The sequence below is a fragment of the Paenirhizobium naphthalenivorans genome (assembly GCF_007992095.1).
Lineage (GTDB): Bacteria > Pseudomonadota > Alphaproteobacteria > Rhizobiales > Rhizobiaceae > Allorhizobium > Allorhizobium naphthalenivorans.
Genome location: NZ_BJZP01000018.1, coordinates 54,632 through 95,088 on the forward strand (window position 1 = coordinate 54,632; position 40,457 = coordinate 95,088).

Consider the following 40,457-nt stretch of genomic DNA (forward strand, 5'->3'; position numbering starts at 1 on the left):
GACGATGATGGTCGGGCGTTCGGTCATCGATTGTTTCCTGTACAAACAGGTCCGGTTTCCCATATTCGTTCGCGGGTGACAATCGGTCCGTCGAACACGTGGCCCGCCGAATGCAAGGAGATGGAATGCCGGCGTTCTTGCGCATGCTCTACAAGGTCGGCTTCGACGCGCTCAAGCATTTCGCCGAGGACGACGGCTGGGCGATGGCAAGCCATGTGGCGCTATCCGCGCTGCTTGCCGTCTTCCCCTTCCTGATCTTCGGAACGGCGCTGGCGAGTTTTCTTGGCGCAGACAGCTTTGCCGAAACCGCGGTGCATCTGATCTTCGACACCTGGCCGGAGGCGATCGCCAAGCCCTTGTCTGATCAGGTGGTCGAGGTGTTGACCATTCCGCGTGGCGGCCTGCTCACCGTTTCGGTGCTGGCCGCGGCCTATTTCGCCTCGAACGGAGTGGAAGCACTGCGCGCGTCGCTGAACCGCGCCTACCGCGTCACCGAGACGCGCCCGTGGTACATCACACGTCTCGTCAGTTTCGCTTATGTGATCGGTGCGGTCATCGCGCTCGCCGCCATAAGCGCGCTGCTGGTCGTTGTGCCGGTGGCACTTGCCTTTGCGGAGAAATGGTTCCCGTTTCTCGAGGACTTCCTTGCCACTGTGTCCAACTGGCGTGTCTACGGCACGCTCGCCGTTCTCATCTTCGGACTGGTGGCTTTTCATCTCGGTCTGCCGGATGGCCATCGCCGGTTCCGTGACGTCATTCCGGGCGTGCTCCTCACGCTTGTTCTCTGGCTGGCAGGTGCGCTGATCTTCGCCTATTACCTCGCGAGCTTCGCCAACTATGCGGCGACCTATGCGGGTCTCGCTTCGATTATGGTCGTGCTGGTTTTTCTCTATATGATCGGGGCGATCTTCATCATCGGTGCGGAATTCAATGCAGCGCTGTTGAAGTTCGAGGTGCTCAGCGGCAAGGGAGGCGAGAGTGTGCCGTCTGCCTCACAATCCGACAAGTCGACGGATGTCGGCTGACGTCTGGCCGTGCCGACGCAGCTCCTGAAGGCCGGTATCCCCTTCGCTCTTCGACAGTTTGCGCCCGTCGGGTCCGAGGATCAGGCGGTGATGATGATAGATCGGCGCTGGCAGGCCCAGCAGCGTCTGCAACAATCGGTGCACCGAGGTCGCATGGAAAAGGTCGAGCCCGCGAACGACATGGGTGATCCCCTGGCCAGCATCATCGACCGTGACCGACAAATGATAGCTCGACGGCGCATCGGAGCGCCACAGGACCACGTCCCCCCAGTCCTGCGGATCGGCGGCAATCTCGCCGGTATCGCCGTCGCCAGTTTCCGTCCAGTACAAGGGTTTGCCGCATTGTTTGATCGCCCGGCCCATGTCGAGACGCCAGGCGTGGCGGGAGCCGGCTTCCATCCGCTTTCGTCGCTCGTCGCCGGTCAAGACGCGATCGACCGGCGGATAGAGCGGCGCGCCGTCGGGGTCACGCGGCCAGGGAGACCCGTTTGCCTCTTGCCGTGCGACATGCGCCTTGACCTCGCCGCGCGTCATGAAGGCCGGATAAGCGAGGTCCCGTTCGATCAGGCTGTCGAGGGCCGTGCGATAATCGCCGAGATGATCCGATTGCCGGCGCACCGGGCGTTCCCAGTCAAGCCCGAGCCAGTCGAGGTCCTGGTAGATCGCCTGTTCGAATTCGGGTGTGCAGCGGGTGAGATCGATGTCCTCCATGCGCAGCAGGAAGCGACCGCCGAGCGCTTTGGCCATGTCGGCGTTCAGGAGGGCCGAGAGCGCGTGGCCGAGATGAAGCAGGCCGTTCGGGCTTGGCGCAAAACGCAACGCCGGTCTTTGACGGGTGGGCGGGATCATGCTTCCATCTCGCACGAAATGCGGATTGTCGAAAGAGCGGGATGAGGCTGAAATGATCATCACCACTGCGGACCATGTGGCGCTCGGGCTCTTGCAGCTCGTTGCGATCGATCCACGCCTCGAGCCGCTCGCCCATCGCCATGCGCCACTGCCGCTACGACTTACCGAACCCGGCTTTGCCGGGCTCGCCCACATCATCGTCTCGCAGATGGTGTCGCGCGCCAGCGCCGAGGCGATCTGGAGCCGCATTCTTGAGGCAACGGGCGAGGCTCCTAGCGCGCAAACCTATCTGGCGCTCGATGCCGCCGTCGTCGCCGGTCTCGGCCTGTCGCGCGCCAAGGCATCCACGCTGGAGGGTGTCGCTCGCGCAGTCGCCTCTAATGCTCTCGACCTTTCCGTCATCTCGAGCCTTGACGCCGATGAGGCGATCACCCGGCTGACGGCGCTCAAGGGCATCGGTCTGTGGACGGCGGAGGTCTATCTGATGTTCTGCTGTGGTCATCCCGACGTCTTTCCCGCCGGCGACGTGGCGCTTCGTGCCGCCGTCGGCGACGCCTTCGGCCATGAGGCTCGCCCCGACATTCGGACGGTGGCGGAGCTTGCCGAGGCGTGGCGGCCCTGGCGGTCGATCGCGGCGCGGCTTTTCTGGGCGTACTATGCCGCTCGCACCGGCCGGGAGGCCGCTCCCGCGGGAGCCTGAGGTGCCCGAATGGTCGGCTTTGAAAGGGGGGCTTCACAAGGCTGTCATAACGGACCTAATATAAAAGGGTAGGTGCCGAATCGATCAGGAGAATGCCTTGACGATTGCAGTCTCACCCCAGTCCTTGCCGGCGCTCGTCTTGAATGCCGACTACAGGCCGCTGAGTTACTATCCCTTGTCGTTGTGGTCCTGGCAGGACGCGATCAAGGCGGTCTTCCTTGACCGTGTGAACATTATCGCCGAATACGACCACTCCGTCTGTTCGCCGAGCTTTTCCATGCGGCTGCCGAGCGTCGTCAGCCTCAAGACCTATGTGCAGCCGACCCGCAATCCGGCGTTCACCCGCTTCAATGTCTTCCTGCGCGACAGGTTCCAGTGTCAGTATTGCAGCTCTGACGAGGATCTGACCTTCGATCATGTGATCCCGCGGGCGCATGGTGGCGAGACGACCTGGGAGAATGTCGTGGCGGCCTGCTCGCCCTGCAATCTGCGCAAGGGCAGCAAACTGCCGAAACAGGCGCAGATGTTCCCGCATCAGAAGCCCTATCGCCCGACCGTGCAGGACCTGCACAACAACGGACGGCTATTCCCCCCCAATCACTTGCATGAGAGCTGGGTCGACTATCTCTACTGGGATTCCGAACTGCAGCCGTGAGGAACTGCTCGGGCCGATCGTGCGCGGCTACGCCGGACGTTTGCGGAATGTTGCCCACAGTGCGATGGCGGCCAACGCCGCGCTGGTCAGCACGTTCCAACCGGCAAAGGACAGTCCGAGCACGCGCAGCGTGGCGTCGGTGCAGGACGGTGCCTTGGTCGAATTCAGCGCTTCCAGCACATTGACCGGCGCTTCCGCACTCGTTGCGCCGATCGTGCAGCTGGCGGGACCTTCCCAGAACTTCCACTCGACACCGGCGTGATAGGTGCCGAGCCCTATGCTGACGATCATAAGGACGGCGATGACGGCGATCAGGCCGCGCGTGACGATCGGCGGCAGCTTGAACAGTGACGACAACACGGCCAGCGCGCCGACGCCGACGCCGATATAGTAAGGATTGCGCTGCAACAGGCAGAGCGCACAGGGAATATATCCGCCGATATGCTCGAAGCCGAGCGCCGAGCCGACGACCACCGCCATGCCAAGCGTGAGGACTGCGGCGACAGTGGTATCGGATTTCAGGAGGGCGTCTGGAAGGTTCATTGTCTCGCTCTCGTCAGAATACGAACTTGATCAGGTAGAAGCCGCCGATGAGCAGCACTATGAACAGGGTGAAAAGAAGGCTGAGATATTTCTCGATGAAGATCCGGATCGGCTCTCCATAGTGTCCAAGCAGCCAGGAGACGAGGAAGAAGCGTGCGGCTCTGCCGACGATGCTGACCACGGTGAAGACGAAGAAATTGAGGCCGGTCGCTCCGGAAAAAATCGTCAGAACCTTGTAGGGAAAGGGCGTTACGGCAGCGAAAAGCACGCCCCAGCCACCCCATTTGTTATACCAGGCGACCACCTGCTCGAAGGCGTCCTCCTTGCCGTAGAAGGCGAGGATCGGCCGGCCGACGGTTTCGTAGAGGAACATACCGATCGCATAACCAAGGAAGGCGCCGAGCACCGAGGCAATCGTGCAAATCAGCGCCAGCCTGATCCAGTTTGCCGGCTTGGCGAGTGTCATGGGAATCAGCAGCACATCCGGCGGAATCGGGAAAAACGAGCTTTCGGCGAAGGAGACGCCGAACAGCGCTTTTTCGGCGTGACGCGTTCCCGCCAGTGACATGGTCCAGTTATAGAGCCGACGCAGCATGGCGTTTATCCTGATCTTTAAGGTCGAGCGGTTTTATTCAAGCGCCGCGCGACTGTAAATGGTTCACGCTGCGACGCATCATTCCGGTCGAAAAAAATCGCGTGAACGGGGATCGGGTGAAAAAGGCGGTTGACCGGGTCGGCGTGCTTCGTATAGTCCGGCGCTGTCCTACCGACATATGACGCTTCTGTGCCCCATTGGCGGAACTGGTAGACGCGCTCGACTCAAAATCGAGTTCCGAAAGGAGTGCTGGTTCGATTCCGGCATGGGGCACCATGCGATCATTTTCCCGTTCCTTGATCGATCACACGGCGATTCCCTTTGCCGTCGCTCCGCTCTTGCGTCCGGCAGCCTCGGCCGGGCATACGGTGGTCGGGCCCAGGTTCAGGCAGGAACAGATAATGTAATACCGCCGCGTTCGACGACTGAACATATGAGCGTGGCCATGTCGGGGCGGCGGCTCACGGCAGGGTGGTAGTGTCGCACCCGTCGGGCTGGGATCCAGCACCGACCGGGTCCTCAAGGCCTTCACCCCTTGGTGCTGGTCTCTTTATCCAGATGCGCCAGCAGCGTCTTTAATTCGCCGGCGCGCACCATCTGGGCCGGAGTCCGGTCGCCGAGTTCGGCGAGGTGCTGGCTGCGATACCATTTTTCCGCGGCGTCCATCGACCCCAGGTGTCTGATCACGCGCCCGAGGATCAGCCGCTTGGCTTCCGCCGCCGGCATTTCGCCGCCTTCGATGGCGGCGCCAACCTGCATCAGCGTCGATCGCATCGCCCGCTGTTTCATGGCCTGGCGGTTGGCCGCCACAGCTGGATGTACGGGCGCGAAAATATTGACCTTGGCCGTTGTCGGTCGATCCTCGACTGGCTGGTCACGTTTCGCGTTGAGCTTCTTCGGTAGCAGCCCCGCATCCACGGTCACTTGCTTGACGGGTTGAACCAGACGGGTGTTCTTGCCGGGGGATTTCATGGGATGTTCTTTGCCAACTCTATAAGGAATTCATGGTGATGCGGCGCTTCAGGGTGGGGGCGTCATGTGCTGCCTGCCAGCCTCGGCCTTCGCTGGAAGGTTAGCATGCCGCTCCAAAGGGTGTCCAGCAGCGCTCTCCGCTCTCCGTAGCCCGACCCCGTGCATTATGCGTGTCCATTGTGCAATTGCGAAATGGATGGTAGCAAAATGGCAAAGTGAAACGGAAAACCGGCATGTTTCTGCCCGAAAGCAGCTCCTACGATCGCATTTTTCGCGATTTCTCGTGGGAAATACCTGAGAACTTCAATATAGGCCGCGTCGTCAGCGACGACTGGGCAAGGCGCGATCCGGACCGCATCTGCCTTGAGCATTTCTCGGCGGACGGCAATCATCTGTCGATGACCTACGGCACACTTGCGGCCAGGTCGGCGGGATTCGCAAATTCGCTGACTGCGCTGGGCGTTCAGCCGGGCGACCGCGTCGCGCTTCTCCTGCCGCAATCGTTCGAGACGGTGATTGCCCATGTGGCAATTTACAAGATGGGCGCGGTCGCCCTGCCTCTTGCCCTGCTGTTCGGTGCCGAGGCGCTCGAATACCGACTGGTCGCTGCGAGCGCCAAGGCAATCGTCACCAATGATTTCGGTCTCTCGCGACTCGAGGAAATCCGGTCGCGCCTGCCTGCCCTTGAACACGTGATCTCGACCGCCGCCGCCGCGGGCGAGGTGCACTCCTTTGCCGCCCTGGTCGACGCCCAGCCACCGGTCTTTGCGGTCGCCGACACCGGACCCGACACGCCGGCGTTGATGATCTTTACTTCGGGCACCACCGGTCCCCCGAAGGGCGCGCTGCACGGCCACCGGGTCCTGCCTGGCCATATTCCTGGTTTCCAGATGGTGCATGATTTCCTGCCCAGGGACGGCGACAAGATGTGGACGCCATCAGACTGGGCCTGGGCGGGCGGTCTCCTCAATGCGTTGCTTCCGGCACTGATGCTCGGCGTGCCGGTCGTCTCGTCGCCGGCGCAAAAATTCGATCCCCATACGGCATTCCGAATCATGTCTGAGATGAAGGTCCGGAACGCCTTCATTCCGCCGACTGCGTTGCGCCTTCTGAAGTCGGTCGACCGGCCGCTGGAGAAATACGATCTCGTGCTTCGCAGTATCGGCTCGGCCGGGGAATCGCTCGGCCGCGAGACCTATGAATGGGTCAAGGCGACGCTCGGCATCGTGCCCAACGAATTTTACGGCCAGACCGAGTGCAATTTCGTGCTCGGCTCGGCTGCCCGTCTCGGCGTCACCAGGGCCGGTGCCATCGGACGCGCGGTTCCGGGCCATCGCGTGGCGATCATCGACGACGAGGGCCGCGAGGTCCCTTCAGGGGAGACCGGCGAGGTGGCGATCGCACGGCCCGATCCGGTGATGTTTCTCGGCTACTGGAACGACGAGGACGCGACGGCGCGCAAGTTCGTCGGCGACTGGATGAAGACCGGCGACCTCGGTCGCCAGGATGAGAACGGTTATGTGGAATTCTTCGGCCGCGACGACGACGTGATCACGTCGGCCGGTTACCGTATCGGCCCGGCCGAGATCGAGGACTGTCTAGCCGGTCATCCGGCCGTCAGACTCGCTGCGGCCGTCGGCAAACCCGATCCGCTGCGCACTGAAATCGTCAAAGCCTTCATCGTTGTCGCGGACGGTTATGTGCCCAGCCCGGCGCTTGCCGACGAGATCAGCGAGTGGGTCAAACAGCGGCTTTCCATGCACGAGTATCCGCGCGAGGTGGAGTTCATCGATGAGATGCCACTGACGACGAGCGGAAAGGTGATCCGTCGCCTGCTGCGCGATCGCGAACTCGCTATCGCTGCCGAATAGGTTCACAGCGACCCTATTCGGTGAAGCGGCGCGACAGAATCTTCTCGCGCAGGATGCGGGCAAGATTGCGGGTGTTACGGTACATGTGCAACTGGGTCGCGGCCTGGCGAACGTCGCGGTCGGCATTCGGCTTGAGGCCGATCAGCAACGTTCCCATCTCCTCGCGCTCCTTCCAGAAGCGGCTCATGATCGAATGGTCCGGCATGGTGCAACTGTCGGTGCGCTCGATATTAGGGTCGTCAAGGTGCCACTCGGTCAGATCCGCGACCAGCAGCTTGCCGGGCGAGAAGCGCGCATAGCGTTCGTCAAAGGCCGTTTTCCACGTATAGGCATCTCCAGCCATGATGAACACCACCATCGAGGCGATGGCCCGGCCGTCGAGGTCGAGTGTGTGGATGCGGACGGCGTCGACTTCCGCAAGGTTGGTGATTGCCTCGCGGGCAAAGGCGGCATGGAAACGGTCCATGACCATGGCTGAACGCTTGCGGCCCTTCCAGCCGCTCGCTTCGAGCGCGAGGAATTCTTCCATCCGCATGCGGATTTCCCCGGGTTGGCGGGCAACGTTGTAGGTGACGTAGCCCTCGCCGCCGAGCAGGCGCAACTGACGGCGCATTTCACGCAGATGAGACTTGGAGATGGTCCCTTTCAGATAGGTGACGCCATCTTCCTTACTCTCCAGCATCGGCCGGGCGAAAGTGTTGGTCACGGTCAGCGGCAAGTCGCGGCCAATCGCAACCGCCTTGATCAATTGGGCAAAGCGGCCGTTGAGGCGCAGATCCGGCAATACCAGAACACTTGGCAGCTTGGCCTCGGGGCGGGAAAGCACCTCGAGCAGATTGTCGATCGTTTCGGCGGCGTCCTCTGCGTCCACCAGCGGCGTGCCCAGCGGTCCGAACGGGTTTGACCACACGCGCAGGATCGAGGGGCCGACGGAGAACCCCGGCTTCTCGATTGAGAACGGCATCATCATCCGGACGCGACTGCGATGTTCGTTCTCATCGCGGATGACGGCGAGCCGGATCTGTCGGTCATCGAGCCGTGGCATAGCAGGCGCGAGGAAGCGCGGGGCGAAGAAGATATTGGCTTCCATCACCCGATAGGTCAGAAAGTCGAGTTCTTCCTGCAGGTCATAACCGACCCGACCCGGATAGAGGCTGAGCTGTCGTCCGGGTCGGCCGATGTCAAGACGCAAATCAGCAACGGGGCGGCCATCGGCCTCGCGTGCCCGATTGTCGGCCAGTGGGTTGGCGTTTTTGTTCGAGTTTTCATTGTAGATCGGTGGTTGCACCATGATCAGGACGCCCTCGTCTTGTTCAGGATCGCCAGCGGGTCGGCAAAGGCGAAGAGTACTATGCCGAGCGAGAAACGCACAGCGACATGCAGGAGAAGTGCCTCGACCATCATCGCCGCTGCCGTGGCTGTGGCGGCGCCGGTCAGCCCGTAAAGTGGTATGAGTGTTACACTGAGGCAGATATTGGTGGCGAGTGCTCCGACATAGAGAAACACGCAAAGCTGCTGCTTGCCGGCCATGGTGAGGAGCATTTCTCCGGGCCCTACCATCGCCTTCGATAGGCTGCCGGCGAACAGGATTGCCATCAACCAGTAGCCGGAGGTGAAGGACTTGCCGAAAAGAGATAGAAGCATGTTGCCGGCAATCAGAACACTGGTGCCGACCACGAGCGAGGGCCAGAAGCTCCACCGTGCGGTGGCGCCGGCGAACTCGGCGAGCGGACGCATATCGTCGTTGGCCATCATGGCCGAGTAGCGTGGGGCTGCTGCTGCCTTGACGGCGAAGAGGACGAATTGCACCAGCGCCATGGTCTTGGCAGCCGCGAAGTAGATCGCCACCTGGTCCGGCTCAAGAAAGAGTCCGACCACCACGACGTCGGAATTGGTGAGGAGAAAGCTAAAGCCTTCGATCAGGAAGATCGGTATCGCCACCTTGAACCAGGCAAGAAAATCGATCTTGCGCGGTCCGGTGACGTAGCGTTTCTGCAGCCGACGGTCGATCGCGAAGAACTGGCCGATGCTCGTCACATAGGTTGCGGCCAGCGCGGCCAACATCGCCGTCGTTGCGGTCCGTGGTGCTCCGAAGACGACTGCGGCCAACATGAAGCCAAGGATCAGTATCGGTCGGATGATATAGGTCGGGCTCAGTGCGGTGACCGGCCAGTTGTTGGCTCGTGCTGTGCCGTCGAGCACATCGCCGAGTGCGATCATCGGCAATGTGAACAGGCCGAGAAACAGCGGAATGATATAATAGGCGTCAATCGTGTCGCCGAAGAAGTGCAGAAAGGCAACGCCGAAAAGCGCCAGAAGGCTCGCCGAACAGATGGCGAAGATTCGTGCGGTGCTGGTCAGTCCGCGGATCTCGTCACGCTCATTGCGGGCATCATATTGGGGCAGGAAACGGATGACGGCGGTGTTAAAGCCGAGGCAGGAAAGGTTGCCGACCAGCACGACCAATACCCAGACGAAGACGAAGACGCCGTATTCGAACTCACCCATTAGCCGCGCCTGGATGATCTGCGAACCGAAGGCGATTGCTGCGGAGACGACGCGGATGGCGAAGGCGGTCAGGGCCATGCGCTGGGCGCGCGCTGTCTCGTCGTCGTTGGTCAACGCGGAGACGAGCCTGTGCAACGCCGGTTGGAGGCCGGGCGGCAGTAGCTTTTCCGCTGTCTGGATGACCGCCATGACTGACATGTACTGCCCACTTGATACGCTAGAACAACAGCGGGAACCCTGTCAGATCACGGTTAAGAAACGGTTCCGTCGCTGCAATAGAGTACGTCGGTGCATTCAGTAAAGAAAGGTGCCGCGAAGCCACCTTTGCACAGTCGTCTGAACAGAGCGCCCGCCATCAGGCGGTTTCGTAAGCGCCGTGGCAGTGCTTGTACTTTTTGCCCGACCCACAGGGGCAGGCGTCGTTGCGACCGACCCGGCCCCAAGTCGAGGGATCGTTGGGGTCGCGGTTCTCCGGCGCGACAAAAGGCGTGACTGCGGCATTCGATTCTTCGCCGAAATCGTCTTCCCCGGTCGTAGCATCGACGTGATGGCCCTGCATTTCCGGTACTGCCGGAACGGGTTGAGCTTCACGAACCAGCTCGACCCGCATCATCTGCGTGGTGACGGCGTCGCGCAGATTGGCGAGCAACGCCTGGAACAGTTCGAAGGCCTCTGCTTTGTACTCCTGCAGCGGGTCGCGCTGGGCATAGCCACGGAAACCGACAACCGAGCGCAAATGGTCGAGGTTGACGATGTGCTCGCGCCACAGGTTATCGATCGTCTGTAGAACGATCGAGCGCTCGACATAGGACATGACCTCCGGGCCGAAGCGCTCCGCCTTTTCGGCGATCGCCTTGTCAGCCGCCTCAGTGATGCGGTCGACCATATCGTCCTCGGCAATGCCTTCCTCGGCGGCCCAGGCCTCGATCGGCAGGTCGAGATTGAGGGAGATGGCTACCTGCTGCTTGAGTCCGGCCACGTCCCACTGCTCGACATAGGCGCGCTCTGGGATATGCGTGCGCACCATGGTCTCGATAACTTCGTGGCGCATGTCCTCGATGGTGGCGGAGACGTCGATCGCATCCATCAGCTCGATGCGCTGCTCGAAGATCACCTTGCGCTGGTCGTTCAGCACGTCGTCATACTTCAGAAGGTTCTTGCGGATGTCGAAGTTGCGCGCCTCGACCTTCTTCTGGGCGCGTTCCAGCGCCTTGTTGATCCAGGGATGAACGATCGCCTCGCCTTCCTTCAGGCCCAGCTTCTGCAGCATCGAATCCATGCGGTCCGAGCCGAAGATGCGCATCAGGTCGTCCTGCAGCGAAAGGTAGAACTTCGACCGGCCTGGGTCGCCCTGACGGCCGGAGCGACCGCGCAACTGATTGTCGATGCGCCGGCTTTCGTGGCGTTCAGTGGCGATGACGTAGAGGCCACCGGCGGCGAGTGCCTTGGCCTTCAGTTCCTGGACCTCGGCCTTGATCGCCGCTGCTTTCGCGTCACGTTCGGCGCCTGGTTCCATGCCCTCGAGTTCGCGTTCGAGGCGCATGTCGATATTGCCGCCGAGCTGGATATCGGTGCCTCGACCGGCCATGTTGGTGGCGATCGTCACGGCGCCCGGAACACCGGCCTGGGAAACGATATAGGCTTCCTGCTCGTGATAGCGGGCGTTCAGGACGGCGAAATTGTCGAAACCGCTCTGCTTCAGCATAGCAGCGAGCAGTTCGGACTTCTCGATCGAAGTGGTGCCGACGAGCACCGGCTGGCTGCGGCTATGCGCGTCCTTGATCTCCTCGATGATCGCCTTGAACTTCTCTTCCGTGGTCCGGTAGACCTCGTCGTCCTCGTCGATACGCTTGATCGGCAGGTTGGTCGGCACTTCGATCACTTCGAGGCCGTAGATGTTACTGAACTCCTCGGCTTCGGTCGAAGCCGTACCGGTCATGCCGGCGAGTTTGCCGTACATGCGGAAATAGTTCTGGAAGGTGATCGAGGCGAGCGTCTGGTTCTCGGGCTGGATCTGCACCTTCTCCTTGGCTTCAAGTGCCTGGTGCTGGCCTTCCGAATAGCGGCGACCCGGCATCATGCGGCCGGTGAACTCATCAATGATGACGATCTCGTCGTTGCGGACGATGTAGTCCTTGTCACGCGAGAAGAGCTTGTGGGCCTTCAGCGCATTGTTGATATGGTGAACGATGGCAACGTTCTCGACGTCGTAGAGCGAGGCGCCCTTCAAGAGGTTTGCGTCGCGCAGCAGGTTCTCAAGCTTCTCGGTGCCGACCTCCGAGAAATTGGCCGAGCGCTGCTTTTCGTCGATTTCGTAATCTTCCTCGCTCAGCAGCGGGATGAAGGCGTCGATCGTGGTGTAGAGGTCGGATCGGTCGTCAAGCGGGCCGGAAATAATCAGGGGCGTGCGTGCCTCGTCGATCAGGATCGAGTCCACTTCGTCGACGATCGCGTAGTTGTGGCCGCGCTGAACCATCTGGCCGCGCTCGTACTTCATGTTGTCGCGCAGATAGTCAAAGCCGAGTTCGTTATTGGTGGCGTAGGTGATGTCGCAGGCATAGGCAGCCCGGCGCTCCTCATCCGTAATGCCATGGACAATCACGCCGGTCGTCAACCCGAGGAAGCTGTAAAGCTTGTCCATGGTCATCGAGTCGCGCTTGGCGAGGTAGTCGTTGACGGTTACCACGTGGACGCCCTTGCCGGCGAGCGCGTTGAGGTAAACGGCAAGCGTCGCCACCAGCGTCTTACCTTCACCAGTCTTCATCTCGGCGATGGCATTGTCGTTGAGGATCATGGCGCCGACCAGCTGCACGTCGAAGGGGCGCATGCCGAGGGCACGGCGCGCGGCTTCGCGGGCAACGGCAAAGGCCGGGACGAGCAGGTCATCGAGCTTCTTGCCCTCGGCGAGTTGTTTGCGGAACTCTTGCGTCTTGCCGGCGAGAGCCTCGTCGGACAGCGCCTTCATGCTCTCTTCGAGAGCGTTGATGGCGGCGACCTTCGGCTGGTAGGAGCGAACGCGGCGTTCGTTGGCCGATCCGAAGAGTTTGCGGGCGAGCCCACCGAGACTGACCATTCGACGGTCCTTTCTGACCTTCGTCATATTCGTTGCACGTCCCGACCGACCGTCGATTTTCGACGATTGGGCGCGGAGCTGCGGGAAACGGCTCTGGACGCGCGGTTGCGTGACAGATAAGAGGGGGGTCGAATGATGTCAACGCCACAGGGTGGTCGGAAAAGCCTGCCTTGCCGTGCGTTTGACAATTTTTCGCCCGATTCGAGCGGTCTTGAAACGGTTCATCTTCCGAAAGGTTTCTTAATGCTTCGCCTTCATAAAATTGCCCTTGCGGCTTGCGTGGTGTTCATCGGGCTGCAGGGCCAGGTTCTCGCCCAGGATGCCGATGCTGTCGTTGCCAAGGTCGGCAAGCTGGAGATCACCCAGTCCGATCTGGATCTGGCGATCGCCAATCTCGACCCTCAACTCGCCCAACTGCCCGACGAGCAGAAGAAGGTCGCGGCTCTTTCCGGCGCGATCGACGTCAAGCTGCTCGCCGGCGCTGCCGATAGCGAGGGACTGAGGGACGATGCCGAGTTCAAGAAGCGGATGGCCTTCATCGCCGACCGCGAGCTGCACAACACCTATTTCAAAAAGCACGTCGTCGACGCCGTCACCGAGGACGAAGTCAAGGCGCGCTACGAGAAGGAAGTCGCCGCCCTGCCGAAACAGGTGGAGATCAGCGCCCGTCATATCCTGGTGAAGACCGAGGAAGAGGCCAAGGCGATTATCGCTGAACTTGATGCCGGCAAGGACTTTATCGAACTGGCCAAGGAAAAGTCGACCGATCCGAACAAGTCGGAAGGTGGCGACCTCGGCTACTTCACCAAGGGCCGCATGGTTCCGGAGTTCGAAGAAGCCGCCTTTGCGATGGAGAAGGGCAGCTACTCCAAGACCCCGGTCAAGACCCAGTTCGGCTTTCATGTCATCAAGGTCGAAGACAAGCGCGATGCCGCTCCGCCGGCCTATGATACCGTCGCCCAGCAGGTTCGCCAGTTGGTGATGCGCGACAAGTATCTCGAGATCATCGAGAAGGCCAAGGCTGAGCAGACGGTCGAAGTTCTCGACGAGGCTCTTCGCAAGGATTATGAGGACGTCAACAAGCCGCAGCAATGAGCGGTAGAACTTCCGATTGAAACACGGGCCCGCACTCAGGCGGGCCCTCCCATTCCAGGCAGTGAAGATGTCCGCAACCGTTTCTCCCCTTGCCCCGAAGTCTTACCCGGACATGCCGTCAATCCGGGGCGTCCGCATGGCGACAGCCGCCGCCGGCATCAAGTACAAGAACCGAACCGACGTGCTGCTGATGGCGTTTGATCGTCCGGCCGTGGTGGCCGGTGTCTTCACCAAATCGAAATGTCCCTCGGCCCCGGTCGATCATTGCCGCGCCAGCCTCGGTCATGGTGTCGCGCGCGGCGTCGTGGTCAATTCAGGCAACGCGAACGCCTTCACAGGCAAAAAGGGCAAGGAAGCGACCGCGCTGACGGCGAAGTCGGCTGCTGCGGCGCTGGGCTGCGACGAGAACGAGATCTATCTCGCTTCGACCGGCGTCATCGGCGAGCCGCTGGATGCGACCAAGTTCTCCGGCGTGCTGGGCGACATGGCAACGGGCGCCACGGGCGACTTCTGGCTGGAAGCCGCCAAGGCGATCATGACCACCGACACATATCCGAAGGTGGCGACGCGCACCGCCGAGATCGGCGGCATCAAGGTGACGATCAATGGCATCGCCAAGGGCGCGGGGATGATCGCGCCCGACATGGCGACTATGCTGTCCTTCGTCGTCACCGACGCTGACATCGCCGCGCGGGCACTGCAGGGCCTGCTTTCGGCCGGGGTCGAGCCGAGCTTCAACGCGATCACCGTCGACAGCGACACCTCGACGTCCGACACCTTGTTGCTGTTCGCTACCGGGGCTGCGTCCGCGGACGGCCAGAAGACGGTCGAAACGGCCGATGATCCGGCGCTTTCCGGCTTCAAGCTGGCGCTTAATGATCTTCTCATGGATCTGGCGCTCCAGGTCGTGCGTGACGGCGAAGGTGCCCGCAAGATGGTCGAGATCACCGTGACCGGCGCCGAGAGCGATGCTGCCGCCAAGAAAATCGCGCTGTCGATCGCCAATTCGCCGCTGGTCAAGACCGCGGTTGCCGGCGAGGACGCCAATTGGGGCCGTATCGTCATGGCCGTCGGCAAGTCCGGCGAAATGGCCGATCGTGACCGGCTGGCAATCTGGTTCGGCGATGTTCGCGTCGCCGTCGGCGGCGAGCGCGATCCAGCCTATTCCGAGGACGCGACCACCGCGGTCATGCAGAAACAGGATATTCCGGTCCGTGTCGACATCGGCCTCGGTGAGGGCAAGGCGACGGTCTGGACCTGCGATCTCACCAAGGAATATGTGGCGATCAACGGCGACTACCGGAGTTGATTGTCGCGATGCCCTCTGCCTCCACCGATCAGAACCTGCCCCTCGTCCGGCGTCTCGAAGCCGTCGGTTTCAGGGCCTGGCCCGCGACGTCGGTGCAATATGACGGAAGCTGGCAGATCCGCCTTTCCGGCGGCCACCCTTCGAAGCGGCTAAACTGCGTCGTCGCCCTTGATCCGTCCGATAGCCGCGACATCGCCGTCCGGCTCGAAAAGGCAGCGCGCAAGTTTGAGGCGCATGGTCGACCGATCCTCGTGCGCGAGACGCCGCTGACACCGAAGCCGCTCATCGACCGGATGAGAGCCGATGGCTGGGAGCGCTTCGAGGAGGTGATGACCCTTACCTGCGACCTCACCGCGATCGAACTGCCGGAAGATACGCTCGACCATCTGCCAAGCCACGATGTCGGACGCTATGTCGACGCCGATCTTATCGTGCACGGTAGTGATCCGGCGCTGAAGCCGGCACTGGCCGAAGTGGTGAGTGCGATCAAGCCGCCCAGTGGGCTTTTCGTCATCGAGGATCCAGCCGAAGGGCCTGTGGCCGTAGCGCTGTGCGTTCAGGACAATGACCTTGCCAGCATTATGTCGCTGGCGGTCAAGGCCGATCACCGCCAGCGTGGACTCGGTCTCGAAATCCTGACGGCTGCGCTTCGCTGGGCGCGGATGCGGGGAGCGAGAACCGCTTGGCTGCAAGTCGTCGCGGACAATGCTCCGGCGCTTGCTCTCTATGCTAAGCTCGGTTTTGTCGAGGCCTACCGCTACGCCTACTGGCGTAAGGGAGCGAACGCATGAGCCGCGACGGCAAGCCCATTCTTCTCGTTACGGCCTGCGCGCTGGTCGACAGCGATAATCGCATCCTTTTGGCGCAGCGCCCCGAGGGCAAGGCGCTTGCCGGCCTGTGGGAGTTTCCAGGCGGTAAGGTCGAACCGGGCGAGACGCCGGAAGAGACGCTCATTCGCGAACTCGAAGAGGAACTCGGCATTGTCACCAAGGTGCCGTGCCTGGCTCCACTGACCTTTGCCAGCCACACCTATGAGACCTTCCACCTGCTGATGCCGCTCTATATCTGTCGGCGTTACGAGGGGATTGCCCATGGTCGCGAGGGGCAGGCGGTGAAGTGGGTGAGAGCCAAGGCCCTGCGCGACTATCCTATGCCTCCGGCCGACGAACCGCTCATCCCGTTCCTCCAGGATCTTCTTTAGCCTTTTCTGTGATTTGCCAACGTTCTTAACGCAAAGTTTACGGCCGTGAGGCAAACCTCAGGGCTGTTGTTCATGCGTTCGAAGCGTGTGTGTGGAGCGTATCATGGCAAACGACGATTTCTGGAAGACCGTCAGGTCGAGAGAACGGTCTTCGCGACTGTCCGGGAAGACCGGTGTACTCAACATCGCGCTATTGTTCGGAATGGCGGCGATCGCGCTTTCGCTCGTGCTTACGCCTATGCTTGCCGACCGGACCGAAAAGCGCAGCCTTGCCTTTCAGCCGGATCAGGTCGACATGATGAGCACCGGCTCGATCGGCCGATCGGATGGCGGCAAGCGCTATACAATCCGCCGCAGTGTGTTGCAGGAAACTCCCGGGTCGGTCTGCATCGTCGGCGACGGTTGCTGAGCTTGGCAGGGGGCGTCAAACAGTGTGTCATCGGCAGCGGATGAACCGGGAGAAGCAATGGGTCTCGTACGAAAATTCATTGCCGACCGTGACGCGGCCACCGCAATCGAATACGGGCTGATCGCGGCTATCATGGGGCTGGCGCTGATCCTTGGTTTCGGTGCCTTTTCCGATTCGTTGGCCAGCATGTTCCAAGTGATCAGCACGACGATTGACGACGCCTGGAAGCGGTAAAAGCACTCCCCTCTTTCAGCCATTGCCCTTGTTTGCTGGCGCAATGCCCTTGGTCGGGTCGAGCGCGTCGGCCAGCCGCATCTTGGCAGACCCAGGCTTGAGTGGCTTCTGCTGACTTTCGTGCGGCGCCCAGCCGGAGACATAGACGATCGAGAAGGTTGCGCGGATGCGCCCGTCCGGGTCGGCATAGCGCTCGGCATAGAGCTCAGCCGCCTTCAGGAAGAATTTCCGCCCGACCGGCTTGCGACTGCGGCCGTTCAGTGGATTGGCCATGCCCATGGCCTTGAGGTCACGCATAAGGGCGAACAGACTGTCGTAACGGACCGTGTAGCTCTCTTCGTCGATCACCGGCAGGGTGAAGCCGGCGCGTTGCATCAGCGCGCCAATGTCGCGGATGTCGGCAAAGGGAATGACGCGTGGGCTCGCCCCGCCGTAAAGTTCGATCTCTGTGGTGAGCAGGATGTCGCGCAGTTCGCCAAGCGTTCCGGCTCCGGGGATGGCGGCGAGGAAAAGGCCGTCAGGTTTCAGGGCACGGCGGATTTGCACCAGTACGCCGGGGATGTCGTTGGCAAGATGCAAGGCCAGCGGCGAGAGTACGAGATTGACCGACTGCGGCTCGAGCGGCACGGATTCAAACGGGGCTTCGATCAGCGGTTCACCCGCGTCGGAGAAGTCCGCATGGGCTTCTATGCGCTCAAGGGTGTCGATCTTGCCCGTCTGAAGCGCCAGCCGGGCCGTGGCGCCGGTTGCGCCATGCAGTTCGATGGCTTTCTCAAAACGGCGCTCGACAATGGCGAGCCGCTCGGCCAGTTCGCGCGCGGCTATATCCAGCAGGAAGTCATTGCCGGGTTTCAGCCGGCGTTTGGCGCGCAGCCGGTTCGCCGCCACCAGATCCTGATCGAAAATCCGCTCCATCCGCATCCACTCCCGTCAAAACTCGGTCTGGCAAAGGCGCCGGCAAGCGCCTAAAGTCAACCGCATGTCGGGTCAGATAGTGCAAAAAGCCGTATCCGTCAGCACCGCCGTGCCGATCGGCATCGCGGTATTTTTGCGCGACATCGTCTTTCCGCCGCGTTGCGCCCACTGCCATTGTCTGACCGGCCGGCATGGGGGACTGTGCCCGCCATGCTGGTCGACCATGCGTTTCATCGAGCGGCCGTTCTGCGAGGTGCTCGGCACGCCGTTCAGCCATGATCTGGGTCCCGGCATGCTGTCGGCCGAGGCGATCGCCCATCCGCCGGTGTTTGACCGGTTACGCAGCGTCGCGATCCACGAGGGGATTGCGCGCGATCTGGTGCATGATCTGAAATACCGCGACCGGACCGATCTGGCGCCGATGATGGCCGGCTGGATGGTCCGGGCGGCGGCGCAAGCGCTCGAGGACTGTGACATGGTCGTCGCTGTGCCGCTGCACCGGACGCGGCTGTTTGCCCGCAAGTTCAACCAATCGGCCGAACTGGCAAGGCATGTGGCCCGGCTCTCGGGGAGGCCCTTCGGGCCGCTCGCGCTCACACGCAACAAAAGAACCGCCCAGCAGGTCGGGCTGACGGCGAACGCCAGAGCGCTCAACGTACGCGGCGCCTTTAACGTGCCGGAGGGTCATTCGCCGCAGGTCTTCGGCCGGCGCATCGTGCTCGTCGACGACGTGTTCACCACCGGGGCGACTGTCAGCGCCGCGACCAGGGCGCTCAAGAGAGCGGGTGCGTTCGACGTGACCGTTTTGACCTTTGCAAGGGCGGTTTCCGGTCCTATATGACGGAGATACTCATATCCTTTCCGGCCCTTGCCGGCCTCATCCGACCGGAGAACAATATGGCATCCGTCACCATCTACACCCGCCAGGGCTGCGGCTATTGCTCGCGTGCTAAGGCGTTGCTCGAATCCAAGGGCGTTTCCTATATCGAGCACGACGCGACCGGCAATCCGGAAATGCGCCAGGAGATGATCGCCAAGTCCAACGGCGGTATGACCTTCCCACAGATCTTCATCGGCGAGAAGCATGTCGGCGGGTGTGATGACCTGCATGCACTTGACCGTGCCGGTAAGCTCGATGCCCTTCTGGCCGCCTGAGGAGACGAATCCATGACCTTCAAGGTTGCCGCCGTTCAGATGTGTTCGGGTGTAGACCCGGAAAAGAATGCCGCTTCCATGGCCCGCCTCGTGCGTGAAGCGGCCAGCCATGGGGCTATCTATATCCAGACACCCGAGATGACCGGTGCCGTGCAGAAGGACCGTCAGGGACTGATGGCCGTCCTGCGCGACGAGGAACATGATATCATCGTCAAAACCGCAGGGGATCTTGCGCGGGAACTTTCGATCTATCTTCATGTCGGATCGACCGCGATCCTGCTTTCCGACGGCAAGATCGCCAACCGCGCTTTCCTGTTCGGACCGGATGGCAAGAAGATTTGCTCCTACGACAAGATCCACATGTTCGATGTCGATCTCGACAATGGCGAGAGCTGGCGCGAGAGCGCGGTCTACCGGCCGGGTGACAGTGCCGTGGTCGCAGACCTGCCGTTCGCCAAGATCGGTTTCGGCATCTGCTACGACGTGCGTTTCCCGCAGCTGTTTCGTGCCGAAGCGGTTGCCGGCGCGCAGATCCTGACGACGCCGGCGGCCTTTACCCGCCAGACAGGTGAAGCGCACTGGGAAGTGCTGCTCAGGGCCCGAGCGATCGAGAACGGTGCCTTCGTCATTTCCGCCGCGCAGGGCGGCGTGCACGAGGACGATCGAGAGACTTTCGGTCACTCGATGATCGTCGACCCCTGGGGCAAGGTGCTGGCAAGTGCCGGCGGCACTGGCGAAGCGATCGTGCTTGCCGACATTGACGTTGGGGCGGTTGCGGCGGCGCGCGCCAAGATCCCGAACCTCAAGAATGCCCGCGACTTTGACCTCAGCATACTGCCCGAGCTCGCGAAGGGGGGCATCACCGTTTGATCCGTTATTCGCTCAGCTGCGAAAAGGGGCATGACTTCGAGGGATGGTTCTCGGAGAGCGCCGACTTCGACCGTCAGTTAGCGGGTGGCTTACTGACTTGCCCGGTCTGTGGCTCGCTGCAGGTGACGAAGGTGCTGATGGCGCCTTCGGTCTCGACCGCGCGGGGCAAGGAGGCGGTACATGCGCTGGCGGTCAGCGAGGCGCAGAAGGTTGCTGTGGCGACGCTGAAGCAAGCGGTCGCCTCTATCCGGGCCAATAGCGAGGATGTCGGGGAGCGCTTTCCCGAGGAGGCCCGCAAGATCCACTATGGCGAGACGGAGGCCCGCGGCATCATCGGGGAAGCTTCGCTTGCGGAGGTGAAGGCACTGGTCGACGAGGGAATCGAGATCGCTCCGCTGCCAGTGCTGCCGGACGACGTCAATTGAGCTGTGGCCACCATCTCGCGATTTATAATTTCGGCATTCATGTCGCCCCCTATGGCGACCCGGCCGTAGACGGCTTCATACAGCGCGAGCCGCTGAATTTCGAGGCGGCGAGACGCGCCATCGGCTACGTCGGCCGCTCGGGCTATCGTGGCGAACCGGGGCCGACGAGCTGGGGTGAGCAGGTATTCCCCCGTTTTCTCAACGGCAGCGGCCATGATACAGGACCGTCTTCTTTGTCGCTCTGGGAGGACGTCGAGAGCCTGATGGCCTTCTCCTATTCCGGCGTCCACGCCGAAGCGTTGAAGAACGCACGAAACTGGAACGTGAGACAGGAATGGCCGGCGCTGGTGTTGTTCTGGGTTGAAGCTGGCCAGCACCCGGTCTGGGTGGAGGCGGTCCGCCGTTTCGAGCGGTTGGCGGACGACGGCCCATCGGCGGCGGCCTTCACCTTCAAACAGCCCTATGATCCGGAGGGGCGGCCTTACGCCATCGACCGGGCGCGGGTGAAGGCGATTTCCGCCGCGAATGCCGAAGGGCAGGCGGACCTCATGCAACTCGTGCGCGGCTTGCCGGCTTGACCCCATCATTTCTCCGGCTTGGTCGACCGCGCTTTATCCCTTGAAACCGCCGCCGTCGAGATAGGCCTGTTCGGCGGATGTCGTTTCGCGGCCAAGCGCCGCGTTTCGATGAGGGAAGCGGCCGAAGTTTGCGATGATATCGCGATGTTCGACTGCCCAGCGCAGGCTTTCCGTATCGCCGGTTTCGTCTCTATGAGCGGTAAAGAGTTGCATGCTGAGCGCCTGGTCGGCCTGGTCTTCAGAGTGCTCGAAGGGCAGGTAGAGAAATGGGCGAAGTTCTGGCGCGACGGCGCGATCAAATCCTCGTTCGAGCGCCTTGCGGGCGATCATCCGTGCGAGAGGGTCGGTGGCAAACGCGTGACCGCTGCCGCGGAATAGATTGCGGGGGAACTGGTCGAGCAGGATGAGCAGGGCGAGGCTGCCCTCGGCCGTCTGCTGCCAATCGGCCAGATCGCCGCGGGCCGCGGCGAAATGGGTATCGAGAAAGCCGTCGCGGATGGCCAGATCGAAGCCGTCATCCTTGGCGAACCATTTTTGCGGTCCAGCCTCAAGCCAGAAGGAAACGACGTTCGCGGGGCCCGTCATGCGGCCGAGCCGGAGGTTGCCGGGCGGCGCGCCAGAACCATGTAGTTGACATCGATGTCGGACGAGAGATTCCACTGGTTTTGCAGCGGATTGAAGAACACACCCTTCATCTCGACGATCTCCATGTCGCTCGTCTTCAGCGGGGTTTCGAGCTCCTCCGGGCGGACCAGTTTCTCGTACTGGTGGGTGCCGCGCGGCAGCCAGCCGAGCACATATTCGGCGCCGACGATGGCAAGGGCCGCTGCCTTCAAGGTGCGGTTTATGGTGGAGACCAGCATGAGGCCACCGGGGCGCACCATGGAGGCGCAGGTGGTGATGAAGAAATCGACGTCAGCGACGTGTTCGACGACTTCCATATTGAGGACCACGTCGAAGGTCTCTCCGGCCGCAGCGAGCGATTCCGCGGTCACGGCGCGATAGTCGACGACAACGCCGGTCTGGGCGGCATGGGTGCTGGCAATGCCGATGTTGCGTTCAGACGCATCGGCGCCGAGCACCTCGGCACCCATTTTGGCGACCGGTTCGGACAGCAGGCCACCGCCGCAACCGATGTCGAGGACGCGCAGACCCTCAAGTGGGCGATGGGCTTTCGGATCACGACCGAAATGGGCGCAGACCTGGTCGCGGATATAGGCGAGACGTACCGGATTGATCTTGTGCAGCGGCTTGAACTTGCCGGTTGGATCCCACCATTCCGCCGCCATGGCGGAAAAGCGGTCGACTTCGGCCTGGTCGATGGTGGTGCGTGCCTCAGCGCTCATTGTGGGATCCTCTCTGCACGGATGTCGGGATTCAAGTCGGCCGATCGGGCGCCAAAGTCAAGGGTGCGGTTCGCCACGGGACAATCTGACCTGCTGGCGTAGCCAACGGCGATTCGGCCTGAAAAGGGTGAGGTCCTTTCCGGCTGCTTGCCAATTCAGCAATTCTTCCTGCTGTGCGGGAATACCCTTCTCGCGGACGATCTCCAATTGCCTGTCATCGAGATTCAACATGCACAGCGGCAAGCAGGCGACCGATGCTCCGCTCATACCGCGCTCCCGCTCCCTGGCGATCGCAGGACCCTGGCGAGGGGTGGCGATCATCGGGCCGCAGCAGAACAGATCGCGGTGGCATTTTCGATGGCGGCAAAAGGGCTTGCTGCCGGCTTCCCTTTGGAAATAGAGCAGGGAGGTCGCGGTCGTCCGCCAAAGCAGCTCATGCTGCTTTTCCCGCAGGATCTCGAGATGGGTCGTGTCAGGCTTCGCCATTGCATCGGTCCTTTCCGAGGGCATGATTGATCGTTCACGCGGGCCAAAACCCCGTGGTTTGCGCATTCTTCATTTCTTCCGACCAGTCGGCCGGGGCGCCCGGCATGCCGGACAGACTTAAAACAGTGACACGCAGGGCGCCCCGTTTCGATGTTCTTTGCCGCCCAGTTCCTTTCCCTCTACGGCGCCGAGGACCGGCGCTTTGGGTGCCGCACAGGCACGTCCCTTGTTCAGGGAGGGGGATCGACTTAGGGCAGCCTGCGACATCCTCCGGCGTTTCAGAAGGATGACCGCAGCACCGTCCCCACCTCGCCGGCAACGCTATCCGGTGTATCCGCGGCAGGGCAGGAACGAGTATCTCACGGGTTTGTCAGGCGGGGAAAACGTGAAGTAAAAAAAATCTGAGGGCGGGAACAACAAGGTCGACGCCCACGTTCATGAGCGGTTCATTCGCAAAGGCCTAAATGTGGCGGATAACGGAGCACCGAGGAGATACCCTTATGAATTATCTCAGAAAATTCGCCCTTGCCGCGGTCTTTACCGCTGCGCTTCCAGGCTTGGCGGCTGCAGCAAATGCCTATTCGACGGCCAATGTTAACATGCGTTCCGGGCCGAGCACGCAATATCCTGCCGTGATTATTATCCCCGCCGGAAGTCGCGTCGACATCCAGGGCTGTATGCAGTCGGTCAACTGGTGCGATGTCGCCTATGCCGGCTATCGCGGCTGGGTGTCGGGCAGCTACCTCCAGACCAGTTATTCGCAGCGACGGGTTTATGTCGACCCGCAATACTATCGTCCGCTCGGCATTCCAACGATTACCTTCTCGCTCGGCAACTATTGGGATCGCCATTACCGAGGCCGCGATTTCTATCGCGACCGTGACCGCTGGACCGATGGCAACTATCGCCCGCGTCCACCGGCACGCGACCCTGATATCCGCCGCCCGCCGGCATGGGATCCTGACGTCCGCCGTCCGCCGGCATGGGACCCTGACATTCGCCGTCCGCCGACGCGTGACCCTGACATTCGCCGCCCGCCGATACGCGACCCTGACATTCGTCGTCCGCCGACGCGCGATCCTGACGTTCGCCGTCCTCCGACGCGCGACCCTGACATTCGTCGTCCGCCGACGCGCGATCCTGACGTTCGCCACCCTCCGAGGCGCGACCCGGATGCCGGTCGTCCGCCGAAGGACAACGGCAAACCAAAGTCCGGGAGCTCGATAATCATCTGCCCTCCGGGACAGGACTGTGGCAAAAGGTATAAATAGATTTGACGACGAGTGGCGGCCGTAAGGCCGCCACTTCTTTTTTGTGGTTTCGACTGAACCTTGCCCGATCTGCTGGCGGCCGGATTCGGTTGTTCAAACAAGTGCCAAAGGTTCAGCTGTGGGGGCTTTGCCCCTCCCCGTCGCATTCCCAGATCAAGACATTTGGCGTGCAGGTCCAGCCCCGTTCAACGGGGGCCGGCTGATTTTCCGGGGTCAGTTGGCGAGGCGCTTTGTCAAGCCGTCGACAATCCGCTGCGTGAGTGCTTGGTAGTCGCCATCGAAATGGTGGCCGCCCGATAGCTCGATCGCTTCCACTTTGCCTGCCTTGAGGTCGCGGCAGGCGTCATCTTCCTCGTCCTCGCCGTAGAAGCACTGCACCAGAGACGGATCGATCTTGCCGATGTCGTTAAGTGGATCGCCGGCACTATTCCCGTCGGTCGCGCCAAGCCAGCCAGCCACCGAGATCTCATAATCGACCTGATGCGAAAGGGCCATGAGCGAGATCTGGGCGACACGCGACTTCACCTTGTCTGGAAGGCTCCGATAAGCAGCCGGCAAGACATCGGCGCCGAAGGAGTAGCCGACCAGTAGCACATGGCGAACATTCCAGCGTTTCTCGTACGCTTTGATGATTTTCTCAAGGTCGGCCGCCGTCTCGGCCGGGGTCCGCTCGGACCAGAAGTAGCGAAGGGAATCCAGGCCGACGACCGGGATGCCATCCTTTTGCAGATAGCCCGCAACTTCGCGGTCGAGATCGCGCCAGCCTCCGTCCCCGGAATAGACGATGGCCATGGTGTCGTGGGCCGGCTCCGTATCCAGGATCGAAAGCGGAAGGCCGAGCGGCATGTCGCTGGAGCTTTCGGCGGCAACCAGTTCATCGATTGCACCTGAGAAGGCCGTGGCGCCGTTGTCCGGCAGCTCGCGGATATCGATCTCGGAGTGGGCGGAGGCGAGCGACGCGACGTGCTCACGACCGTCCGCGGAGGCCGCCGGTGTCAGCAGCACGGTCGCCGGATCGGGGAGATCGCCGTCCGTCAGGGCGTAGACCGTGCGGTCGCCCGTAATGATCTTGGTGGCCGGGGTGCAGAAGGGCTTGAGCAGCGGGATGCCGGCTTCGGGATCGAGCGCCAAGGTCTGGCCGATCGTCGCCTTAGGGGTCTGGGCGAGGATCGCCAGCGCCAGCGCAGCACCTTCGCCGCGCCCGGCGATGATCGGCTGCAGCACCGTGGTGCTTTGCGCCTTGCGCTGCAGCTGATGGCTCATTTCCTCGATGTCGGAGACGGTGTAGATGCAGTCGCCTGTGTCGCGCGAAAGGGCATCTATGTATTTCGGCGTGTCGATGCCCATGACGATGGCGCCATTCGCTTTGAGGCGCTCGGCTTCCTTCTGATCGGGGCCCTGCCAGCCGTCCTTGTCAGACAGCAAGACGACGATGGCCTGCGGAGTGTCGTCCGGCAAGAGAATGACAGGCGAGGGGATCATGCCGCTGTCCAATTCGGCGTCTTCGGCAAGCGCCGCGCTACCAAGCGTCGTGGCCAGCGCAAGAATGGCCGTCATGTGTATCATTTTCATCTCTTCACCACGCCTTTCAAACCGCCGCCAATCAGGAGCGTTGCGTCAAGCAACGCTATGATCGGGCTTTGCCCGCCGGAGACGGCGAGATAGCGCGGCTGCCATTCGGGATGAAACTTCGACTTGAAGGCTCGAAGTCCCTTGAAATTATAGTAGCGCTCGCCGTGTTCGAAAAAGGTGTTGGCGATGCGGTCCCAGACAGGTGCGACCTCGCGTCGAGACAGGCCGGAGAGCGGTGCCATGCCGAGATTGAAATTCCGGTAGCCCTCACGGCGCAGGTAAGTCAGCAGACTGACGAAGAGGAAATCCATCGCGCCCTTCGGGGCATCGGGGGCGAAGCGCATCAGGTCGATCGACGCCTCTTCCTTGGTATCCGTCAGCAGAATGTTGGCGAGGGCAACGATGCGCCCGCCGAAGCGGAGCAGCGCGACGGGTTGGCTTAGCATGTAGTCATCGGTGAAAGCGCCGAGCGAAAACCCCTTTTCCCGGGTGTTGTGTTCATCAAGCCAGGCATCAGAGACGGCGCGCAGGTCCCCCAGAATCGAGGAAACCTGGTCGACGGGGACGATCTCGAACGCGAGACCATCGCGCTCGGCGCGGGTGGCTGCCTGGCGAAGGTTCGCCCAGCGGCCACCCTTCAGGTCGAACTGAGCCAGATCGACATGGGCGCTTTCGCCCAGCTTGAGGGCCTTCATGCCGACATCGGCAAGGGCAGGAAGGAGCGCCGGAGACGCCTGATAGAAGACGGCACGGCAGCCGGCGGTGCGTGCCGTTTCGACGAACTGCCAGACGAGTTCGGCGCGAGCCGCTCGCGGTCCGACTGGGTCGAGGAAGGCGATGAGGGAGCGCCCCTGCTTGCCATACATGATGAAGGCGTCGCCATCGGGCGAGAACATCACCGATTTGTCGCCGGTGCGCACCAGGTTGGCATCGGCGACGTCCTGCGCGGCGACAATCGTCGCGGCCTTGCGCAGGGCCTCCTCTTGGGGCGGGGCGACAGGGAGAGAGGCCGGACGCAAGAGACTGAAGACCGCGATCGCCGAGGAGACGATGGTCAGGCCCAACATGGCGCGCAGCGAGCGCGGGGCCTCCGCCTCGAATTCGAACTGCCACCACAGATCATGGCTGTACTCGACATCGCGATAGACGAACAGCATGACGACCATGGTGCCGATGAAAAGCACGGCGATGGCCAGCAACCAACTGGTGTTCAATGTCTGGCGAAACAGCGAGGCGGGGCGCACAAAGAGGCGACGGCTGACGAACAGGCCGACCAGCAGCACAGCGAGCATCGATGCCTCGCCAAGGGCGACCGCCTTCAAGATCGACAGTACGAGGGCGGCGGCTGCCGCAAACATGGTCGTCCACCATGCGCCGTCCAAGCGCTGGGATATGCCGCGGGCGGCAATCACCAGCAGCAGGCCGAGAAGGCTGGCGATGAAATGGGCGCCTTCGATGATGGGCAGCGGAAACAGGGTCGAAAGGAAAGCGATGTTGTCGCTGGGCGTGGGCGTCACGCTGGAGAGCACCAGCATGACGCCGAGGATCAGCGTCAGCGTCGCGAGGAGGAGAGGGGCGATGCGCGAGGCCGTGCGCACCATGCCAGACGGCAGGGGGTGTGCAGCGACCTGGCGCAGCTCGGCAAGGGAGACGAGGACGATCGCCACCAACAGCGGCAGAACATAGTAGATCAGGCGGTAGGCGACGAGAGCCGCGAGGATCTGGTCGGTGCCAACCTGGTCGCCGAGGGCGGCAATGATCACCGCTTCGAAAACTCCGACGCCGCCGGGCACGTGACTGACGATGCCAAGGCCGATCGCCACGGCATAGACGGCGAAGAAGGCCGGCCACGAAATGGCTGCGCCTGCCGGCAAAAGCGCGTAGGCAACCGACGAGGAAAAGGCGATGTCGAGCACCGTCACCAGGAACTGACGTGACAGCAAGCGGCTGTCGACAAAGCGCAGCCCCTGGATGTTGCCGGCGCGGATGCGGCGGCGCGCGATAAAGTAAAGGGCGGCAAGGCCGGCGAGGATGAGCATCGCAACAGCTCGCAGCCATACCGGATCGATGCCGATCAGCGGGCCGATCTCGGGAGACATCGGAATGAGCGCGACTGACGTGATGATTGTCAGGCCGAGAGAGAATGACAGGGTCACGAAGGCAATGATGCGGCCGATCTCGTCGGGTGCAAGGCCGGCGCGCGAATAGGCGCGATAACGGATGGCGCCGCCGGAGAGCGCGCCGAAGCCTGCCACATTGCCGACGGCATAGGCGCTGAAGGCAGTCAAGGCCACTTCGCCGAACGGTTTTTTGCGGCCGATGAAGGCCAGCGCATTCCAGTCGTAGAAACAGAGCGTGGCGAAGCTCAGCACGGTGAAGAAGACGGCCAGCAGGATGGACGAGGGGCTGGTATCGACAAGGCTTCGTACGACGTCGTCGTAACTGACTTCTTCGGTCAACCGATAGATGGCATAGCCGACGAAGGAGAAGACCACCACCGTCAGTATGGCGGCCAAGGGTTTGCCATAACGGGCGAGAAACCCGAAACGAGGGGTCAGGTCTTTGGTAAAGGGATCGGGTGGGAGGATCGTTTCATCGTGGTTTTGAGGCGAACTCATGCTTGCGGTTCCGATGCTCGGGCAACGTCCTAGATTAAAACCGGCGGAAACTCCGGCGAGTGGCATGCTTGGCGCTGAAATCCGCGCCAAATTATGGCGTCCTTTCGGCGGGCGCCAGTGTCTCTTTACGGTCCGACAATCAACCATCCCCGGTGGGCGGAAACGGGCGTTGCGTGCGCCGCGCTAATTCGCTAAAAGCGCCGCAATCAAAGAGCCTTTCGAGGCGCAACACTTATCCGCCGACCCCGTCGGCGCACGGGCAAAGGCATACGGTCAAGGCAATGGCACGCATCGTGATGAAATTTGGCGGAACCTCCGTCGCCAATCTCGAACGCATCTACAACGTTGCCCGGCACGTCAAACGCGAGGTCGATGCCGGCCACGAGGTCGCCGTCGTCGTCTCGGCCATGTCCGGCAAGACCAACGAGCTGGTCGACTGGGTGCAAACCATGCCGAAAGTCGCCGGTGCCGACTCGCCGTTCTACGACGCGCGCGAGTATGATGCCGTGGTCGCCTCGGGCGAGCAAGTCACCTCGGGCCTTCTGGCGATCGCGCTTCAGTCGATGGGTGTCAATGCCCGCTCCTGGCAGGGCTGGCAGATCCCGATCAAGACCGACAACGCCCATGGAGCCGCCCGCATCCAGGAAATCGACGGTGAGGACATCATTCGCCGGATGGGCGAGGGCCAGGTGGCGGTTGTCGCCGGTTTTCAGGGTATCGGCCCGGACAACCGTATCGCGACGCTCGGCCGTGGCGGTTCCGACACGAGCGCGGTGGCGATTGCGGCCGGCGTGAAGGCCGACCGTTGCGATATTTATACCGACGTCGACGGCGTCTACACGACCGACCCGCGCATCGAGCCGAAGGCGCGGCGGCTGAAGAAGATCGCTTTCGAGGAAATGCTGGAAATGGCCTCGCTGGGCGCCAAGGTGCTGCAGGTCCGCTCGGTCGAGCTCGCCATGGTCCACAAGGTGCGCACCTTCGTGCGCTCGAGCTTCGAGGATCCCGATGCGCCGGGCATGGGCGACCTCATGAATCCGCCCGGTACGTTGATTTGCGATGAGGAAGAGATCGTGGAACAGGAAGTAGTCACCGGCATTGCCTATGCCAAGGATGAAGCGCAGATCTCGCTGCGTCGGCTTGCCGACCGGCCGGGCGTTTCCGCCGCGATCTTCGGGCCGCTGGCCGAAGCCCATATAAATGTCGACATGATCGTCCAGAACATTTCCGAGGACGGCACCCGCACCGACATGACCTTCACCGTTCCGTCGGGCGACGTCGACAAGGCGCTTGCCGTGCTGGGCGAGAACAAGGACACGATCGGCTACGATGTGCTCCAGAGCGAGAAGGGCCTAGTCAAGGTTTCGGTCATCGGCATCGGCATGCGCAGTCATGCCGGCGTCGCCGCCACCGCGTTTCGCGCCCTGGCAGAGAAGGGCATCAACATCAAGGCGATCACCACGTCCGAAATCAAGATCTCGATCCTGATCGACGGCCCCTATGCCGAACTCGCCGTTCGGACTTTGCATTCCTGTTACGGGCTCGATAAGAATTGATTCTCTAAAGCGGAATTCGCCATCCTCGTCGTTTGGGACACGGGCGGCGAGGCCGCCCGACCAATGACGTATTCGGGAGCAGCTACGCGATGAGAGACCTTTCCGCGGGTCCACGCGTCCTTCTCAAGCGGTTGCGCGAGTTGATGGCGGAACCGCTTGAGCCACAGGAGCGCCTTGACCAGATCGTTCGCCAGATCGCGAGCAACATGGTCGCCGAAGTGTGTTCGGTCTACGTGCTGCGCGCCGACAGCGTGCTCGAACTCTACGCCACCGAGGGTCTCAACAAGGATGCGGTCCACCTTGCCCAGCTAAAAATGGGCCAAGGTCTTGTTGGTACGATCGCGGCCTCCGCCCAGTCGCTCAATCTCTCCGATGCCCAGGCCCATCCCGCCTTCCGCTACCTGCCGGAAACGGGTGAGGAGATCTATCATTCCTTCCTCGGTGTGCCGATCTTGAGAGCCGGCCGCAGTTTGGGCGTTCTCGTCGTGCAGAACAAGGCGCAGCGCAACTATCGGGAGGAAGAGCTTGAAGCGCTCGAAACCACAGCCATGGTGTTGGCAGAGATAATCGCGACCGGCGAGTTGAAGAAGATCACTCGGCCGGGTCTCGAACTCGACCTGACGCGGGCGGTAACGATCGATGGCGACGGCTATAACGAAGGCATCGGCCTCGGTTATGTCGTGCTGCACGAACCGCGCATCGTCGTCACCAATCTCCTAAATGAAGACACGGAGACGGAAATCCGTCGGCTTGCCGACGCGCTCGGTTCGCTCAGGATCTCGATCGATGACATGTTGTCGAGGCGTGAAGTCTCGATGGAAGGCGAACACCGCGAGGTGCTCGAGACCTATCGCATGTTCGCTCATGACCAGGGCTGGGTTCGCCGCATGGAAGAGGCGATCCACAACGGTCTGACGGCAGAGGCCGCTGTCGAGAAGGTGCAGAGCGACACGAAAGCGCGGATGATCCGTCTGATGGATCCCTATCTGCGTGAGCGGATGCATGACTTCGATGATCTCGCCAATCGGTTGCTGCGCCAGCTGACCGGCTTTTCGTCGCAGAGCCAGGCCGAGGGCTTTCCGGCCGACGCGATCATCTTCGCCCGTGCCATGGGAGCGGCCGAGCTTCTGGACTATCCGCGCACCAACCTGCGCGGCCTGGTGCTGGAGGAAGGCGCCGTGACGAGCCATGTGGTGATCGTCGCCCGCGCCATGGGCATTGCCGTGGTTGGGCAGGCGGCAGGCGCTGTCGCTCTGGCCGAAAACGGTGATCCGGTGATCATCGACGGCGACGACGGCCAGGTGCATGTCCGGCCGATGGCCGACTTGCAAAAAGCCTATGAGGAAAAGGTCAAGCTCAGGGCCCGCCGCCAGGAGCAGTTCAGGGCTCTGCGGGATGTCGAACCGCTGACCAAGGACGGCAAGCGGATCATGCTGCAGATGAACGCCGGGCTTCTGGTCGACCTGCCACAGCTTGCCGAATCGGGCGCTCAGGGTATCGGACTGTTTCGCACGGAACTGCAGTTCATGATTTCCTCGACCATGCCGAAAGGGGAGGAGCAGGAGGCTTTCTATCGCAGTGTGCTGCGTCAGGCCGGCGGCCGACCGGTGACTTTCCGCACTCTCGATATTGGCGGCGACAAGGTCGTCTCCTACTTTCGCGGCCACGAAGAGGAAAATCCGGCTCTCGGTTGGCGGGCGATCCGGCTCTCGCTCGACCGGCCGGGTTTGCTACGCACGCAATTGCGCGCTCTTTTGAAGGCGGCCGCCGGCGCCGAACTCAAGATGATGCTGCCAATGGTGACGGAGGTTGCCGAGATCCGGGCTGTGCGCGAGCTGATGCAGAAGGAGGTGCAGCACCTCTCGAAGTTCGGCCATCCTCTGCCCAAAAAGCTCCAGTTCGGGGCGATGCTGGAAGTCCCGGCGCTGCTCTGGCAGCTCGAAGAGCTGATGGAGGAGGTCGACTTCGTCTCGGTCGGATCGAATGACCTGTTCCAATTCACCATGGCGGTCGACCGCGGAAATGCGCGCGTCGCCGACCGCTTCGACGTCTTGGGGCGCCCGTTCCTCAGGATTTTGCGCGACATCGTGCGTGCGGCCGACAAGCATGAAACCCCTGTGACGCTGTGCGGCGAGATGGCGGGCAGGCCGCTTTCCGCCATGGCCCTGCTTGGCATAGGCTTTCGCTCGATCTCCATGTCGCCGACGGCGATCGGTCCGGTCAAGGCCATGCTGCTCGGGTTGGACGTGGATCAACTCAGTCGCGATCTCAACGCGGCGCTGGATGATCACCATTCGCATCTGCCGCTTCGGGACATTCTGGTCGGCTTTGCCGAAGACAATAATATTCCCCTGTGACCGAATTCTACGTGGAGTAAAGGGTGGCAAAGCTTCCTGTCGAGAAAATGCGCGAACTCGAACGCCGTTTCGGCGAGATAGAAGCGCGCATGTCGGCGGGGCCGGCGGCCGACGTCTATGTCAAGCTCGCCTCGGAATATTCCGAGCTTGAACCCGTAGTGAAGAAGATCCGCGAGTATGAGGCGGCGCTCAAGGAAATCGAGGGGCTGAAGGCGTTGCTCTCCGACAAGGGCACGGACCGCGACATGCGCGAGCTTGCCGAGATGGAGTTGCCCGATATAGAGGAGCGGCTGGAAGGGCTGGAAAAGGACATGCAGATCCTGCTCCTGCCCAAGGACGCCGCCGACGAGAAGAGCGCCATCGTTGAAATCCGTGCGGGCACGGGCGGTTCTGAGGCTGCGCTTTTTGCCGGCGACCTGTTCCGCATGTACGAACGCTTCGCCTCCACCCACGGGTGGAAGGTGGAGGTGCTCTCGGCTAGCGAAGGCGACGCCGGAGGGTACAAGGAAATCATCGCGACGATCACCGGGCGCGGTGTGTTTTCCAAGCTGAAATTCGAATCCGGGGTGCATCGGGTGCAGCGCGTGCCGGATACCGAGGCGAGCGGGCGCATTCATACGTCCGCGGCGACCGTCGCCGTACTGCCCGAGGCCGAGGAGATCGACATAGAGATCCGGCCGGAAGACATCCGCATCGATACGATGCGCTCGTCAGGGGCCGGTGGGCAGCATGTCAATACGACCGACTCGGCGGTGCGTATCACCCACCTGCCGACCGGTCTTATTGTCACCTCGTCGGAGAAGTCCCAGCATCAGAACCGCGCCAAGGCGATGCAGGTGCTGCGATCGCGCCTCTACGACATCGAACGACAGAAGGTCGACAGTGAGCGATCGGCCGATCGCAAGAGCCAGGTCGGCTCCGGCGACCGTTCGGAGCGCATCCGTACTTATAATTTTCCGCAGGGTCGCGTGACCGATCACCGGATCAATCTGACGCTTTACAAGCTGGACCGGATGATGGAGGGCGAGATCGACGAAATGGTCGATGCGTTGATCGCCGACTATCAGGCCGGTCAGTTGGCGCAGCTCGGCGAGCGGTCATGAGCGGAGCATCGCGCCTCGGTGCTGTCGTCGCCGCGACGCGGAACACTCTTGCCGAGGCCGGCTTCGTCGATGCCGCGATTGAAACGCGTATTCTGCTTGGCGGCTTGCTTGGACTGTCGACGACTGAGGTCTTCACTCAGGCCGATCGGCCGGTGACGGAGGCAGAGCGGGCGCTGATTCTGGATGCTGTCGCCAGGCGGCTGCGGCACGAGCCGGTTCACCGGATTCTCGGATACCGCGAGTTCCACGGGCTCGACCTTCGGCTGTCGCCGGAGACACTCGAGCCGCGCCCTGACACAGAAATCCTAGTCGATTGCCTGCTGCCGCATCTGAAGAGAATCGCGGCCGAAAACGGTAGTGTCAGCCTTCTCGACATGGGCACCGGCACCGGTGCGATCGCGCTGGCCCTGTTGAAGGAATGCCCGCAGGCGCGGGCGCTCGGCAGCGATATTGCGCTGGGAGCCCTTGAAACAGCCGCGAACAATGCCGATCTTAACGGCTTGGCGGACAGGTTCGAGACCCGTCGGAGTGCGTGGTTCGAAGCAATTGACGGGCGCTTTGACATCATCGTGTCAAATCCGCCCTATATACCCACCGACGTGGTCGAGGCGCTTGACCCTGAGGTTCGGGATTATGATCCCCGGGCGGCGCTGGACGGCGGTGGAGATGGGCTTGTCGCCTATCGCGCCATTGCGGAAAATGCAGCGCAGCACCTTCTTTCTCATGGTTTGATCGGCGTCGAAATCGGCTACGATCAAAGGGAAAGCGTGACGCAACTCTTTGAAAGAAAAGGCTTCTCTCTGATTGAATGGCACCGCGATCTCGGCGGTAACGATCGGGTGTTGCTGTTTTCACGAGATGGGTAGTCACTAATTTGTTACGTATGCTAAGGATAATTGGTCTTTTGAAAGAAAATGCTTGGTTTTCCTTAGGAAGCGTAATAGTTTGCGGGCACGCAACGGGCAGCAGGAAGGAACGGAATTCGTTCCGATCTGGATTTGCCATGATTTCGGCTCGTGACCGGGCTTCACGGGATGAACAGGTCCCGGTGCGTTACTCAGTAAAGTTGACTATCACCAGCGGCACGAAAGCGATGGCGCAGTTTGCCTGCGGCTCGCATAGCCTTGGTTCGGTCCAAGCGAGAACCAACAGCGTTGCCAACTATCAGCACAACAGAAGAATTCAGGTGAATTATCGATGAGGCCAGGACAGCAGCAGAACAAGCGTGGTCGCGGGCGTAACAGCGGCGGCGGCGGTGGCGGTGGCGGCAATTTCAACCGCAAGGGTGCCAATCCACTGACCCGCACCTATGACAGCTCTGGTCCCGACGTGAAAATCCGCGGCACGGCCCAGCATATTGCCGAGAAATACTCGACCCTTGCGCGTGACGCCCAAAGCGCCGGCGACCGGGTCATGGCGGAGAACTACCTGCAGCACGCTGAGCACTACTACCGCATCATTGCCGCCGCTCAGGCGCAGATGCAGGAGCGCTTCCAGCGTGACGAACGTGACGACCGCGATGAGCGGGACGACCGCAACGACTACAATGATCGCGATGGCGACGACATGGACGGCATGGACGAACCGACTGTCGGTTCTCAGGTCGCGCAGTCGCAGCAACAGCCGCGACCCCAGCCACAGCCACAGCCACAAGCGCAGCAGCAGCGGCCTCAGCGTCAGCCGCGGCGTGAGGTGGAAGTTGCCGGTTCCGGCCCGCAGCCGGTACTGGAGGATATGCCGGCTGAAGCCGTCGCCGCTGCCGCCGAAAGCGCGGTGGAGGAAGCGGGCGAGCGGCAGCCACGTCGTCGCAGCGCCGCCCGTCCGCGCCGCCAGCCGCGCCGCACCAACACCGAGGAAGGCCAGGAGAGCGGCGACGCCCAGTCTTCCGACGAGGCTGCGGCTTTGGTCGTCGCTTCCGAATAGTCGCATCGGTGACGATCCGATCGAAAACCCCTTCTTCCGCATGGAAGGAGGGGTTTTTGTATATTGGGCACCCTATTCCGCCACCGGCGCAGGCTCATGCACGATCCTGGCTTGCCGATCGTCTAATGTTTCAGATTTTGCTCTAAGCTGCTCTTTAAAGGCCGAAATCCGTCCCCATATCTCGTTTGAAGGGATGGGGACATCCCGGAGGGCCCGCCTTCCCAGGGGGCCTCATCTCAACCGCCGTGTTGTGCCGAATGGGCAGTGCGGCTACCGGAGACAAACACAAATGAACATTGAAAAATATTCCGAGCGCGTCCGCGGCTTCCTGCAATCCGCCCAGACCCACGCACTTTCCGAAGGCCATCAGCAATTCACCCCCGAGCATGTACTGAAGGTACTGCTTGATGACGATCAGGGCATGGCCTCCGCCCTGATTTCGCGTGCCGGGGGCGACCCTAAGGAAGCGCGCATCGCCAATGACGTGGCGCTCGCCAAGCTGCCGAAGGTTTCCGGCGGCGGCGGTCAGGTCTACTTGTCGCAACCGCTTGCCAAGGTCTTCTCCACGGCGGAAGACGCCGCCAAGAAGGCCGGTGATAGCTTCGTCACCGTCGAGCGCCTGTTGCTGGCGTTGGCGATCGAGACCTCCGCCTCGACCTCGGCGACGCTGAAAAAGGCCGGCGTGACCGCTCAGGCACTCAACCAGGTGATCAACGAGGTGCGCAAGGGGCGTACGGCCGACAGCGCCAATGCGGAAGCCGGCTTCGACGCGCTGAAGAAATACGCCCGCGACCTGACGGCGGAAGCGCGCGAGGGCAAGCTTGATCCGGTGATTGGTCGTGATGATGAAATCCGCCGCACCATTCAGGTCCTGTCGCGCCGCACCAAGAACAATCCGGTTCTGATCGGTGAACCCGGCGTCGGCAAGACGGCGATCGCCGAGGGGCTGGCGCTTCGGATCGTCAATGGCGACGTGCCGGAAAGCCTGAAGGACAAGAGGCTGATGGCGCTCGACATGGGCTCGCTGATCGCCGGCGCCAAGTATCGCGGCGAGTTCGAGGAACGGCTGAAGGCGGTCCTCAACGAGGTGCAGTCGGAAAACGGCGAGATCATCCTGTTCATCGACGAGATGCACACACTGGTCGGGGCCGGCAAGGCCGATGGCGCCATGGATGCGTCCAACCTGCTGAAGCCCGCGCTGGCGCGCGGTGAACTTCACTGCGTCGGCGCGACCACGCTGGACGAATATCGCAAGCATGTCGAAAAGGACCCGGCGCTTGCACGCCGCTTCCAGCCGGTTATGGTTGATGAGCCCACGGTCGAGGACACGGTTTCGATCCTGCGCGGGTTGAAGGAAAAGTACGAGCAGCATCATAAGGTGCGGATTTCGGACTCGGCGCTGGTGGCGGCCGCTGTCCTGTCGAACCGCTATATCTCCGACCGCTTCCTGCCGGACAAGGCAATCGACCTGATGGACGAGGCCGCATCGCGGCTGAGGATGCAGGTGGACAGCAAGCCCGAGGAACTCGACGAGCTTGATCGCCGGATCATGCAGCTGAAGATCGAGCGCGAGGCTCTCAAGCGGGAGACCGATGTCGCTTCGGCCGACCGTCTGAAGCGGCTTGAACTCGAACTCGCCTCGATCGAGGAAGATGCCGATGCATTGACGGCGCGCTGGCAGGCGGAAAAGAGCAAGCTTGGTCTTGCCGCCGACCTGAAGAAGCAGCTCGACGATGCCCGCAACGAGTTGGCGATCGCGCAACGCAAGGGCGAATTCCAGCGAGCCGGCGAGCTTGCCTATGGCGAGATCCCGAAGCTCGAAAAGGAGCTGACGGATGCGGAAGCCCACGACGGCAGCGCAGCCGACAGCATGGTCCAGGAAGTGGTGACGCCCGACAACATCGCCCATATCGTCTCGCGCTGGACCGGAATTCCGGTCGACAAGATGCTCGAAGGCGAGCGGGAGAAGCTGCTCAGCATGGAAGATGAGCTGTCGAAGTCGGTCGTCGGCCAGGGCGATGCGGTGCAGGCCGTCTCGCGCGCGGTTCGCCGCTCGCGTGCCGGGCTTCAGGATCCGAACCGGCCGATCGGCTCGTTCATCTTCCTTGGGCCCACCGGCGTCGGCAAGACCGAGCTTACCAAGTCGCTCGCTCGCTTCCTGTTCGACGATGAGACGGCGATGGTCCGCATCGACATGTCGGAATTCATGGAGAAGCACTCCGTGGCCCGGTTGATCGGTGCGCCTCCCGGCTATGTCGGCTATGAGGAAGGTGGCGCGCTGACCGAAGCGATCCGCCGCAAGCCCTATCAGGTGGTGTTGTTCGACGAAATCGAGAAGGCCCATCCGGACGTGTTCAACGTTCTCCTGCAGGTGCTCGACGACGGGCGTCTGACGGATGGGCAGGGTCGTACCGTGGACTTCAAGAACACGATGATCATCATGACCTCGAATCTTGGCGCTGAATATCTGACGAACCTGCCGGAAGGTCAGGATGTCGACAGTGTTCGCGATCAGGTGATGGATGTGGTCAAGGCGTCGTTCCGGCCGGAATTCCTCAACCGCGTCGACGAGATCATCCTGTTCCATCGACTGAAGCGCGAGGAGATGGGGGCGATCGTCGACATCCAGATGAAACGTCTGGTCTCGCTGCTCGCCGAGCGCAAGATCATCATCGATCTGCAACCCGAGGCCCGCGAATGGCTGGCCGACAAGGGCTATGACCCGGTCTATGGCGCCCGTCCGCTGAAGCGGGTGATCCAGAAGTTCGTCCAGGATCCGATGGCCGAACAGATCCTGTCGGGCGCGATCGCTGACGGTTCGACCGTTACCGTCCGTGCCGGGTCGGACCGGCTGCTGTTCTCGACGACGAAGACGATCAGCGAAGCCGCCTGATCACGGTAATCGCGAATCAAGACAATGAAGGCGGTCCCGCAAGGGGCCGCCTTTTTGCTGTGTGTTGTCGAACTTGGCTGCGCTTACGGCGCTTCGTGCCGCATGCAAAGACCGCGAGGTCAGTTACTGGCGACGTCGGCCGATTTTCCGCCGCCTTGCAGAAGGGCGTCGATGCGTTGGCGCTCGGCTTCGAATTTGGCGAGTGGCTCGCCTTCAAGCGACTTGCCGCCGGGCAGACGTACTCGCAAGGGGTCGACCTTGGTGCCGTTGACGATCAGTTCGTAGTGCAGGTGCGGTCCGGTCGATAAGCCGGTCGTACCGACATAACCGATCACCTGGCCCTGGCGCACCTTGGCACCCGGCGTGACACCCTTGGCGATGGCGCTCTGGTGATTGTAGGAGGTGACGTAACCGTTGGCATGGCGGATCAGTGTCTGATTGCCATAGCCGCCAGTGTCCCAGCCGGCCTTTTCCACCGTGCCATTGCCCGAGGCGATGATCGGCGTACCGCGCGGGGCCGCCCAGTCGGTGCCGGTATGCATGCGCGAATAGCCGAGGATCGGATGGCGGCGCATGCCGAAGCCCGATTTGAAGACTCCGTTTGGCACGGGATTGCGCAGCAGGAACTGGCGGATGCTCTTGCCGTTCTCGTCGAAATAGTCGACCGAATTGTCTTCCGGGTTCTGGAAGCGGTAGAAGGTCGTCACCGTGTCGCCGAAACGAGCCCGGACATAGAGCAGTTCGCTCTCCTCGGTCGCCTGACCGTCCTGGTCTTCGACCGAAAAGAAGGCCTCGAGCGTATCGGTCGGCTTGAGCTGCGCCTGAAAGTCGACATTGGCTGCGAGCAACTTGACGACCAGCGCGGTCATGTCGCGGTTCATGCCGTAGGATAGTGCCGCTCGGTATATGCCGTCATAGACGCGCGGCAGGTCGCGGGCCGAACTCTCCATTTGCGGCGCGTTCTCGTCGAAGGCGCTGGCGATGGCGTCGAGCGGCGGTGGCTCCTCGCCCTTCACCAGCCGGCCCTGATCATTGACCGCGAGTGTCACGACATGGTTCGTCCGGCGATAAAGGCTGATGCGCACGACACGCGCTTCCTCGCCGCGCTGGATGATGCCGATGCGCAGTACGTCGCCGGCGGACAGTTCGTTCGAACCGGCATATGGCTCGAGCGCTCGGGCGATGTCGCCGGCCTTCGATTTCGGATAGCCGGCCGCCATGACGACGGCGTCGATCGCCTGCGGGCGGCGCACGGGCAGCACGTCGTCGGCATATTCCGGCGTATCCGGCGTGATGATTTCCGGTTCGGCGACGCTCATGTTCTGTTCGACGACGCGGGCAGCGAGCCCTGCGCCAATGTCGACGGCAGCATCGCTGTCGAAACGCTGCGGGTCGATGTAATAGAGGGCGGTGAGCTGGGTCGAGCCGTCCGTCAGCACGGAGCCATTGGTGCGGACATTCTCCTCGACCTCGTCGAAGGACATGGAGCCGGCATAGGGCCGCGTATTGCCGGAGAGCGGGAAGGCGGTGGTCTTGAGGCTGACCTCGGACTCGACATCCGAACCGTAGATCGTGCCGGCGCGACCGGAGGCTCCCGCCGCTTTTTCGTCGGCCGCAAAGATCTCCAGGGGATCGAAGGCTGGATAGCTGTCCTGGGTTTTGTAGTTCATCGCCAGCCGCATCTTCACATGAGCGAAGGGCTGGCGGCGCACCACCTCACGCTCGCCGTCATGGGTGACGGTGGAGACCTCGAGGATCGCCTTGTCGACTGGCCTCGCGGCGATCTTCGGCCCGAGCAGGCGGCCGCCGCGGGTCGCTTCCTCGGTGCCAAGCCGCGCGGTTTCGCCGATTGCCGCATAGGCCTCCGCAGGGATCGCCAGTTGTTGGCGCCCGTCGAGCGCGGCAAACAGCGCCACGCCCATCAGGACGCAGGAGGTGATGCCGGTGAGAAAGGTCCCCGACAGCCAGCGCAGGGAAATCTCGCGACGGTCGGGCGCACGATGGCCATCCGCCAGGATCGGCGGCTCGGTTCCGAGCGATCGTACCATGCTGCGGTCCGTGATCATCCGTCCGTCTTCGTCCCTTTGTTCAAGACACCTGTGGTTTAGGGCATGCGTGCCGTCTCATGCTGTGCGGGCCATACTCAGCATGTTTCGGCCCGGCCCGTCAAATTCGCACACCGCATCCGCTCGTTCGGTGCGTCGCGCGCGACAGGTGAAATGCCTGTTAGGCGCCAATTGTGGAGTTCCCGCGACGGAAGAATGGCAGAGCTAAGGCTAAGGCGGTGTTCCTGACGGTCATTGGTTTGTGGTTTTGGTTTGTGGCTTTGGTTTGGTCTGGGGGGGGTGGG

37 protein-coding genes and 1 tRNA gene (1 of these 38 cut by a window edge) are annotated in these 40,457 nt (G+C 61.9%); 23 read left to right on the forward strand and 15 right to left on the reverse strand.

Going from position 1 to position 40,457, the window contains the following annotated elements; genetic code table 11:
* Window positions 1–27, reverse strand: partial view of an SDR family oxidoreductase gene (locus tag RNA01_RS16305; RefSeq protein ID WP_147181277.1) — the 5' portion only. 807 nt of this gene lie to the left of the window's left edge; the window shows 27 of its 834 coding nt (coding positions 1–27); its start codon is at window positions 25–27; its stop codon lies off the left edge, out of view.
* Window positions 28–125: 98 nt separating this feature from the next.
* On the opposite strand from RNA01_RS16305, the gene RNA01_RS16310 reads away from it, so the two are divergent.
* Window positions 126–1,025 (forward strand): YihY/virulence factor BrkB family protein, encoded by a 900-nt coding sequence (locus RNA01_RS16310; RefSeq protein WP_147181278.1) that lies wholly within the window; start codon window positions 126–128, stop codon window positions 1,023–1,025.
* Here the strand turns inward: RNA01_RS16310 and gluQRS are convergent.
* Window positions 993–1,874 carry a tRNA glutamyl-Q(34) synthetase GluQRS gene (gluQRS, locus tag RNA01_RS16315; RefSeq protein WP_147181279.1) on the reverse strand — a complete coding sequence of 294 codons (882 nt, stop codon included), beginning with the start codon at window positions 1,872–1,874 and terminating at the stop codon, window positions 993–995. The two genes, RNA01_RS16310 and gluQRS, sit on opposite strands and share 33 nt — an antisense overlap.
* Window positions 1,875–1,926: 52 nt before the next feature.
* On the opposite strand from gluQRS, the gene RNA01_RS16320 reads away from it, so the two are divergent.
* On the forward strand, window positions 1,927–2,574 hold the full coding sequence (locus tag RNA01_RS16320; protein ID WP_147181280.1) for a DNA-3-methyladenine glycosylase family protein: 648 nt from the start codon (window positions 1,927–1,929) through the stop codon (window positions 2,572–2,574).
* 97 nt (window positions 2,575–2,671) lie between these two features.
* Window positions 2,672–3,229 carry an HNH endonuclease gene (locus RNA01_RS16325; protein ID WP_147181281.1) on the forward strand — a complete coding sequence of 186 codons (558 nt, stop codon included), beginning with the start codon at window positions 2,672–2,674 and terminating at the stop codon, window positions 3,227–3,229.
* 27 nt (window positions 3,230–3,256) lie between these two features.
* Here RNA01_RS16325 and RNA01_RS16330 read toward each other — a convergent pair whose 3' ends face one another.
* Both RNA01_RS16330 and RNA01_RS16335 read right to left on the reverse strand, forming a co-directional pair.
* Window positions 3,257–3,772 (reverse strand): disulfide bond formation protein B, encoded by a 516-nt coding sequence (locus RNA01_RS16330; protein ID WP_147181282.1) that lies wholly within the window; start codon window positions 3,770–3,772, stop codon window positions 3,257–3,259.
* 13 nt (window positions 3,773–3,785) lie between these two features.
* A complete protein-coding gene (locus RNA01_RS16335; RefSeq protein ID WP_147181283.1) occupies window positions 3,786–4,367 on the reverse strand; it encodes a YqaA family protein in 582 nt (193 codons plus the stop codon).
* Window positions 4,368–4,558: 191 nt separating this feature from the next.
* Between RNA01_RS16335 and RNA01_RS16340 the strand changes: the two genes are divergently transcribed.
* Window positions 4,559–4,643: transfer RNA gene (locus RNA01_RS16340), tRNA-Leu, on the forward strand.
* A gap of 252 nt (window positions 4,644–4,895) precedes the next feature.
* On the opposite strand, the gene RNA01_RS16345 is transcribed toward RNA01_RS16340, so the two are convergent.
* The gene (locus tag RNA01_RS16345) at window positions 4,896–5,339 is read right to left on the reverse strand and encodes a hypothetical protein (RefSeq protein WP_147181284.1); all 444 of its coding nucleotides are present in this window, start codon (window positions 5,337–5,339) and stop codon (window positions 4,896–4,898) included.
* A gap of 233 nt (window positions 5,340–5,572) precedes the next feature.
* On the opposite strand from RNA01_RS16345, the gene RNA01_RS16350 reads away from it, so the two are divergent.
* A complete protein-coding gene (locus RNA01_RS16350) occupies window positions 5,573–7,210 on the forward strand; it encodes an AMP-binding protein (protein WP_147181285.1) in 1,638 nt (545 codons plus the stop codon).
* Between the two features lie 13 nt (window positions 7,211–7,223).
* Here the strand turns inward: RNA01_RS16350 and RNA01_RS16355 are convergent, their stop codons facing one another.
* From RNA01_RS16355 to secA, 3 genes are all read right to left on the reverse strand, one after another.
* Entirely contained in the window at window positions 7,224–8,501 is a 1,278-nt protein-coding gene (locus RNA01_RS16355; protein WP_147181286.1) for a GNAT family N-acetyltransferase, read from the reverse strand.
* A 2-nt stretch (window positions 8,502–8,503) separates the two neighbouring features.
* Window positions 8,504–9,916, reverse strand: coding sequence for a lipopolysaccharide biosynthesis protein (locus tag RNA01_RS16360; RefSeq protein ID WP_147181287.1), 1,413 nt, complete (start codon window positions 9,914–9,916; stop codon window positions 8,504–8,506).
* 157 nt (window positions 9,917–10,073) lie between these two features.
* Window positions 10,074–12,791, reverse strand: coding sequence for a preprotein translocase subunit SecA (secA, locus tag RNA01_RS16365; RefSeq protein ID WP_147181317.1), 2,718 nt, complete (start codon window positions 12,789–12,791; stop codon window positions 10,074–10,076).
* Between the two features lie 243 nt (window positions 12,792–13,034).
* Between secA and RNA01_RS16370 the strand changes: the two genes are divergently transcribed.
* From RNA01_RS16370 to RNA01_RS16395, 6 genes are all read left to right on the forward strand, one after another.
* Window positions 13,035–13,886 (forward strand): peptidylprolyl isomerase, encoded by an 852-nt coding sequence (locus RNA01_RS16370; RefSeq protein ID WP_147181288.1) that lies wholly within the window; start codon window positions 13,035–13,037, stop codon window positions 13,884–13,886.
* Window positions 13,887–13,953: 67 nt separating this feature from the next.
* Entirely contained in the window at window positions 13,954–15,195 is a 1,242-nt protein-coding gene (gene argJ, locus RNA01_RS16375; RefSeq protein ID WP_147181289.1) for a bifunctional glutamate N-acetyltransferase/amino-acid acetyltransferase ArgJ, read from the forward strand.
* 8 nt (window positions 15,196–15,203) lie between these two features.
* Complete coding sequence (locus RNA01_RS16380; protein WP_147181290.1) at window positions 15,204–15,986, forward strand: GNAT family N-acetyltransferase; 783 nt, start codon at window positions 15,204–15,206, stop codon at window positions 15,984–15,986.
* Window positions 15,983–16,396 carry an 8-oxo-dGTP diphosphatase MutT gene (gene mutT / locus RNA01_RS16385; protein WP_147181291.1) on the forward strand — a complete coding sequence of 138 codons (414 nt, stop codon included), beginning with the start codon at window positions 15,983–15,985 and terminating at the stop codon, window positions 16,394–16,396. Before RNA01_RS16380 ends, mutT begins: the two co-directional genes overlap by 4 nt.
* Window positions 16,397–16,499: 103 nt before the next feature.
* Complete coding sequence (locus RNA01_RS16390; RefSeq protein ID WP_147181292.1) at window positions 16,500–16,805, forward strand: hypothetical protein; 306 nt, start codon at window positions 16,500–16,502, stop codon at window positions 16,803–16,805.
* Between the two features lie 57 nt (window positions 16,806–16,862).
* The gene (locus RNA01_RS16395) at window positions 16,863–17,039 is read left to right on the forward strand and encodes a Flp family type IVb pilin (RefSeq protein WP_147181293.1); all 177 of its coding nucleotides are present in this window, start codon (window positions 16,863–16,865) and stop codon (window positions 17,037–17,039) included.
* A gap of 15 nt (window positions 17,040–17,054) precedes the next feature.
* On the opposite strand, the gene RNA01_RS16400 is transcribed toward RNA01_RS16395, so the two are convergent.
* A complete protein-coding gene (locus tag RNA01_RS16400) occupies window positions 17,055–17,954 on the reverse strand; it encodes a methyltransferase domain-containing protein (RefSeq protein ID WP_147181294.1) in 900 nt (299 codons plus the stop codon).
* Window positions 17,955–18,018: 64 nt separating this feature from the next.
* On the opposite strand from RNA01_RS16400, the gene RNA01_RS16405 reads away from it, so the two are divergent.
* From RNA01_RS16405 to RNA01_RS16425, 5 genes are read left to right on the forward strand one after another with little or no spacing between them, the layout of a single operon-like run.
* The gene (locus RNA01_RS16405) at window positions 18,019–18,795 is read left to right on the forward strand and encodes a ComF family protein (RefSeq protein WP_147181295.1); all 777 of its coding nucleotides are present in this window, start codon (window positions 18,019–18,021) and stop codon (window positions 18,793–18,795) included.
* A gap of 56 nt (window positions 18,796–18,851) precedes the next feature.
* Window positions 18,852–19,109 carry a glutaredoxin 3 gene (gene grxC, locus RNA01_RS16410; protein WP_147181296.1) on the forward strand — a complete coding sequence of 86 codons (258 nt, stop codon included), beginning with the start codon at window positions 18,852–18,854 and terminating at the stop codon, window positions 19,107–19,109.
* Between the two features lie 12 nt (window positions 19,110–19,121).
* Window positions 19,122–19,979, forward strand: a complete 858-nt coding sequence (locus RNA01_RS16415; RefSeq protein ID WP_147181297.1) for a carbon-nitrogen hydrolase family protein — start codon at window positions 19,122–19,124, stop codon at window positions 19,977–19,979.
* On the forward strand, window positions 19,976–20,404 hold the full coding sequence (locus RNA01_RS16420; RefSeq protein WP_147181298.1) for a DUF1178 family protein: 429 nt from the start codon (window positions 19,976–19,978) through the stop codon (window positions 20,402–20,404). The genes RNA01_RS16415 and RNA01_RS16420 overlap by 4 nt, the downstream gene beginning before the upstream one ends.
* Window positions 20,401–20,982, forward strand: coding sequence for a DUF3291 domain-containing protein (locus tag RNA01_RS16425; RefSeq protein WP_235916696.1), 582 nt, complete (start codon window positions 20,401–20,403; stop codon window positions 20,980–20,982). Before RNA01_RS16420 ends, RNA01_RS16425 begins: the two co-directional genes overlap by 4 nt.
* Window positions 20,983–21,015: 33 nt before the next feature.
* Here RNA01_RS16425 and RNA01_RS16430 read toward each other — a convergent pair whose 3' ends face one another.
* Genes RNA01_RS16430 through RNA01_RS16440 form a run of 3 tightly spaced genes read right to left on the reverse strand, consistent with a single transcriptional unit; the run spans window position 21,016 to window position 22,814 of the window.
* Complete coding sequence (locus RNA01_RS16430; protein ID WP_147181299.1) at window positions 21,016–21,567, reverse strand: DUF924 family protein; 552 nt, start codon at window positions 21,565–21,567, stop codon at window positions 21,016–21,018.
* Window positions 21,564–22,328 (reverse strand): bifunctional 2-polyprenyl-6-hydroxyphenol methylase/3-demethylubiquinol 3-O-methyltransferase UbiG, encoded by a 765-nt coding sequence (gene ubiG / locus RNA01_RS16435; protein ID WP_147181300.1) that lies wholly within the window; start codon window positions 22,326–22,328, stop codon window positions 21,564–21,566. The genes RNA01_RS16430 and ubiG overlap by 4 nt, the downstream gene beginning before the upstream one ends.
* A gap of 57 nt (window positions 22,329–22,385) precedes the next feature.
* On the reverse strand, window positions 22,386–22,814 hold the full coding sequence (locus tag RNA01_RS16440) for a hypothetical protein (RefSeq protein ID WP_147181301.1): 429 nt from the start codon (window positions 22,812–22,814) through the stop codon (window positions 22,386–22,388).
* Window positions 22,815–23,314: 500 nt separating this feature from the next.
* Between RNA01_RS16440 and RNA01_RS16445 the strand changes: the two genes are divergently transcribed.
* Complete coding sequence (locus RNA01_RS16445) at window positions 23,315–24,085, forward strand: SH3 domain-containing protein (RefSeq protein WP_235916698.1); 771 nt, start codon at window positions 23,315–23,317, stop codon at window positions 24,083–24,085.
* Between the two features lie 213 nt (window positions 24,086–24,298).
* On the opposite strand, the gene RNA01_RS16450 is transcribed toward RNA01_RS16445, so the two are convergent.
* Window positions 24,299–25,651: a virulence factor family protein gene (locus tag RNA01_RS16450; RefSeq protein ID WP_170253488.1), complete on the reverse strand. Its 1,353-nt coding sequence runs from the start codon at window positions 25,649–25,651 to the stop codon at window positions 24,299–24,301.
* A gap of 2 nt (window positions 25,652–25,653) precedes the next feature.
* Window positions 25,654–28,275 (reverse strand): bifunctional lysylphosphatidylglycerol flippase/synthetase MprF, encoded by a 2,622-nt coding sequence (gene mprF, locus RNA01_RS16455; RefSeq protein WP_147181304.1) that lies wholly within the window; start codon window positions 28,273–28,275, stop codon window positions 25,654–25,656.
* 281 nt (window positions 28,276–28,556) lie between these two features.
* Here mprF and RNA01_RS16460 point away from each other — a divergent pair, with 281 nt between their 5' ends.
* From RNA01_RS16460 to clpB, 6 genes are all read left to right on the forward strand, one after another.
* The gene (locus RNA01_RS16460) at window positions 28,557–29,831 is read left to right on the forward strand and encodes an aspartate kinase (RefSeq protein ID WP_147181305.1); all 1,275 of its coding nucleotides are present in this window, start codon (window positions 28,557–28,559) and stop codon (window positions 29,829–29,831) included.
* A gap of 89 nt (window positions 29,832–29,920) precedes the next feature.
* Complete coding sequence (gene ptsP / locus RNA01_RS16465) at window positions 29,921–32,188, forward strand: phosphoenolpyruvate--protein phosphotransferase (RefSeq protein WP_147181306.1); 2,268 nt, start codon at window positions 29,921–29,923, stop codon at window positions 32,186–32,188.
* A gap of 23 nt (window positions 32,189–32,211) precedes the next feature.
* A complete protein-coding gene (gene prfA, locus RNA01_RS16470; RefSeq protein WP_147181307.1) occupies window positions 32,212–33,291 on the forward strand; it encodes a peptide chain release factor 1 in 1,080 nt (359 codons plus the stop codon).
* Window positions 33,288–34,157 carry a peptide chain release factor N(5)-glutamine methyltransferase gene (gene prmC, locus RNA01_RS16475; protein ID WP_147181308.1) on the forward strand — a complete coding sequence of 290 codons (870 nt, stop codon included), beginning with the start codon at window positions 33,288–33,290 and terminating at the stop codon, window positions 34,155–34,157. The genes prfA and prmC overlap by 4 nt, the downstream gene beginning before the upstream one ends.
* Window positions 34,158–34,488: 331 nt before the next feature.
* Window positions 34,489–35,214, forward strand: coding sequence for a DUF4167 domain-containing protein (locus RNA01_RS16480; RefSeq protein ID WP_147181309.1), 726 nt, complete (start codon window positions 34,489–34,491; stop codon window positions 35,212–35,214).
* A 289-nt stretch (window positions 35,215–35,503) separates the two neighbouring features.
* Complete coding sequence (gene clpB / locus RNA01_RS16485; RefSeq protein WP_147181310.1) at window positions 35,504–38,107, forward strand: ATP-dependent chaperone ClpB; 2,604 nt, start codon at window positions 35,504–35,506, stop codon at window positions 38,105–38,107.
* A gap of 119 nt (window positions 38,108–38,226) precedes the next feature.
* Here clpB and RNA01_RS16490 read toward each other — a convergent pair whose 3' ends face one another.
* Window positions 38,227–40,173, reverse strand: coding sequence for a M23 family metallopeptidase (locus RNA01_RS16490; RefSeq protein ID WP_147181311.1), 1,947 nt, complete (start codon window positions 40,171–40,173; stop codon window positions 38,227–38,229).
* Between the last annotated feature and the right edge of the window lie 284 nt (window positions 40,174–40,457).

What these genes read in the sequence shown, in the direction of transcription:
- RNA01_RS16310 (WP_147181278.1), top strand. Translation starts at nt 126, where the DNA reads ATGCCGGCGTTCTTGCGCATGCTCTACAAGGTCGGCTTCGACGCGCTC.
- gluQRS (WP_147181279.1), bottom strand. Translation starts at nt 1,874, where the DNA reads ATGATCCCGCCCACCCGTCAAAGACCGGCGTTGCGTTTTGCGCCAAGC.
- RNA01_RS16320 (WP_147181280.1), top strand. Translation starts at nt 1,927, where the DNA reads ATGATCATCACCACTGCGGACCATGTGGCGCTCGGGCTCTTGCAGCTC.
- RNA01_RS16330 (WP_147181282.1), bottom strand. Translation starts at nt 3,772, where the DNA reads ATGAACCTTCCAGACGCCCTCCTGAAATCCGATACCACTGTCGCCGCA.
- RNA01_RS16335 (WP_147181283.1), bottom strand. Translation starts at nt 4,367, where the DNA reads ATGCTGCGTCGGCTCTATAACTGGACCATGTCACTGGCGGGAACGCGT.
- RNA01_RS16345 (WP_147181284.1), bottom strand. Translation starts at nt 5,339, where the DNA reads ATGAAATCCCCCGGCAAGAACACCCGTCTGGTTCAACCCGTCAAGCAA.
- RNA01_RS16350 (WP_147181285.1), top strand. Translation starts at nt 5,573, where the DNA reads ATGTTTCTGCCCGAAAGCAGCTCCTACGATCGCATTTTTCGCGATTTC.
- RNA01_RS16355 (WP_147181286.1), bottom strand. Translation starts at nt 8,501, where the DNA reads ATGGTGCAACCACCGATCTACAATGAAAACTCGAACAAAAACGCCAAC.
- RNA01_RS16360 (WP_147181287.1), bottom strand. Translation starts at nt 9,916, where the DNA reads ATGTCAGTCATGGCGGTCATCCAGACAGCGGAAAAGCTACTGCCGCCC.
- secA (WP_147181317.1), bottom strand. Translation starts at nt 12,791, where the DNA reads ATGGTCAGTCTCGGTGGGCTCGCCCGCAAACTCTTCGGATCGGCCAAC.
- RNA01_RS16370 (WP_147181288.1), top strand. Translation starts at nt 13,035, where the DNA reads ATGCTTCGCCTTCATAAAATTGCCCTTGCGGCTTGCGTGGTGTTCATC.
- argJ (WP_147181289.1), top strand. Translation starts at nt 13,954, where the DNA reads ATGTCCGCAACCGTTTCTCCCCTTGCCCCGAAGTCTTACCCGGACATG.
- RNA01_RS16380 (WP_147181290.1), top strand. Translation starts at nt 15,204, where the DNA reads ATGCCCTCTGCCTCCACCGATCAGAACCTGCCCCTCGTCCGGCGTCTC.
- mutT (WP_147181291.1), top strand. Translation starts at nt 15,983, where the DNA reads ATGAGCCGCGACGGCAAGCCCATTCTTCTCGTTACGGCCTGCGCGCTG.
- RNA01_RS16390 (WP_147181292.1), top strand. Translation starts at nt 16,500, where the DNA reads ATGGCAAACGACGATTTCTGGAAGACCGTCAGGTCGAGAGAACGGTCT.
- RNA01_RS16395 (WP_147181293.1), top strand. Translation starts at nt 16,863, where the DNA reads ATGGGTCTCGTACGAAAATTCATTGCCGACCGTGACGCGGCCACCGCA.
- RNA01_RS16400 (WP_147181294.1), bottom strand. Translation starts at nt 17,954, where the DNA reads ATGGAGCGGATTTTCGATCAGGATCTGGTGGCGGCGAACCGGCTGCGC.
- RNA01_RS16405 (WP_147181295.1), top strand. Translation starts at nt 18,019, where the DNA reads ATGTCGGGTCAGATAGTGCAAAAAGCCGTATCCGTCAGCACCGCCGTG.
- grxC (WP_147181296.1), top strand. Translation starts at nt 18,852, where the DNA reads ATGGCATCCGTCACCATCTACACCCGCCAGGGCTGCGGCTATTGCTCG.
- RNA01_RS16415 (WP_147181297.1), top strand. Translation starts at nt 19,122, where the DNA reads ATGACCTTCAAGGTTGCCGCCGTTCAGATGTGTTCGGGTGTAGACCCG.
- RNA01_RS16430 (WP_147181299.1), bottom strand. Translation starts at nt 21,567, where the DNA reads ATGACGGGCCCCGCGAACGTCGTTTCCTTCTGGCTTGAGGCTGGACCG.
- ubiG (WP_147181300.1), bottom strand. Translation starts at nt 22,328, where the DNA reads ATGAGCGCTGAGGCACGCACCACCATCGACCAGGCCGAAGTCGACCGC.
- RNA01_RS16440 (WP_147181301.1), bottom strand. Translation starts at nt 22,814, where the DNA reads ATGGCGAAGCCTGACACGACCCATCTCGAGATCCTGCGGGAAAAGCAG.
- RNA01_RS16445 (WP_235916698.1), top strand. Translation starts at nt 23,315, where the DNA reads ATGAATTATCTCAGAAAATTCGCCCTTGCCGCGGTCTTTACCGCTGCG.
- RNA01_RS16450 (WP_170253488.1), bottom strand. Translation starts at nt 25,651, where the DNA reads ATGATACACATGACGGCCATTCTTGCGCTGGCCACGACGCTTGGTAGC.
- mprF (WP_147181304.1), bottom strand. Translation starts at nt 28,275, where the DNA reads ATGAGTTCGCCTCAAAACCACGATGAAACGATCCTCCCACCCGATCCC.
- RNA01_RS16460 (WP_147181305.1), top strand. Translation starts at nt 28,557, where the DNA reads ATGGCACGCATCGTGATGAAATTTGGCGGAACCTCCGTCGCCAATCTC.
- ptsP (WP_147181306.1), top strand. Translation starts at nt 29,921, where the DNA reads ATGAGAGACCTTTCCGCGGGTCCACGCGTCCTTCTCAAGCGGTTGCGC.
- prmC (WP_147181308.1), top strand. Translation starts at nt 33,288, where the DNA reads ATGAGCGGAGCATCGCGCCTCGGTGCTGTCGTCGCCGCGACGCGGAAC.
- RNA01_RS16480 (WP_147181309.1), top strand. Translation starts at nt 34,489, where the DNA reads ATGAGGCCAGGACAGCAGCAGAACAAGCGTGGTCGCGGGCGTAACAGC.
- clpB (WP_147181310.1), top strand. Translation starts at nt 35,504, where the DNA reads ATGAACATTGAAAAATATTCCGAGCGCGTCCGCGGCTTCCTGCAATCC.
- RNA01_RS16490 (WP_147181311.1), bottom strand. Translation starts at nt 40,173, where the DNA reads ATGATCACGGACCGCAGCATGGTACGATCGCTCGGAACCGAGCCGCCG.